We start from the raw sequence: 57,671 nt of genomic DNA, 5'->3' as shown, positions 1-57,671 counted from the left end.
AGATCAAGGAACGTCTGCGCGGGGAGTCGCTCGACGGCGTCCGCGTCGCTGTGCAACACCACGGCGCCGGTTCCGACGGCATCGACGAGACCCTGCGCGCCGCAGGTGCTGACGTCGTCTCGCTCGTCGTCTACCGCTGGGGCCCGGCGCCCGACCCCTCTGCCGTCGCGCGCGCCGTCGATCTCGTCGCGCGATCCGACGTCGATGTCGTCGCGTTCACCGCAGCTCCCGGCGTCTTCGCCTTTCTCGACGCCGCGCGCGCCTCGGGTCAACAGGATGCCGTGCTGGACATGCTGCGCGAGGGGCGCGTCATCGCGGCCTGCGTCGGTGACACCACCGCGGCGCCGCTGCGCGAGTGCGGCGTCGAACCGATCGTGCCGACGCGCTTTCGCCTCGGCGCCTTGACGCGCCTGGTCGCCGACACCCTCGGCGGGCACAATGACGGCCATGCCTGACGACATGACGGTCGCCCCGACCGCGCCCGATCTCGCGCCCCCTGAATCCTCCGCTGTTGCAACGGCGCCCGCGCGTGGCGGCCGGCGAGCCGCACTCGTCCTCGTCGCCCACGGGACGGCGAGCCCACAGGGCCGGCGGGTCGTCCACGATCTCGCCGACGCGGTTCGCGCCGCGCGCCCCGACCTCACCGTCACCGAGGCGTATGTCGACGTGCAGGAGCCGAAGGTCGCGGACGTCGTGGCGCGCTTGGTGCCCGAGTTCGACGAGGTCGTCGCCGTGCCGCTGTTGTTCTGCGGCGGCTACCACGTGCGGGTCGACGTCGCGAAAGCTGTTGCGCCGCACGACAACGCGCGCTCGACGGGCGCGCTCGGCCCGTCGCGACCCATCGCGGAACTGCTCGCGCAGCGCCTCCGCGAGGCAGGCGCGCGTCCCGGCGACGCGATCGTCATGGCCGCCGCCGGGTCCAGCCGCGCCGAGGCCACCGCCGACGCCCGCGCCCAGGCACGTCTGCTCGCTGACGTCTGGGGTACCTCGATCGGCGTGGCCTTCGGCTCGGCTGCCACCCCGTCCGTGCCCGACGCCGTGAGCGCAAACCGCGACCACCCTCACGTCCGTGTCGCCGTCGCGGCGCTGCTGCTCGGCGAGGGGCACTTCCATGACAAGCTGACGCGTTCGGGCGCCGAAATCGTCACCGCGCCGCTGGGCGCATCCCCCCAGATCGTCGAGCAGATCCTCACCCGCTTCGACGAGGAGTGACCTCCAGTCCCCAGGCGCAGCCGGCCCCGCCGGGGGCGAATCGCGCCGTGACACGCATCGAGCGCTGACGGTGGTCGCTGCCGTCGGCTAGGGTCGAAGCAGACATGACCCCTCGAAGCAGGAGCCACTCATGACGTTCGTCATCATCCTTCTCGTCATCATCGTCGCGCTCGTCGTCGCAGCCGTCATGATGTACAACGGCCTCGTCAAGCAGCGCAACACGGTGCAAGAGGCCTGGCACCAGATCGACGTCGAGCTGACGCGTCGTCACGACCTCATCCCGAACCTCGTCGAGACGGTCAAGGCGTACGCGAAGCACGAGGCGGGCACGCTCGACGCCGTCATCCGCGCGCGTGGTGCGGCCGTCAACACGAACGGTTCGCCGGCGCAGGTCGCCGAGGCCGAGGGTGAGCTGAGCCAGGCGCTGGGTCGCCTCATCTCCGTCTCCGAGGCCTACCCCGACCTCAAGTCGAACCAGAACTACCAGCAGCTCATGGGCGAGCTCAGCTCGACCGAGGACCGCATCTCCAACGCGCGCCGCTACTACAACGCGTGCGTCAGCTCGCTCAACTCGAAGGTCGACTCGATCCCGACGAAGTTCATGGCCGGCCCCGCGGGCGTGACGAAGGCCGAGTACTACGAGGCCGACGAGGCGACGAAGGGTGCCCCGCGCGTCAACATGACGAACGACCAGGCGCCGAACGTGCAGTTCGACGCGCCGCAGAGCCAGCAGCGTCCGTACAACGAGCAGCCGCAACTGCCGCCGTCGCAGATGCCGTACCCGACGCAGAACACCGCGAGTGGCGAGTACCAGGCGCCCGGCCAGGAGGGTTACGGGGTGCCGTACCCCGAGCAGCGCAAGTGAGCCGAGCCCACCTGCGTCGACGCCCCGAATCGCCTGTGCGGTTCGGGGCGTCGTCCGTCGCGTCCCGATGGACGGGCTGGGGCGTGGGCCTGCCCGACGACGCGATGGGTTCGCTCTGGGCAACCTCGGGCGCGTTTCGCTTCCTGACGCTCGCGTACAGCCTCTTCATCCATTCGATGGCGATCTCGCACTACTCGCGCCCCCACCTGGCAAGCGCCCTCATCGCGGTGCAGTGCATCTGGTCCGGCATCGCGGCGTACGCGATGTTCGCGCGCCGCACCTGGCGACCTGTGCTCGTCGGGCTCGACCAGGTCGTCACGCTCGCGCTCGTCTACTCGACGTGGATCGTCGCACCCGAGAGCTGGTGGGATCACAACCAGAGCCTGCCGACGACGATGTGGGTGACGAACGCCGTGCTCACCGCCGGGATGATGTGGGGTGTCGGCGCAGGTTTCGCGAGCGCCGTCGTCCTGGGGCTCGCGTGCCTGCACGTCGGCGGAGATCTGTCGTGGCTCGAACGTTCACCGACGCTGCCCATTCTCGTCAGTGCGGGCATCGCCGCGGGGGTGGCGAGCCACGGTGTGCAGCGCGCCCACGAGCAGTTGACGAGGGCGCTCGAGCTGCGCGCCCGGGCCGCGGAGCGCGAACGGCTCGCCCGGCAGGTGCACGACGGAGTGCTGCAGGTGCTCGCCTTGACCGCGCGCGAAGGGGAGCGCGCGGGTGGTGAGTTCGCGCGTGTCGGGCAGCTCGCCGCCGAGCAGGAGCAGGCTCTACGCCACCTCATCGCGGACGGCGACGACAGCGCGCGCCGCGACGGCACGTGGGCGGGCAACGCGGGGGCAGTGCGTCTTAATGGTCTCGCCGGGGGAGTCGCCTCCAGCCTGCGTGATGCGGGTCAGAACGGGGTGGCGCGGGGTGGGGGAGCTCTCGACGCCGGCATAGAGGCGTCGTCGGTGGACGCGCCGGCGCGGGGTGCTGCCCGCCGGTCTGACGCGCCTGACCCGACGGATCTGCGCCAGGTGCTGCTCGCCCTCGAGAGCCGTCGGTGCCACGTCAGCGCCGGAGCCGAGGCGGTGACGCTGCGCCCCGACGTCGTCGCCGAGATCACCGCGGCGGTGCGGCAAGCCCTGACGAACACCGATTTGCACGCCGGGCGTGGTGGCGCACCCGCGACCTCGTACGTCCTGCTCGAGGATCTCGGCGATGAGGTCGTCGTCACCGTCCGTGACGACGGCGTGGGCATGTCGCCGGAACGGCCGGCGCAGGCACGCGCCGAAGGGCGACTGGGCGTCAGCGGATCGATCGTCGGACGCATCGAGGCGATCGGCGGACGCGCGCATCTCACCACCGCGCCGGGCGAGGGCGTCGAGTGGGAGTTCACGGTGCCGCGCTGAGGCGCGGCAAGCGGCCTCGATCATGATCGTGTCGCGCGACGGGCGTTCTCATCCGCCGCAGCAGTGGAGCGCCGCAGCGCCACGGTGGCTCGCGATCTTGGCGTCCGCGACAATGTCGTCATGAATGACTCGTCCCGTGAGCCCCAGGCCCGCGTCATGATCGTCGACGATCATCCGATGTGGCGTGACGCCGTCGAACGCGACCTCGTCGCGCGCGGCTACGACGTCGTCGCCACCGCCGGGTCCGTGCGCGAGGCCGTCGATCGGGCTCGCGCGACGCGCCCCGACCTGGTCCTCATGGACATGAATCTGCCCGACGGCAACGGTGCCGACGCGACGTCCGCCATCATGCTGACGCTCGCCGAGGTCAAGGTGCTCGTGCTGTCGGCGTCGTCGGCGCGCAGCGACGTGCTCGACGCCGTAAAGGTTGGCGCGTCGGGCTACCTGCTCAAGAGTGCCAGCGCCGCCGAACTTGTCGACGCGGTCGAGGCGACGCTGCGCGGAGACGCGGTGTTCACCCCCGAACTCGCCGGGCTGGTGCTCGCGCACCTGCGTGGCCGCGTCGACACCACGGACGACCCGGCGAGCGCCCTGACGCCCCGCGAGAGCGAGGTGCTGCGCATGGTTGCGAAGGGGCTCGCGTCGAAGCAGATCGCCTCGCGGCTCGGCCTCAGCAGCCGCACCGTCGACAACCACGTCGCCGCGACGCTGCGCAAGCTGCACCTTGCCAACCGCGTCGAACTGACGCGGTTCGCTCTCGAGAACGGCCTCGACTGACGTTCGCCGCACCTGCGTGGGCAGGGGCGCCCTGAGCACTCACTCGCGTCCATTACTCACGTCGTCTGAGTAGTCCTGCTCAGGCGCCGAAGCCGACGGCCGACGAGGCTCGAAGGCATGAATGAGAACCAGCCCTCGAACTCCTTCGACCCGTCCCGCCCGGTGCCGCCCTACGGTCCGTCGTACCCCGGACGCCCTGCCTTCGACGCTCCTGACGGCCACTCGACGCCGCCGCCACCATTCATGGGGGCGACGCCGAACAGTGGTCATCGGCAAGGCCAGTACAGCGGTGCCGCTCCCGGTCAGGCTCCCCGTGACGGGCGCTCTGGTGCAGGACCGGCACCCGCATTTCCCGGTTCGCTCGCGTTCATCCCGCCGCCACCTCCCGAACTGAAGCCTCGACGGTTCGACAACCAGCAGATCGTCGCGATGCTGCTGGCGGCCGCGGGCGTCGTCGTCACGCTCGTCGGGGTCGTGCTCCTGCTCGTCATGGCGGCGCGTGAAGGCATCCTGACGCCGCCGGTCCGCGTCGTCGGTGGCGCCGCGGGTTCGGCGGCTCTCGCCGCGGCCGCGTCGTGGGTGCGCCGTCGACCGGGTGGCCAGATCGGCTCCATCGCGCTGCTCGCGACGGCAGCGTCCGCGGCGTACTTCGACGTCATCGCCGTCACCCGCCTCTACGCGTGGGTGCCGTTGAGTGTCGGCCTCGCGATGGCGTTCGTCGTCGCGGCAGCCGCGTTCCTGCTCGCGATGCGCTGGGACGAGAAATGGCTCGCCATCGCGATCATGGTCGCGGTCTGCGTGTTCGCGCCCTTCTTGACGCAGGGCCCCGGCCTCGCGCTCGTCGCGTTCCTGTTCGTCATCCAGCTCGTCGGCGTCGCACCCGAGCCGACGCGTCGCTGGGACGAGCTCGGCCTCGCGCGGACCGTCCCCGTCGTGCTCGCCGCGACGTTCTGGATCGACCTCGACCACAGCGTCCAGGTGCCCGTCATGATCGGCCTCATCGCCCTCACCGCGGTGACGACGACGCTGCTCACCGCGACGGTTCGTCCCGACGCGCGCTGGGGTGCGGCCGCCTACGTCAGCGCCTGGCTGCCGATGTGGGTCTTCATGATCCGCGCCGACCGTTCGACGTGGACGCTGCTGGCCCTCGGGGCGACGTTCGTCGCGGCACTGACGTGGTGGGCCCTGCGGCACGCGGGGCGCGAGCTGCGCCTGGGCGCGCTCGTCGTCACCGTCATCAACGCGCTGACGTTGGCCTTCGCCATGACGACCGGGCCGTGGCTCGCCCTGCCGTTCCTCGCCGCTGCGCTCGTGCTGTTCGCCGCGCAGGGCATGACGCGTCAGCGCATCGACGGTCAGTTGGCCCTCGGAGCGCTGGGTCTCGCCGCCGTCGCGCAGCAGGTGGCCTCTCCCACGATCGACCTGTTCTACCGGGGGCGTGCCGCTGAACTGCCGGCATCCGTCGCGGTGAGCGGGCTGCTCATGCTCACGGTGGCCGCCGTCGCGACCTGGTCGGTCCGGGGCCGGGCGATGCCCGCGCCGCACGTCCAGATGACGCTCGTCGGTGCCGGCTTCATCGGTCTGCTGGGCTTCGCGATGTCGCTGATCACCTGCCTGGGTCGCACGCCGTCGGGCTTCTTCCTCGTGCACCTCGTCATCACCGTCGGCACGATGGCGCTCGCCGCTCTCGTGCTCGTCGCCGGCCTGACGCGGCCGCGCCACCTGTCGGCGTCGATGGCGTGGGGTCTCGCGCTGCTCGGCTGTGCCCTTCTCAAGTTGCTCATATTCGATCTCGCCTACATGGGCGCGATGACGCGGGCCATGACGTGCGTCGTCGCAGGCCTCGTCCTGCTCGCGGCCGGCACCACGTACGCCCGCACCTACGCGCTGGCCTCGAAGGAGGCGAAGCAGCCGAAGGCATCGTCGGATCCGCATCAGGAGCGTCACGTCTGACATGAGCCAAACGCGCACCGGTGACGGGTGGGGCGGACTCCGCCCGTCACCGGTGCGCGTGCGTCGTTCATGCGGCGCGCCACCCCTCGAGACCCAGCCATGTCGCCATCGTCGTGAGCTCGTCGCTCAAGGCGTCTGCGGCGCCTGGGTGTGCGGCGGGGGCGCCCGGCTCCCAGTGGATCGCGTGAGCGCGCAACACCCCGGCGGCGCGGTCGGCCTTCAGGTCGACGCGCGCGACGAGGCGCTCGCCGAACAGGAACGGCAGGACGTAGTAGCCGTACTGACGCTTCGCGGCGGGGGTGTAGATCTCGAGGCGGTAGCGGAAGTTCCACAGTGCCTCGGTGCGTTCGCGCTGCCAGATGAGTGAGTCGAACGGCGACAACAGCGCGGCCGTCTCGATGCGGCGAGGGTTCTTTGCATCGACGTGGCGCCATGCGGGTTTGTCGAAGCATTCGACGTCGACGGGTTCGAGTTCGCCCGCCGACACCAGGTGCTCGATCGCCGGGCGCACCTGCGCGCCCTTGAGCCGGAAGTAATCCCTTAGACACAGCTCGGTGCCGACCCCGTGCGCCATCGCGCCGCGCCGCACGAGTTCGACGACGTCGTCGAAGTAGGCGACGTCGCTGCCCGCAGGGGCGTCGATCAGGGAGGTCGGTGAGAAGAACTCCTCGGCCAGCGCGGCGTCGGCGATCTGGTTCGGCAGGACGCGCTCGAGGCTCGCGTAGCGACGTTCGAACTGCGGCGTTCGTCCGGCCGAGGTGATGCGGCCGGCCCAGAACAGGTGCTCCAGAGCTGCCTTGACGAGCGACCAGTTCCAGCCCCAGTGGTCGTTGTTCAGCTGCTCGTCGTGTTCGAGCGCGACCTCGATCTCGCGGGCTGTGGCGGGCGGGTGCGTCGTGACGTGGGCGTGGACGCGTTCGACGAGGTCGGGGTGCTCGGCTGCGACGCGACGCATGCCACCCCAGGCGTCCTCATGGGCGCGCGCCATGCGGTGACGCAGCAGCGGCCACACCTGCGGCGTCACGAGACTGGTCTCGTGCGCCCAATACTCGACGAGACGACGTGGCGCGCGGTCCCGAAGCGCGTCCAGGTCGCGGTGCGCATACGGGCCGAGGCGGCTGAAGAAGGGGAGGTAGTGGCTGCGCGTGAGGACGTTGACGCTGTCGATCTGCACGACCTGCAGGCGCGCGGCGGTCGCCGTCAGGTGGCGTGTCGTGACGCTCTCGGGGCGTGCCTTCGCGAACCCCTGGGCGGCCAACGCGATGCGGCGTGCCTGCGCGGTGCTGAGGCGTCGCGGACTGCGGTTCGTCATGTCGCCGACAGTAGTGGGCGGCCCCGACAACCCCGTCGGCTCGGGGTTTTCCGGCCCCGTGACGGCGTGGCGACGCGCCAGCGTCTGGGCAGCACTCGGCACCTGACGGGCGGCGCCGAAGGCCTGGAATGACGGGGTTGTCGCCGGCGCGCGGTAGCGTTCCCGCCATGGACGACGTGCACGAGGAGAGTTTCTCGACCGCGCTGCTGGCGCGCGGCAAACGGCTCGCGATCGTCGGCGCTGCGCTGCTGTGGGTGGCCTCGCCACTGCTCATCGGCGCGTGGGTGACGGTGGCCGTCAAGCTCGCTGACCGGGGGCATGTCGGCGCGCTGCTCCATGCCGCCATGGTGGTGTGGGCGCTGGTCTGTCTCGTCGTCCTGCTGGCCGGGTTCGCGATGCTGCTCGGCGGGGTGTTCTTCTGGTGGCGCTCGCGCGCCGTCACGCAGCCGCCGACCGCCCGCCGTGCGTCGGCGGGCGATGCGGCGTCGCGCTCGGCCCGCGCCGACATGCTGCGGCAGATGCAGCAGCAACTACGCGAGGACGAGGCCCGTCGCGGCGACGGTGCACACGAGCGCGGCGGCGGCTCGGATGACGCCGGCATCGAGGTCGCCGAGCCGAGCGTGGAACGCGTCGAGGCCGACGATTCGGAGGCGCCGCACACGCGCCGGTAAACTCGAAAAGTTAGTGTTCGACGGGGTGCCGCACGCGCGAGCCATCCCACCCGAGGTCGCCCGCCGGCCTCATGAGCAAAGAGGTGCGACGTGCCGGTCGGCAAGGTCAAGTTCTACAGCGCCGAGAAGGGCTTCGGCTTCGTCTCCGGGGACGACGGCGTCGACGTCTTCGTCCCCGCGAGCGCGCTGCCTGCCGGGGTGAGCCAGCTGCGGGGCGGAATGCGCATCGAGTACAGCGTCGTCGACGGGCGCAAGGGCGCGCAGGCGATGCACGTCCAGGTGCTCGACGCGCCGCCGTCGATCGCCGAGCGCAAGCGCAAGCCCGCTGAGCAGATGAGCGTTATCGTCGAAGACGTGATCCGTCTGCTCGACGACCTGTCCTCCGGGTTGCAGAAGGGGCGTTACCCCGACCGCAGCCATTCGAACAAGATCGCGACGGTGCTGCGCGCCGTGGCCGACGACCTCGAGGTCTGATCATGTCTGACGTCCCCTCCGCGCCCTCCGCGGCGAGCGAACCCGTCGAGCCGGCGCCCGCGTCGTCACCGAAGGCTCGCCGCGTCAAGGTGGTGAAGAACGACGCCGTACTCGCCGCTGACGCCGCACGCGACATGGCGCGCGCCGCCGTCGTCGAGATCGCCTACCGCGACACGGTCGGTGAGCACGTGCGCTTCGAGATGAACTCGGAGCGACTCGGCACGCACTACTTCGCGAGCCTGGCCAAGGGCTACCCCGACTGGCAGTGGGCCGTCTCCGTGGCCCGCGCGCCCCGCGCGAAGGTCGCCACCGTGTGCGAGACGAATCTCGTGCCGACGGCGTCGTCGATCCTCGCGCCCGAGTGGGTGCCCTGGGCTGACCGGCTCGCCCCGGGGGACCTGAGCGCCGGCGACGTGCTGCCGTACAAGGAGGACGACCCGCGCCTCGAAGGCGGGTTCGAGGCAACCGGCAACGAGGACGTCGACCAGGTCGCCATCTTCGAGCTCGGCCTCGGCCGCGCGCGCGTGCTCTCGGCAGAGGGGCGCGACGAGGCGGCTCAGCGCTGGTACGACGGAGAGAACGGGCCGTCGTCCGACATCGCCCGCAAGGCTCCCGCGCCGTGCGCGACGTGTGGCTACTTCCTGCCGATGGCGGGTGTGCTGCGTCAGCAGTTCGGTGTCTGTGCCAATGATTGGTCGCCCGCCGACGGCAAGGTCGTCGCCCTCGACTTCGGGTGCGGCGCCCATTCCGAGGCCGACATGGAAGCTCCGCAGGCGCACGACCATCAGGACGCGCCGGTGCTCGACGAACTTGACGTCGACCTCGAGGTCTCTGGCGGCAGCAAGGGTGCGCGCGAGAACACCGAGCATGAGAACACCGAGCACGACGAGGCCTGAGGCAGCGAACATACGGCGAGGGCTGCCCACCACGTGGTGGGCAGCCCTCGCCGCATGATCGCTGCCTCAGCTGACGCCGAGGATCTGCTTGACCGGTTCGATGCCGAAGTAGACGAGGAAGAAGAGCCCGACGACGTACATGAGTGGGTGCACGTCTTTCGCCTTGCCCTTGACCAGCTTGATCAGGATGAAGCTGATGAACCCGGCGCCGATGCCGACGGCGATCGAGTAGGTGAAGGGCATGAGCGCCATCGTCAGGAAGGCGGGCAGGCCGATCTCCATGTCCTTCCAGTCGATGTCGTTCGCCTGCGTCATCATGAGGTAGCCGACGATGACGAGGGCAGGCGCGGCGGCCTCCGAAGGCACCATCTCGACGAGCGGGGCCAGGAAGGTCGTGAGCAGGAAGCACACGCCGGTGACGATGGAGGCGAGGCCGGTTCGCGCGCCCTCGCCGACGCCGGACGCCGATTCGATGAAGGCCGTGTTGGAGCTGATGGAGCCGGCGCCGCCGGCCATCGCGGCCACGGAGTCGACGATCATGATGCGTTCGGAGTGCTCGGGCACACCATCCTCGTCGAGCAGGTCTCCCTCGGCGCCGACGGCGTACATCGCGCCCATGAGGTCGAAGAAGGCGCCGAGCACGAGCGTGAAGATGATGAGGATCGTGGAGATGGTGCCGATCTTGCCGAAGGCACCGAACAGCGAGAAGTCGCCGATGATCGAGAAGTTCGGCTGCGAGACGAACGAGTCGGGCACCTGCGGCACGGTGAGGGACCACCCTCCCGGGTTCACGACGTCCCCCTTGGCGTTCGTCTTGCTGCCGATGTTGCCGACCGTCTCGGCGATGACGGCGAGCGTCGTCGCACCGAGGATGCCGACGAGCATGGCGCCTTTCACCTTGCGGGCCATCATCGCGGCGATGCCGAGCACGCCGATGATGAAGATGAGCACCGGCCAGCCCTGCAGCGTGCCGCTCGGGCCGAGTTGGAGGAAACCGCCGCCGGCGGAGTTGAAACCCGCGTCGTGGAGGGCGACGAGGCAGATGAACAGCCCGATGCCGACGCTGATGGCCGTCTTCAACGAGTGCGGAATCGCCGCGAACAGTGCCTTGCGAAAACCGGAGATGACGAGCAGGAAGATGATGAAGCCCTCGATGACGACGAGCCCCATGGCGTCCGGCCAGGTCATGCCCGGCAGCTTCGCCACGGAGTAGGCGACGAATGCGTTGAGACCGAGGCCGGTCGCGATGGCGAGGGGGAACTTGGCGATGGCGCCCATGAAGATCGTCATCACACCAGCGACGAGGGCCGTCACGGATGCCACGAGGGTGAGGTTCGGCGACGTTCCGCCGCCGATGTAATGGCCCGTCGAGTCCGGCACCGTGCCGATGATGATGGGGTTGAGGACGACGATGTACGCCATCGTGAAGAAGGTGACGAGGCCACCGCGGATCTCCCGTCCGACGGTGGAACCGCGTTCGCTGATCTTGAAGTAGCGATCCAGGGCGTTCGCGGGCGGTCCGGGGGCGGGGGCCGAAGTGACTGTGCTCGACATGGCGCACATCGTATTTGGCGCCCGTGTGCGCCGGGAAACGTGCTCAGCGGGTGGTCGTCGCCGCCTCGTCGGGTGCGCGCACATGACCGGGCCCGTGAGTGACGTCTGCCGTCCCTTCGCCCCGCTCAGCAGAGGCGCGCCGCCGGGTCTGAGGGCGCCGGCACCGAGCTCGGCTGTCGGTGCTTCGCCGCCCGTCAGGGGCGCGTCAACTAGGCTGTGACGGTGAGCCCAGACCAGCGTCAGCCGAAGCGCGCGCCGCGTGCTGACGGTGCGACGCCGCGCTCGATCGAGCGCGCCCGCGAGATGCGGGAGCGCGCCGAGCACTCGATGTCCTACGAAGCTGGCGTCGTGCTCCACGCCGAGGGCGAGGCGCGACTCGAGGAATCGCCGTACGAGAAGTTGTTCACCGGCGGCGACACCGTCATTCCGAAGCCGCAGCCGCTGCACGTCGACACACCCAAGGTGATCCTCGTCGGCGTCGCGTGCTGGGTCGTCATGCTCGTCGTGACGCTTCTCGTGCCCGCCCTGCACACGGGCGAGCGTGACTGGTGGCCGTGGACGTGCGTCGCGGGCGCCGTCCTCGGACTCATGGGCTGGGCCTACGTGCGTCGCGGACGTGGCAACGCCGAAGCTGCGTGAGCTCTCGCGGATGGCGTCTTTCCGCACTTCGGCCGAGACCGCGGTCGTCCTGCAGTAGCCGCAGCGCGACGTTGGTATCGAGCAGGATGCTCATCGCTCGGCGCCGAACAGCGCCCCGATGAGCGTGTCGATCTCATCGCCGAAGGCGTCGTCCGCCGTCGTCCACGACGCATCGAGTGTGCCGAACCTGACGGGCTCGGCGACATGCGGGACGAGGTCGACGATGGGCCGCCCCGCCTTGGCGATGGTGATCGACTCGCCGGCCCCGACCCTGGCAAGCAGCCGGGAAAGGTGAGTCTTCGCCTCGTGGATGTTGACCGTCGTCATGTGGTTGGTCTGCTGAACCAAGCTGTGCGGGGAAGGGCTCAGATGTCGCTCTCGTCGACGATGCGGTAGGCGTAGCCCTGCTCGGCGAGGAAGCGCTGACGGTGCGCGGCGAAGTCGGCGTCGACGGTGTCGCGCGTGACGATCGAGTAGAAGTGCGCGGTGCGTCCGTCGGCCTTCGGGCGCAGGACGCGACCGAGGCGCTGGGCCTCCTCCTGACGCGAGCCGAAGGTTCCGGAGATCTGGACGGCGACGCTCGCCTCCGGCAGGTCGATCGAGAAGTTCGCGACCTTCGACACGACGAGCTTGGTGATCTCGCCGTCACGGAACTGCTGGAACAGCTTCTGCCGCACCGCAACCGACGTCTCACCGGTGATGAGGTCGGCGTTCAGGCGTCCCGCGACGGTCTCGAGCTGGTCGAGATACTGGCCGATGACGAGGGTCGGTTCGCCGTCATGCTTGGCGACGATGCGTTCGACGACCGGATCCTTGACCGTCGCGCACGAGGCGAAGCGGTAGCGCTCGTCGGGTTCGCTCGTCGCATAGGCCATGCGGTCGGAGTCGGAGAGCCCGACGCGCACCTCGACGCAATCGGCGGGCGCGATGTAACCCTGGCTCTCGATGTCCTTCCAGGGTGCGTCGTAGCGCTTCGGGCCGATGAGGGAGAACACGTCGTCCTCGCGGTTGTCCTCACGCACGAGCGTCGCCGTCAGGCCGAGACGTCGACGGGCCTGCAGGTCGGCCGTCATGCGGAAGATGGGCGCCGGTAGCAGGTGCACCTCGTCGTAGACGACGAGGCCCCAGTCGCGCGCGTCGAGCAGTTCGAGGTGCGGGTAGACGCCCTTTCGCTTGAGCGTGAGCACCTGGTACGTCGCGATCGTGACGGGGCGGATTTCCTTGCGCGCACCGGAGTACTCGCCGATCTCGTCCTCCGTCAGCGTCGTGCGCTTGAGCAGCTCATCGCGCCACTGACGGGCCGAGACGGTGTTCGTCACGAGGATGAGGGTCGTCGCCTTGGCCTTCGCCATGGCACCGGCGCCGACGAGCGTCTTGCCGGCGCCACAGGGCAGGACGACGACGCCGCTGCCGCCGTCCCAGAACCCGTCGACGGCCTGACGCTGGTAGGGGCGCAGCTCCCAGCCGTCGGTGTCGAGGTCGATGGGATGGGCCTCGCCGTCGACGAAACCCGCACGGTCCTCGGCCGGCCAGCCGACCTTGATGAGCTCCTGCTTGATCGCGCCACGCTCACTTGGGTGGACGGCGACGGTGAAGTCGTCGAGGCGATCGCCGACGAGTGGCTTGATCTTCTTGTGCCGCAGCACCTCTTCGAGCACGGGCTTGTCGGTGGAGTGCAGGACGAGCTGGTCGCCGTCCTTCTCGAGGACGAGACGGCCGTAACGATCCATCGTCTCGGCGACGTCGAGCAGCAGCGGTTGCGGCACGGGGAAACGGCTGTGCGTGATGAGGGCGTCGACGACCGTCTCGGCATCGAGGCCTGCAGCGCGGGCGTTCCACAGGCCGAGCGGCGTGACGCGATACGTGTGAACGTGCTCGGGGGCGCGTTCGAGCTCGGCGAACGGAGCAATGGCGCGACGCGCCGCCTCGGCGTTCTCGTGATCGACCTCGAGCAGGATCGTCCGATCGCTCTGCACGATGAGTGCGCCGTTGTTCACGCGTTGCCTCTCGGTGGGGTCTGCGGCATCGACAGGTGCCGCGTTCAGGGTAACGGGGTGGAGCGTGATGGCATTCCGAGCGGGGTGAGCACCGAGACGGCCGATGTTGTGTCATGAACGCGTGAGATAGCGCGCGTTCATGACACAACATCGGCGCCGCCCGTCATCGAGTGGGCCGTGACGCGATCTCCGTTACCGATGCGTTATTGAGCATTGCTCAACAAGTGACGAGTGGGGCTCTAGGGTGTGCTTCAGATCACATGAAAATGTCATCTCCCGTCGAGCAGGAGGCCCCCGTGACTGCTGTATCCGCACCTGACGTCGCCATCGATCCGAAGCGCCGCAAGCGGCTGCTCGCCGCCAGCCTGCTGAGCAGTTCGATCGAGTGGTACGACTTCTTCATCTTCGGGACCGCAGCAGCGCTGGTGTTCCCTCATGTGTTCTTTCCCGACAGCTCCGCCTTGACCGGAACCCTCCTGTCGTTCGGGACGTTCTGGGCGGCCTTTCTTGCCCGCCCACTAGGTGGCGTGCTCGCCGGCCACTACGGCGACAAGTACGGGCGCAAGCGCGTCGTCGTGATCTGCGTCCTGGCCATGGGAGGGGCGACGTTCCTCATCGGCCTCCTGCCCTCTGCCGCGACGATCGGCGTCCTCGCGCCCGTCGTCCTCGTGACCCTCAGGTTCGTCCAGGGCCTTGCGGCCGGTGGTCAATGGGGCGGCATCATCTTGCTCCTGACGGAATCCGAGGGGCCGAAACGCCGCGGCTTCGCCGGCACCTTCGGTCAGATGGGCGTCCCGATCGGCGTGTTGCTCGGCAACCTCATCTTTCTCGTCGTGTCGCAGAGCGTCTCCAAGGCTGACTTCGTCTCGTGGGGTTGGCGCATCCCGTTCCTGCTGAGCGTCGTCCTGTTCCCCCTCGGGTTGTACATCCACAACAAGGTCGAGGACTCGCCGGAGTTCAAGAAGCTGCAGGCGCGTTCCGCCGAGCGGATGAACGACGCCCCTGCTCAGGCGCCCGCGCTCGACGTGGTCCGCAAGGCGTGGAAACGCATTCTGCTCGGTTGCCTCACGATGGGGGCGACGAATTCGATGTTCTACGTCGGCATCGTCGGTTCCCTGAGCTACGCCTCGAGCGAGCTCGGGATTAAACGAGAGAGTCTCCTGCTCGTCACTCTTGTGCTCTCGGCGCTCAACATCCCCATGATCTTGTGGTCGGGCGCACTCTCGGACCGGATCGGACGGAAACCCGTCGTGTTCTGGTCAGCCATCGGCCTCGCAGTCGTCATCTTTCCCTACTTCGCTCTGCTCGGGACGAAGAGCATCGCGATGTTCGCCATCGGGGCTTTTCTCACGAGCTTCTTCCAGTCGACGATCTACGGCCCGCTCGCTGCCTATCTTGCAGAGATCTTTCACCCGTCGATGCGGTACTCGGGCATGTCGCTGGCGTATCAGTTGGCCGCCATCGCACTGGCCGGCCCGACCCCGATGATCATGGCCTCCGTCATCGACAGAACGGGCAGCACGCACGGGATCGCCGCCTACATGGTGGTGCTCAGCGTCCTGACGGCCGTCGGGGCCTGGCTGCTGCCGGAGACGAACCCCAAGTCAGTTCGCGACGACCCGTCGGCGGTGCCCGGGGTGGGTCTCAACGATGCTGTCTGAGCTCGCGCGGTGAGCTGCGGATGACGGTTGTCGGTGCGAGGTGTTTGGATGGACATCAGCTGAGAAGTCCTCGACCTCCACGAAATCTGAGGTGTTCGCATGACCCGCAAGTCCGGCCTCGACGTCGACACGTTCGACGCGTCCGTCCGCCCCCAGGACGACCTGTTCGCCTACGTCAACAACACGTGGGTTCGCGAGCACCCCATCCCCGACGACAAGTCGCGCTACGGCGCGTTCGACCGCCTTCGTGAGAAGAGCGAGGCGGCGATGCGCGTCATCATCGAGGAGGCAGCGCAGAAGGCGGAGGACGCCGAGAACGGCAACCCGGCCGAGGGCTTCGGCCCGGCCACGCAGAAGGTCGGCGACCTGTACCGCTCGTTCATGGACACCGAGCGCATCAACCGTCTCGGCGTCTCGCCGATCGCGGAGGATCTCGCCGCCATCGACGGGCTGAGGAGCGAGCACGATCTGCTCATGCTCCTCGGCCACCTCGAGCGCTACGGCATGGGCGGTCTGTTCGGTTTCTACGTCAGCGCCGACGCGAAGAACAGCGACGAGTACATCGTCTACATCGGCCAGAGCGGCCTCGGGCTGCCCGACGAGGCCTACTACCGCGAGGCGCAGTACGCCGAGATCCGCGCCGCCTACCAGGAGCACATGGTGCGGCTGCTCGAACTCGCGGGTGTCTCCACGCCAGAGGCCGTCGCCGACCGCGCTTACGCCCTCGAGGTCGACCTCGCGAAGCACCACTGGGACAACGTCTCGACGCGCGACGCCATCAAGACCTACAACCGCTACACGCTCGACGAACTGCGCGACGTGCTCGGCGCGTTCGACCTCGACGCGTGGATGGAGGGCCAGGTCGTGCCGGACGGTGCGTTCGCGAACGTCGTCGTCGGTGAACCGAGCTACCTCGAGGGGCTCGCGGAACTGTTCGCCACCCGTCCGCTCGAGGATTGGAAGGCGTGGATGACGTGGCACCTCGTCACCTCGTTCGCGAACTACCTCGGCGACGCCGTGGTCGAGGAGCGCTTCGACTTCGCGGGCCGCACCCTGTCGGGCACGCCGCAGCTGCGTGAGCGCTGGAAGCGCGGCGTCGGCCTCGTCGAGGGCGTCCTCGGCGAGGAGGCCGGCAAGCTGTACGTCGAGCGTCACTTCCCGCCGGAGGCGAAGGGGCGGATGCAGGAACTCGTCGGCAACCTCGTCGAGGCGTTCCGTCGCAGTTTCCGCGAATCGACGTGGATGAGCCCCGAGACGCAGGTCAAGGCGCTCGAGAAGCTCGACGCGTTCACGCCCAAGATCGGCTACCCCGACGAGTGGCGCGACTACTCCGACCTGCAGATCGTCGCCGACGACCTCGTCGGCAACATCAAGCGTTCCGCGTCATTCGAGACCGACTACCAGCTGGCCAAGATCGGGCAGCCCATCGACCGCAACGAGTGGCTCATGAGCCCGCAGACGGTCAACGCCTACTACCACCCGATGATGAACGAGATCGTCTTCCCGGCCGCCATCCTGCAGCCGCCGTTCTTCGACGTCGACGCGGACGACGCCGTCAACTACGGCGGCATCGGCGCCGTCATCGGACACGAACTCGGCCACGGCTTCGACGACCAGGGCTCGCGTTTCAACGGAGACGGTGAACTCGTCGACTGGTGGACCGAGGGCGATCGCGAGCGCTTCGACGCCCTGTCGGCCAAGCTCATCGCGCAGTTCTCCGAGCTCGAGACGCGCGACGCTCCCGGCCTCAAGGTAAACGGTGGCCTGACGGTCGGCGAGAACATCGGCGACCTCGGCGGACTGACGATCGGGTACAAGGCGTACACGATCGCCTGCGAGGACGCTCCGGCGCCTGAGCTCGACGGTTTCACGGGCGCGCAGCGCTTCTTCCTCGGCTGGGCTCAGGTGTGGAGCGGCACCGCTCGCGAGGCCGAGGCGAAGCGTCTGCTCGCCACCGACCCGCACTCGCCGATGGACGTGCGCGCCAACGCCGCCCGCAACCTCACCGAGTTCGTCGAGGCGTTCGACGTCAAGGCCGGCGACGGCATGTGGGTCGACGAAGACGAGCGCGTGCGCATCTTCTGAGGTACCTTCCGAGGCTCTGAACGGCCACCAGACGGATCGTTCTTCCGGCGGCGGGCGCGGTGCGGTGGGATGGGGCTCATGACCCCACGCCACATCGCGCTCGCGCTGCTCGTCGTTCTCATCTGGGGGCTCAACTTCGTCGTCATCCACGAGGGGCTGGCCGGCATGCCGCCGCTGCTGTTCGTGGCGATCCGGTTCGCGTGCATCCTGCCGATCATGGCGTTCGTGCCGCGCCCGCAGGTCGCGTGGCGCGACCTCGCACTCGTCGGGCTGCTCATGTCGGCCGGGCAGTTCGGGTTTCTGTACTCGGCGATGGCAGCGGGTCTGGCCTCCGGGCTGGCCTCGCTGATCCTGCAGGCTCAGGCGCTGTTCACCGTCGTCATCGCCGCGGCCGTCCTGGGGGGAGCGGCGGCGACCCATCCCACTCATGGGCATGGGCATCGCCGTGGGTGGGCTCGTCGTCGTGGCCCTCGGACGCTCGGGGGCGACACCGCTCGTCGGCGTCCTGCTGTGTCTCGCGGGAGCGCTGAGCTGGGGTGCCGGTAACGTCGCCTCGCGACGCTGCGCGGGAGCGTCAGGCCTCGGTTTGACGGTGTGGGGCAGCCTGTTCGTCCCGCTGCCTATGCTGGTGTTGTCGCTGCTCAGCGACGGCCCGGGCGCTGTCGGTGACGCGCTCACGCACTTCGGCGGCGCGGCGATCGCGTCGACGGCGTACACCGTCATCCTTGCGAGCCTCGTTGGCTACACGATCTGGAACGGGCTCATGGGCATCTATCCGGCATCGAACGTCGCCCCGTTCACGCTGCTCGTCCCCGTCGTCGGCTTCCTCGCCGGCTGGGTCTTCCTCGGCGAACGCCTCAACGCTGCCGCGTTCGTCGGCGGCGCGCTCCTGCTCGTCGGCGTGGCCGTCATCGTGCTCGGCCCGCGCGCGCTGACGCGGATGGGCACCCGCCGTCAGAGCTCGAAGCGCTCGAGCGTGACGCCGTCGGCGCCGTAGACGAACAGGGCGTGCTGCAGGGTGCCCGCGAGCGCGCGGGGCACCCAGTGGCGCGCGTCGGGCCACATCTTGACGTACGGAATCCCGTCCTGACGCACCCACCGGCCGGCGATCTCGTCTGAATCCTGCACCGCGCCGAGGGCATCGGACGCAATGAACACATGCGCCCGCATGTCTTGGGTCAGGTCGTCGTGTGAAAAGCGAAAGTCGAGGACGCCGGCTGGCGCGAGCGTCTGCGCGCGCAGACCCGTCTCCTCCTCGAGCTCGCGGGCGGCCGCCTCCTGCGCGCTCTCACCGGCGTCGATCTTGCCGCCGGGGGCGACGACGCGGCTACGACCGAAGCCGCGCAGCTTTCGCCCGAGCAGCACCTCGTCCGCCCCGTCGCTCGTACGGGTGACAAGGACGAGGCAGGTCTCGAGGGGCGTCGCGGACGTCACGCCGACGCCACGCCCGTGATGCGGTGGATCGAGAACGTCCGCGTCACTGGCGAGGTGTCGCCCAGCTGGCCCGTGACGCGCCCGCCCGTCACGCTCGCGGGGCGGAACAAGCCGCGCTTGATGTCGCCGCCGGCCTCGACGTAGCCGATCCACACGGGAACGCTCTCGGCGGCCGCGTCCTGCAGCAGCGCCAACGTCACCGTCGGATCACAGGACGGAATGCGCGTGTGCGCGTCGTGCTCGCTCGGACGGACGGCGTCCTTCTCGGCGGCCCGTAGACGGCCGGCCAGCTGCTCGGCCTCACCGGCGTCGAGCGTGTGCACCTGGACGGGGGTGGTGCGGCGCGACGGCGTCGGGGCGCGCTCGACGGTGGCGGCGCGCACGACGACCCCGCCGTCGGAGGTCTCGGCGACAGGCGCGTGACGATGCTCGCGCAGGACGTCGAGCAGCGTCGCCGCAGGCATCGGGGAGACGCAGACGGTGGGTGCGATGCGGCGCAGCTGCAGCGACGCGAGACCTGTGTCGGCGACGAGCGCGTCGAGGGCGGCCTCGTCATCGCTGCGCACGTACGAACTGACCGAGCCGACGCGCACGTGGCCGTGGCGGCGCGCGACGTCGCCGAGCAGGTATTCGAGAGCCTGCGGGATCGGCGTCATGCTGTGGCGACGCAGCAACTCGAGCGCCTCCGCCGAGGAGACCCCGTGGTCGAGCAGGCGACGCAGACTCGCGTCGCTGAAGCGGAAAACCGTTGCACCACCGCGGGATTCGACGTCGGCGGCGCGACGCATGAACGTGGCGGCCTCTTCCGCCAGCGGGCCGGGCGCGATGGCGGTGAGGTCGCCCTGGAGCATGACCTGATCGACCGGCTCCGGGAGCGCGGTCGACATGGCGGTCGTCACGGCCTCGACATCCGCGGCGGACGACGGGTCGGCCGCGAGCAGCGCACGCCCGGCGCTGGTGAGCGCGCCCCGGCCGAGGACGCCGAGCCATGCCGCTTCGCGCAGGACGACATCAGCGTGGGTGGGCGCCCCGGCAGGCAGGCGGAGCGGTCGGCGCCAACGCAGCAGCGCTTCGACGTCGTCGATCGTGGGGGCGCTGCCCGCCGGGAGGGCGGCGAGGACGTCGAGCACGTCCCGGCGGCGGGCCCGCATGAGCGGCCACGCGGCGTCCTTGCCGAGGACGTTGACGAGCGTCCCGTCGACGCTCTGACCCGCGAGGCCGGGGGCGCGGACGGTGTCACGCCACGCCAGAGCGAGGGCCGCCCAGCGTCGCGCCGGGCTCCAGGTCGTCCATTCGTCGTACAGATCGGTCGGTCGCCACGTCGCGTCGATCTCTCCGTCGGAGGCGAACAGGCCTGCGGCGTGGCCGATCTCGAGGACGAAGGCGGTCAGTTCGCTCGACGCATCGAGCCTCGCGGCGAGACGACGGTGATCGCGGACGGACAGACCACCGGTGCGCAGGACACGCGGCGCCTCCTCATCCCAGGCGGCGGCGACGTCGTCGAGTCGCCACAGCAGATCGAGCACCTCCCCGGCGGCAGCCGTGTCGGTGTCGGCCTGGTCGACGTGACGTGGCTCGGGTTGTGGCGGCGCCCACGGTTCGCGCGACAGCCGGCCGCCGCGCAGGGCGAGGCCCACCTCGCGCGGGATGACGGCGTCGTCACCGTCGAGGGCGACCATGAGCCCGGCGCGGACGAGTTCGTCACGGACGGCGCGCAGGGCGGGCGTCGTGAACGAGGCGCGGGCGCTGCCCCAGCGCAGTTGCTCGATGACGGCGCGCGCGCGATCGGTGAGACGTGCTTCGGCGTCGGCGACCTCGTCGGGGGTGGTCGTGGGCGAGAGCGCGAGGGTGCTCGGATGCGTCACCAGCTCGGCGGTCGAACGTCCCAATCCTGCTGGGTGCGTGAGGATCTCACCGACCGCGCGAGCCGTTCGCCAGCCGTCGGAAGCGCGCCAGACGAGCGCCTTCGCCCAGAGCTCCCGGATCCCCTGTTCGACGGCCTTCTTCGACGCGCCGAGCGCGGCCGCGGCGCCGTCAGCACCGACGACGAGGAGGGCTTCGACGAGGCGCAGCGCGCCGCCGTCGAGATGTTCGAGCGCACGCTGGACGCTGGCGCGCGTCGAGGCGCGAGCCGCGAGGGAAGTGATGTCCGCCGGCGTCGGTCGCGTGAGGTCGGGGCGCGCGAGCAGGAGGGCCGCGAGCTCGTCGTCGCTGCGGGCCCTCAGATCATCGGCAAAACTGCGCGCGGCTCTGGGCACCCGCACCACGGTAGTCGGCGACGCGGCCGGGGGCACCTCGACGTCCGGTGAAGACGTCTGTGGCGAGACGGCAGAGCGCACCATGGACGTCGGCTGGGTGGGCGGGGGCTCGAGTGCGCGGTATGACGGCCGGCTGAATATGAACGAAATTCGCACATGCGGACAGGAATCGCGGACGTGGACGTGGATCGCGAAGGTGGACAGGAATCGCCGATGTGGATCGCGGATGGGGACGGGTGGGGCCAGCGTTTTGAGGGTCGGGGTCGTGAGGGTCAGTGGCGTGAGGAGATGCCGAAGGAGGCTGTCCATGTTCGGCCGGGGTGCAGCACCATGAGGCCCTCGCCCGTGTTGAACGCGTTGGCGGGGCACGTCATCGGCTCCACGGCCAAGCCCGAGCGTCGGTTCTTCGGCTCCGGCAACCCGTCGCCCGTGAACAGCTGCACGTAGCCGAACTCGCGCGCATCGGCCCACAACGTCGTCACCCGCGACGACGTGCTGACGCTGACCTCCCAGCGTGCGGCGTCGTTGCTCGACGACGCGGCTCCGTCAGCCCGTGGCGCCGCGTCAGCAGGCCGCGTGGGCATTCCGCTGCCCGGGCGGGCTCCGATACCGGTGAAGCACGTATCGAGGGTGACGCCGCGCAATGATGCGCTTTCGGTGCAGTCGATCGAGGCCGGTTCACGCCCCACCGGGATGAGCCGCTCGTCGACGGTAAGGGCTTCGTCTAGAGGGGCGGTCAGCGTCACGTCGTCGAGTGAGCTCTCACCTGCCGTCAGATAGGGGTGCATGCCGAACCCGAACGGGCATGGCGTGTCGGAGAGGTTCGTGGCGCGCGGCGTGATCGTCAGGCCGTCGGGGCCGAGCACGTACGTCATCTCGAATCGCACCGTCCACGCCCATCCCGGCTGCGGGTGCAGCGTGACGCCGACGGTGACGCGATGCGTCGCGTGCTCCACGAGCTGCCACGGTTGCCAGCGCACCAGCCCGTGGGCGGCGTTGGCGTGCTCCGGTTCGGTCAGCGGCAGCAGGTACGTGTCGCCGTCGAACGCGTAGCGCCCGCCTGCGATGCGGTTCGGCCACGGCGCGAGGACGTGCCCGCGGGACGCGTCGGCCATGGTGTCCTCGGCGTATCCATGGACGATGTCCTCGCCGTCGTGGCGCAGCGCCCGCAACCCGCCGCCGACCTCGACGATCGTCGCCTCGTACCCGGACGCCCGGATGTGCCATTGCGTGCCGCTGGGAAGGGTGGGCTGCTCGTCGTTCGTCACGCCCACAGCGTAGGGAACGGGCGCGTCGTTGGGGTTGTCGGCGCCATGCGCCAAGATGGTGAGCGTGAATCCTTCGACTGCCATGGCAAGCGTGATCATCGACGAACTCGTGCGGCTCGGCGTCAAGGACGTGGTGCTCTCGCCCGGTTCGCGTTCGGCGCCGCTCGCGTACGCGGTGGCCGCGGCCGACAAGGCTGGACGGCTGCGTCTGCACGTGCGCGTCGACGAACGTTCGGCTGGGTTCCTCGCCCTCGGTCTCGCGAAGATCTCGCGCAACCCGGTGCCCGTCATCACGACGAGCGGCACGGCCGTCGCAAACCTTCACCCTGCCGTCCTCGAAGCACATCACGCGCAGGTTCCGCTCATCATCATGAGCGCCGACCGCCCCGCCGAACTGCGCGACACGGGCGCCAACCAGACGACCGACCAAGTCAAGATCTTCGGCTCCGCGACGCGGTGGTTCCACGAGTTCGCGACGCCGAGCGAGCGCGCTGGGCAGAACACGGTGTGGCGCTCGGTCGTCGGTCGCGCGTTCGCCCACGCGACGGGCGTCCCGACGGGCGACGTCGGGCCGGTCCACCTCAACCTGCCGTTCCGCGAGCCGCTGACGCCCGACGTCGCCGACCTCGCGATGGCCGGAGCCGTTGCGGGCGCGGCGGCGATCGTGGCGAGGGACACGAGCGCGACGTCCGATGAGGACGGCCGGGCTGATGACGCCCCCTCAACGACGTCACCCGTGTGGCCCGAAAGCCTCGAGGGGCGGGATCGCGGGCGCCCCTGGATGCAGTTGCGTGCTCCGGCATCGACGGTCACCGTCGCGCCCGGCCCGGGCATCGCACCGGTGCCGCGTACGCTCGTCCTGCTCGGTGATCTGCCCGATCCGAAGCTGGCCGCCGAGGTCGCCGAACTCGCCGACGCGGCGGGCTGGCCCGTCATCGCCGAGCCGTTCGGCGATTACCACCGCGGGCGCGCCATGCCGCACGGTTCGCTCATCCTCGCCGCCCACGACTGGCTCGACGAGCACCTGCCCGAGCGTGTTCTCGTCGCCGGACGCATGACGCTCTCGCGCGACGTCGCGAAGCTGCTGCGTCACCCCGAGGTGACCGTCGAGGTCATCACGGCCTCGACGTCGTGGGCCGACCCGTCGCACGTCGTGCAGCGGGTGCACGAGTGGGCCGCCATCGCGCGCTCGCACGAACTCGTCGCGGCGTGCGCGGACCGTCGGTGGTCGAGCAGTTGGCGCATCGCAGGGCAGCGTCTCGCGCAGCGCATCGGGCCGCTCGTCGCGCGGTCGTGGCCGTCCGGCCTGGCCGCGACGTCGACGCTCGTGCAGCACGTGCCGGCCGGGTCGGCGCTGCTCATCGGGTCGTCGAACACGGCGCGTGACCTCGATCTCGGTCGCAACCCGCAGCGCATCGCGCGTCGGGTCTGCTCCGTCGCGAACCGCGGGTTGTCGGGCATCGACGGAGTGGTCTCGACGGCCGTCGGCATCGCGCTGTCGCACGACGGCCCGAGTTTCGCACTCATGGGCGACCTGACGTTCCTGCACGACAGCAACGGCCTGCTCATCGGCCCCGGCGAGCCGCGCCCCGACCTGACGATCGTCGTCATCAACGACGACGGCGGCGGCATCTTCGGCACGCTCGAGCAGGGGCGCAGCGAACTCGCCGAGCACTTCGAGCGCGTCTTCGGCACGCCGACGAACGCCGACCTCGCGCTCGTGTGCGAGGCCCGCGGTGTCGGGTATTCGCTCGTCGGGTCGCGTGACGAACTCATCGAGCGCGTCAGCGACCCGGCGCCCGGGCTGAACGTCATCGAGGTGCGCATCGAGCGTCACCTCGAGCGTCAGGCGCGCCACGACCTTTTCGCGGCCGCCATCGACGCCGTCGCCGACGCCGGTGAGATGGACGCGCGCTACGAACGTCGTTGACGCGCCCCACCCTCAGGTATGGTGCGCGCCCGCGTCATCTCGGCAAGAGTGGCAGGAGGCGGCGCCCGCCCGGGGCGCCGCAGCCCACATGGTGGCGCGCCACACGATGAAGGAGAGACGACATGACGGTTGCGACCGACGCAGTGTTCGAGATGCCCGAGGACGGCGACAACGACGGTGAGCGTCTGAGCGAGCAGGACGCCTCCAACATCGACACCCCCGACGCCGGCGGCGAGGCCGACACGGTGAACGAGGACAACGTCCCGCACTCCGGCCTCGACGGTGACAAACTGCAGGAGAACTGATCGCGCTGCCCGGCCGCTCGCGAGGTTGCGGGCGCCCGGGCATGATGCGCGAGACGACGACACGAGGAGATGACGAGCATGGCACTGACCGACTTCATAGAGCAGCTCAAGGCGCGCCTGAGCGGCGCGTCCGACAGGACCGGAGAGACGGCTCAGAACGCAACCGACAAGGCTGGTTCGATCGACGAAGGTGACCCCACGCGCACCATCGTCAGCAACGACCCGGGAACGCCGACGGACCACGCCGTCTGAACCGCATCGTCTGAATCACGCCTCACGCGGGGGCCGAGCAGGCCCCGGTGAAGGTCACGTCGGCCTCGTCATGCACCACGTGCGTGGCGGGGCCGTTCGCCACTGTGATGTCGTAGCCGGTCAGGTGGGACGGGCGACCACTCGAGGTCACGCGAACCTCGATGATCGCCTGATGCCCGGGCAAGATTTCGTGTGGGTGCGCGACGGCGGGAAGTGACGCAAACCCGACGCTCATGGGCGTCTCGGGATCGAGGCTGCCTTCGGCAGGCCCCGCGTCGATGACGGCGAAATCGCGCACGTCGACACGCGACGATCCAGCGCTCGGCGTGATGGCGATGATTCGGGCCGTGTGCCGATCCGTGTTGGCGATGACACCGCTCGGGAAGGCTTTCGGTTCGGACGCGCCGCAGGCCCCGATCGCGAAGGCGACGTTGCCTCCATCGGTGCGGCGCACGTCCTTCGGCCCGCCGAAGGCCGCGACGAGGGCCAGGGCGGTACCCAACGCGACGACGATGGCCGTCCAGGTGCGCGCAGGCTTGGACTCGCCCTGTCGGGGACGGAACGCTGACATCGGTGGGGCCTCTCCGCGTCACCGCGCGGTGACTGCCGCCTCACCCTATGTGTTGCGCCGCCCACCGCGGGCGCTTCCGGGGCGATCGGGGCTGCCCTCTGGCGGGTGCCGGTTGTCGCGCGTCACGACCGAGTGGCCCGGCGCCGCGCCGGCATGGTCACGCGCTTGAATGCACCAGCCCATGTGAGTTCACCAGCCCAGCGCAGACGGCGAGGTGGATGCTCAGTCCAACAGGTGTGCCGCGACGGTGGCTCCGAACTCGCGGGCAGCGGCGAGGTCGTCATCACCCACGCCGCCGAGACGTTCGAAGGGCTCGGCGACGAGGCGCAGTTCGAGGCCCGTCGTGATGGCGTCGAGAGCGCGGCGCGCGCCCGTCGCGTCGCTGCGCCCGTGAACCCAGTAGCTGAACGGGCGCCTGCGGACGTGCCCCTGCAGCGCGCCGTACGTCGAGTCAAAACTGTGCTTGAGTGCGCCGGAGAGGTAGCCGAAGTTGACCGGTGTGCCGAACACATACGCATCGGCGTCGAGGTAGGCCCGCGGGTCGGTCGCCTCCAGCGCCTCGATCGCGACGACCTCGACGAGTCCGTCGAAGAACTCCGGGTCGCTCGCCCCCGCGATCACTGCATCGCGCAGGGACACCGTGGCCAGGGTCGGTGCGTGGCTGATGACGAGAAGACGCTTCATCTGATCGACGCTACCGCCCGGCCGCCGAGCGTGGAACCAGCCGTCCCGCGCGGAGCTGAAGTACCGCATGGCAGGGTTGTGGCGCTCAACTCGCACCGTGAGGGCTGAAAGTCGGCATGGCGCGATCGCAGCTCCGAACGCGCACAAGAACCGGAGCGACGTCGCCAAACCTGCCCTCCTCGCGCGTCAGTCGTCGCGCAACGCCTCGCGCATGGGTGAGAGCTTGGCGACGGATTCGGCGACCTCGCTCACCGGATCGGACCCGGCGACGATGCCGCACCCGGCGAACAGCCTGATGCGGCAGGGGTTCTCGATGTCGATCTGGCCGCTGCGCAGCGCGATGCCCCACTCGCCGTCGCCGGCGGCGTCGATCCAGCCGACGGGCCCGGCATAGCGTCCGCGGTCCATGTGTTCGAGCTCGTCGATGACGAGCGCCGCCTCGTTCGTCGGCGTCCCGCACACCGCAGCCGACGGGTGCAGCGACGCCGCGAGCGTCAGCGACGACGCACCCCCGGCGAGCGCGCCGGAGACGTCCGTGGCGAGGTGCAGCACGTTCGGCAGATTGAGGACGAACGGCGCGTCGGGCACGTTCATCGACGAACAGTGCGGCCGCAGCGCCGCCTCGACGGAGCGGACGGCATACTCGTGCTCCTCGAGGTCCTTCGAACTGCGCGCAAGGCTCGCGGCGAGCGCCAGATCCTGCTCCTCGCTGGAGGCGCCGGCCCCGGCGCGACGGATCGTCCCGGCGAGGACGCGTGAGGTGACGAGCCCCTTCTCCGAGCGCACGAGCAGCTCCGGCGTCGCGCCGACGAGACCATCGACGGCGAACGCCCACGTGTCGCGATAACGCGCCGCCAGACGCGTCAGCAGCCAGCGTGGGTCGATGTCGGCGTCCGCGACGTGGATCTCGTCACGCGCGAGCACGACCTTCCCGATGCGCCCCGTGCGGATCATCTCGATGGCGTCGCTCACGGCGCTGCGCCACTGCGCGGGCGTCAGCGCGCCGTCACGGGCCTCGACCCCCGTCGGTGCCAGCGCCGGCGTGACGTCGGGCAGGCGGTCGCTCGTGCGGTTGATCGTCGTGAGCCACGCTCGCCCGCCGCGGCGCCCGACGACCATCTCGGGCACGACGAGCGCCGAACCCTCGTCGGAGGAGTTGCGGAAACTGAACGAGCCGAACGCGACGAGTCCACTGCCGGGCAGGGCGACCTCGTCCTCGACGTCGGCTGCCGCGACGAGCGCATCCCACCACGACTCGGCGTCGGCGAATCGCTCGTCACCGCTCGTCGCGATCGACGCGGCGCGCCCCCACGCGACGAGACCCTCACCGCGGCGCACCCACGACATCACGTCCTCGGCCGGGCGGCCCGCCGGAACGAGCGAGACGAGATCGCCCGGGTCGGCGAGCTCCTGGGTGCGCACCCGCAGGTGCGGCGTGCGCGCGGCGTCGGCGGGCGATGGGGAAAGGCTCACGAGACACCAGCCTAACCCCGTGCCGCGGACGGCTCGGTGGCGCGAGGCGCCGCCGTCAGCGACGCGTGATGACGCCCCGCGCGCCTGCTCATTCAGGTGACCGCGAGGGCACGCGCGCGCGAGTGCGAGAATGGCCCCATGAATCGTGCTGGCCTGGACAAGCGACCCAGCGATGTCGCGCGCATGTTCGACGACGTCGCGGCGCGCTACGACATCATGAACGACCTGCTCTCCCTCGGCCAGGACCGTCGCTGGCGCAAGCAGGTGCTGACGGCGCTCGACCCCAAGCCGGGCGAGATCGTCCTCGACATCGCCGCAGGCACGGGCACCTCGTCGGAGCCCTTCGACGCCGCGGGCGCCCACGTCGTGCCCGCCGACTTCAGCCTCGGCATGCTGCGCGAGGGCAAGAAGCGCCGCGCCGACCTCGGATTCACCGCCGCCGACGCAACGAAGCTGCCGTTCGCCGATGCCTCGTTCGACGCCGTCACGATGAGCTTCGGCCTGCGCAACGTCGTCGACGTCACGGGCGCGCTCGCCGAGTTCGCGCGCGTGACGAAGCCCGGCGGGCGCCTGCTGATCTGCGAGTTCAGCCACCCGACGAACGGGCCGTTCCGCCGCGTCTACACCGAGTACCTCATGCAGGCGCTGCCGCCCGTCGCGCGCGCCGTCAGCTCGAACCCGGAGAGCTACGTCTACCTCGCCGAGTCGATCCAGAGCTGGCCCGCGCAGCGTGAGCTCGCCGAGCAGATCAAGACGGCAGGCTGGGCCGACGTCGAGTGGCGCAACCTCACCGGCGGCATCGTCGCGCTGCACCGCGCGGTCAAGCCCGCGGCGAAGAATGCGCCGAAGAACCAGCAGTCGAAGAACCAGCAGGCGAAGAAGAAGGGCGGCGCGGCGTGAGCGACGCCGTCAGCACCAGCCCCCAGGCAGCCACCGAGAGCGCCGACGTCATCGTCGTCGGTGCCGGCCCGGGTGGTTCGACGGTGGCCGCGTACCTCGCGCAGGCCGGCCTCGACGTCCTGCTGCTCGAGAAGACCCGTTTCCCGCGCGAGAAGGTGTGTGGTGACGGGTTGACGCCGCGCGCCGTCAAGGAGATCGACGCGCTCGGCATCCCAACGCCCGAGAGCGAGGGGTGGATCCGCAACAAGGGGCTGCGCCTCGTCGGGCGTGGCATGCGTCTGCAGGTCGACTGGCCCGACGAGGGAGCCTTCCCCGCCTACGGTCTCGTGCGCACGCGCCAGGACTTCGACGACATCCTCGCCCAGCACGCCGTCGCCCAGGGCGCGCGGTTGCTGCAGGGCGTCAACGTCACGGCGCCCATCGTCGAGAACGGCCGCGTTGCCGGCGTCGAGGCGAAGCTCCTCGGCGGGGACGGGCGTGCCACCGGCGAGAAGGCGACGTACCGTGCCCCGCTCGTCGTCGCCTGCGACGGCAACTCGAGCCGCCTGGCGCTCGCCGTCGGCCGCGAGAAGCGCGAGGACCGGCCGATGGGCGTCGCCGTCCGCGCCTATTACACGAGCCCGCGCACGCACGACGACTACCTCGAGAGCTGGCTCGAACTACCGTCGACGAACGAGCGCGGCGAGAAGATCCTGCTGCCCGGCTACGGGTGGATCTTCGGCGTCGGGGACGGCACGAGCAACGTCGGCCTCGGCATCCTCAACACCTCGAAGGCGTTCGGCAAGACCGACTACCGCGAGGTCATGCGCCGCTGGGTCGCGACGATGCCGCCCGAGTGGACGTTCGGCGACGCGACGATGGTCGGCGACATCCGCGGAGCGGCGCTGCCGATGGGCTTCAACCGCACCCCGCACTACGCCGACGGCCTCATGCTCGTCGGCGACTCCGGCGGCATGGTCAATCCGTTCAACGGTGAGGGCATCGCGTACGCGATGGAGGCCGCGCGCCTCGGTTCGAGCGTCGTCGCGGACGCGTTCGGCGCCGCGAAGAACGGCGGCGACGTCGCCCGCGAACGCATCCTCGCCACCTACCCCGACGTCATGAAGCAGGCCCTCGGCGGCTACTTCACGCTCGGTCGCCACTTCGCCACGATGATCGGTAATCCGCAGATCATGAAGCTCGCCGTCACGTACGGTTTGCCGCGCGAGGACCTGATGAAGATCATCGTCAAGGTGATGGCGAACCTCGCCGACCCGGGCGGTAAGAGCGCCACCGATCGCCTGTACACCGTGCTGACCCGCCTCGCGCCCAACGCGTGAACGGCCCAGGAAGAGTTGAACCATGAGTGCTGAATCCGCGCGCACCTCGAGCGCCCAGTCGGTCGCGTCCGCGATCGTCCCGGACGCCTCGGCGGAGCTGAGCGACCGCCTCGTCGACGGGTTGGAGCGCGTCAACGCACGCCTCGACGTCGTCGTCGACCACGACAGCCCGCTCGTGCGTGAGGCCAGCCACCACCTCGTGGACGCCGGCGGCAAGCGTTTCCGCCCGATGCTGACGTTGCTCACCTCGATGCTCGGCACCGGCATCAGCGACGAGGTCGTCGACGCGGCGGCCGGCGTCGAGCTGACGCACCTCGCCTCGCTGTACCACGACGACGTCATGGACGAGGCCGACATCCGCCGCGGTGTGCCGAGCGCCAACGCGGTGTACGGCAACTCGACGGCCATCCTCATCGGCGACCTGCTCTTCGGCAAGGCATCCGAACTCATCGCCCACCTCGGCCCGGAGGCCGTCATCCTGCAGGCCCGGACGTTCGTGCGCCTGTGCGCCGGCCAGATCGAGGACGAGCGTCAGACACCCGACGGCGCCGACCCGATGGAGTACTACCTCAAGGTGCTCGCCGACAAGACGGGCGTCCTCATCGCCGCCGCCGCGCAGTACGGGGCGATGTTCTCCGGCTGCGACGAGCGCACCGTCGAGGTGCTGGGCCGCTACGGCGAGCTCGTCGGGCTCGTCTTCCAGCTGAGCGACGACATCCTCGACATCGCGAGCGAGGCCGAGACGTCCGGCAAGACCCCGGGCACCGACCTGCGTGAGGGCGTCGCGACGCTGCCGACGTTCTACGTCAACGCCTCGAGCGACCCCGCCGACGCGCGCCTGAAGGCACTGCTCGCGAGGCCACTGACGGACGACGCCGAGCACGCCGAGGCCCTCGAGCTGCTGCGCGCGCACCCCGCCATGGAGCAGGCCCGCGCGCACACGCTGACGACAGCGCGCAAAGCCGCCGCTCTCATCGACGAACTCGGCGAGGGCGAGGTGCAGGACGCGCTCAAGGAGGTTCCGCTGAGCGTCGCGACGCGTTCGGCGTGACGGGCGCCGGTGCGGGGAGAGTTGAGACCACGTGCTGACACCGCGCTCCGTCCCGAGGCGTGAACGCCGGGTGTTCAGCAAGTGACCATCTGGGTGTCGAATGTGGTGCAAGACACATGTCCAGTTCAGGGGGCGTTAGAGTCGCAGTTATGCCTCGGCTAGACATCGAAACGCGACGCGCGCAACTCATCCAGGCGGCCGTCGCGATCGCCCTGCGGGACGGTCTGGACAACACGACCGTCCGCCGTATCGCGACGGAGGCGGGCGTCTCGCTCGGCACCGTCCACTACTGCTTCGACAGCAAGAAAGCGCTGCTCGAAGCCATGGTCGAGTCGATCGCGACTCGCGACATCGAGGCGGCGTCACTGCCGTTGCCGGACGACGTCTCGCCCGTCGACGCCATCCGCGCCGCGTTCCGCTACTACTGGTCGATCAGTGGTGCGCAGGCGGACCGGCAGCGACTCGTCTACGAACTCGTCGCCTACCTCGTGCGTCAGGAAGACTCGGGCCCCGAGCTCGCGCGCGGCATCTTCGCCACGAACTACGCGATCGTCCACGACTTCGTCGAGACCTTCCAGACACGCTGGTCGAACGACCTCGGCATCCCGACCGAGGTCGTCCAGCGCATGGTCATCGCCATGACGGACGGCGTCGCCCTCGCCTGGCTCGCCGACGGTGATGACGACAAGGCGCTCGCCGTCCTCGACGCCTTCGCCGGCCTGTTCGCCGACCGAGTGTCCGCGTGAGCGTCTTCGACACACCGTTGAGGCCGATCAGGGCGCCGACGGCCGTCCTCGACCGCGCGGCGTTCACGCGCAACCTGACGGCGCTACGCGACGTCGCGACCCCCGTGCCGCTGCGCATCGCGACGAAGTCGATCCGCGTGCGCGCGCTCATCGAGGAGGCGTTGCGCCACGACGGCGTCAGCGGTCTGCTCGCCTATTCGGTCGCCGAGGCGCGGTGGCTCGTGTCTCACGGGCTACGTGATGTGCTCGTCGCCTACCCGAGCGCCGACGTCGTCGCGATGCGCGCCATCGCCGACGACGAGGAGGCACGCGCCACCGTCACGCTCATGGTCGACTCGCCCGAGCACGTCGCGATGATCGCGCGCGTCGCCACGCAGGCGGGGGTCGTGCTGCGCGTGGCCATCGACGTCGACATGACGTTCAAGGTCGGTCCGTTCACCGCCGGAGCGCACCGGTCCGACGTGCGTACGCCCGAGGACGCCGTCAGCCTCGCGCAGTGCATCGAGCGGACGCCGGGCGTCGAGCTCGTCGGCTGCATGTTCTACGAGGCGCAGATCGCCGGCGTGCCCGATTCGACGCCCGGTCACCGCCTCATGAAGTGGGCGTCGATGCGCGAGATCGAGGGCCGCCGACGCGCCGTCGTCGACGCGCTGCAGGCGTACTCCGACCTCGAGATCATCAACGGAGGCGGCACGGGATCGGCGCACATCAGCGGGCGTGACGGCGTGCTCGGCGACATCGCCGTCGGCTCCGGTCTGTTCGCGCCGCGTCTGTTCGACGGCTACCGCGCGCTACGCACCGAACCGGCCTGCTGGTTCGTCTCACCCGTCGTGCGCAAACCCGACCCGCAGACCGCCGTCACGTATTCGGGCGGCTACATCGGCTCCGGGCCGCCGTCACGCTCGCGGGTGCCGGTGCCCGTGCATCCGCGCGGGCTCAAGTACTACGGCCAGCTGGGCGCGGGGGAGGTGCAGTCGCCGCTGCACGGAGCGTCCGCGCGCGGGTTGAGCATCGGCGACCACGTGTGGTTCCGCCACTCCAAGGCGGGGGAGATGTGCGAGCGGTTCGACTCGATCCTCGTCGTCGAGAACGGCGCCCTCGTCGACGAGGTCGCGACCTATCGGGGAGAAGGGCAGAACTTTGGCTGAGTGGAGCAACTGGGCCGGCAACGTGACGGCGACGCCGCGCGAGGTCGTCACGCCGCGATCACGCGACGAGGTGGTTGCGCTCGTGCGGCGCGCCGCGGCGTCGGGCGGGCGTGTCAAACCGGTCGGTGCAGGGCACTCGTTCACGGCGATCGCCGAGCCCGTCGACGTCCAGGTGCGTCTCGATGCGCTGAGCGGCATCGTCGTCGACGAGGCGACGAACCGAGTGCGCATCAAGGCGGGGACGCACCTGTACGACCTCGTCGAGCGGCTCGCCGAACACGGGCTCGCGCTGCCCAACATGGGCGACATCGACCGTCAGACGATCGCGGGGGCGGTCTCGACGTCGACGCACGGCACAGGGCTCGGCTGGACCGGGTTCGGCGGCGCCGTCGTCGGCGGCGAGATGGTGACGGGCACCGGCGAGGTTCTGCGCTGGAGCGACGGCGGGGAGAACGCCGACCTCGTGCCGGCCCTCGCCGTCACGCTCGGGGCGCTCGGGGTGATCACCGAGGTCGAGATGCAGTGCGTGCCGGCGTTCACGCTGGCCGCGACGGAGGGCCCGTCGACGATGACGGCGGAGTTCGCCGGCCTCGACGCGACGCTCGCCGAGATCGACCACTACGAGTTCTACTGGTTTCCGCACACCGACAAGGTGATGACGAAACGCAACGTCCGCAGGGGCGGTGACGCGGCGGTGAATCCGCTGCCGCGCTGGAAGGGACGACTCGAGGATCAGTTCCTGTCGAACACCGTCTTCGGGTGGCTCAACGAGCTCGCGGTGCGACGGCCGTCGCTCGTGCCGCGCCTCAACGACATCTCCGCCTCGACGCTGTCCGCGCGCGAGTTCTCGGATCGCTCGCACGCCGTGTACGCCTCACCGCGAACGGTTCGGTTCCGCGAATCGGAGATGGCCGTGCCGCTCGAGGCCGCAGAGCCGATCCTGCGGGAGATGCAGCGGTGGGTGGAGCGCACCGCCGAACCCGTCGCGTTCCCCGTCGAGGTGCGCTGGGCTGCCGGTGACGATCGCTGGATGTCGACGGCCAACGAGCGTGACAGCTGCTACATCGCCATCCACCAATACGTGAAGGCCGACCACCGCGCCTACTTCGCGCACTTCTGGGACGTCGCCCGCGAACTCGGCGCGCGCCCTCACTGGGGCAAGATGCACGACTACGACGCCGACTACCTGCGCTCGGTCTACCCGCGTTTCGACGACTTCGTCGCCCTGCGCGATCGTCTCGACCCGCAGCGGGTGTTCGCCAACCCGTATCTGGAACAGGTGCTCGGGGCCTGACGGCTGGGCGCACGGGGCCGAGCCGGGCCGAACACGAGCGAAATCGGTGGGATCGAGCGCTGCAGTGCTTGATCCCACCGATTCGCTCGATCGTGGTTGGTTGTCCACAGGGCGACGTCGTTCGCCCAGCACGCCGTGCCCTCGATGGGCGACAGTGTGAGAGTGAATCCGCCACCCGAGCTGCTGCGGCAGCGAATGCAGCACGGACCCCATCATCTGCACGTGAGTGAACTCGCCACCCATGGGCTGACGCATGACCACGTCCGACGCTGGGTCCGTGACGGTTGGCTCGAATCGCTCGGCAACGGCAGCTATCACATCGTGACGCCGCCGACGTCCGAGAATCCGGCGGTGTGGCGCCGCGAATTGGCGCGACGCCGTGTTGCCGCCACGCTCACGGCACTGCCAGACGTGCTTGCCCTCTATGACCGTCGCAAGGGGGGTGAGCATGGCGCGCGTCGTCGTCGATCTCGCGGACGCCCGGGTCGAGTCGCCGGGGGAGAGCCGGCTGCGCTGGTTGTGCCACACCTACGGGATCGCCTTGGAGCCGCAACACCCGATTCGCGACGAGACGGGCGGCGTCTTCGCCCGGGCTGATCTCCGGGTTGCAGTACTCGTGTCCTCATCGAGTTCGACGGGCTCGGCAAGTACGACAGCCCGCGCGCCCTGCAGGCCGAGAAGCTGCGTCACCTGCGTCTTGAGCGTCTTGGCTTCATCGTCGTGCGGTTGACGTGGCATGACCTCGCTGACCCGGCGCGCGTCGGCGCCATGATCCGAGTGGCTGCGTGTTCAGGCGGCGGCTGCGACGCGTCGGGCGCGGCGGCTGCGGGTGGCGTGCTGCAGCGAGTCGAGCGTCAGGGCGACGAGGGCGAGCCACACGAGGCCGAAGCCGACCCAGCGTCCGGCACTGATGTGCTCGCCGAGTACGAGCACGCCGCACAGCAACTGCATGATCGGCGTCATGAACTGCAGCAGCCCGATCGTCGTCAGCGGGATGCGACGGGCAGCGGCGGCGAACAGCAGCAGCGGGATGGCCGTCGCGACGCCGCTAAAGGCGAGCAGAACGCTGTGCGAGACGCCGTGCCCGCTCCACGTCAGATCCTTCGACGGCAGCACGAACAGCAGCAGCGCGGCGGCCAACGGCGCGAGGACGACGGTCTCCGCTGTCAGCCCTTCGAGGGCGCTGAGGTGGCCGCCGATGCGCTTCTTCATGAGGCCGTATGCGGCGAACGACAGCGCGAGGGAGATGGAGATCCACGGCGGGCTGCCGTAGTCGATCGCGAGGTAGACGCACGCGACGACACCGATCGCGACGGCGAGCCACTGCAGACGCCGCAGCTTCTCACCAAGCACGAGGACGCCGAGCATCACCGTCACGAGAGGGTTGAGGAAGTACCCGAGCGCGGCCTCGGTGACGTGGCCGCTCGTCACGGCGACGACGTAGATCGTCCAGTTCGCGGCGATGAGGAGCGCCGCGATCGTGATGGCGCCGAGCCTGCGCGCGTCCCTGAACAACCCGCCCAGGAAGCCCAGATTGCGGGTGATCGCCAGCAGGACGAGACACAGCAGCAGCGTCCACAGGATGCGATGGCTGAGGATCTCCCACGCGCCCGCCGGTTCGAGGGCATGGAAGTACAGCGGAAACAGACCCCACGCCAGGTAGGCGAGGAAGCCGTAGATCGTGCCTTGGCGCTGCTCGTCAGCCACGCTTCTCCATCGGTCGTCGGGCCGGGTGATCCCGGCGGGGCAGGTGACACCGGTCAGTGCATCAGAAATCTATCCATTCTCGGTTTTCGTCTCGCGCTGGATGTTCGTCTCACGCAGGCGCCGCGCCAGCCCTGACGCTCGGCGCACCGGGGTGCGCACCGCGTGCTCGATGGCGTCGTCCGTGCCGACGACGGTGAGGTGCGCACTCGCGCGGGTCAGCGCGGTGTAGAGCATCTCGCGCGTCAGCAGCCGCGAACCGACCGGCGGCACGATGACCGTGACGTGCTCGGCCTGGCTGCCCTGCGCCTTGTGCACCGTCATCGCGTGCATCGTCTCGACATCGGCCAGGCGCCACGGTGAGAACTCGGTGCGTTTTTTCGTCTCCTCGCCCGCCTTCTGCCCGCGGTCGACGAGGACGACGAGGCGCCCGCCCGCGTCGATGACGACGCCCGTGTCACCGTTGAAAAGCCCGAGGCTCGGGTCGTTCTTCGTCACGATGACGGGCCGGCCGACGTACATGCGGCCCGCCACGATGTCGACGCCCCGATCCGCGAGCGAGGCCTCGACGAGGCGGTTCCAGCGGGCGACACCGTACGGTCCGGTGCGGTGCGCGCACAGGAGACGGTGGTGACGCAGGGCGCCCAGCGCCGCGTCACGATCCCCGGCAGCGGCCGCCTGACGCAGCTGCCACGCCGATTCCGCGACGTGCGGCAGCGCGGCCAGGTCGACGTCGCCCTCGCTGAGGTGTTCGACGTCGCCGCGCCCACCGCGCAGCACCGCGGTGACGCCCGCGACCTGTTCGTCCGGCGTCGGCGCCGCGAAGGCCAGCGCGAGATCGCGGCGGGATTCGCTGAGCCGGTGATGCGTCGTGAGGCGCACGATCTGCGCGTCGTCGAGCCCGGAGACGAGGTCGCTCAGCACCGAACCGGCCTCGACGGATGCGAGCTGATCGGGGTCGCCGACGAGGAGCAGGCGCGCCGTCGGCTTGAGCGCTTCGAGCAGGCGCGCCGTCATCGCGAGTGACAGCATCGACGCCTCGTCGACGACGACGAGATCGTGCGGCAGCGGGTTGCTCGCGTCGTGCACGAAGCGCTGCGAGTTCGTGCGATCCCACCCGAGCAAGCGATGCAGGGTGATGGCGTCGGGGGCCGCGTCGGGGCCGACGCCGTTCTCACGCAACGACTCCGTCATGCGCGCCGCCGCCTTGCCGGTGGGAGCCGCGAGCGCAAGGCGTAGGTCGGCTCCGAGCCCCGCGTGGGCGGCGCGGATGATCGCAGCGAGCGTGTAGGTCTTGCCCATGCCCGGGCCACCGGTGAGGACGGTCAGCGATCGCGTCAAGACCGAGTGCACCGCTCCGCGCTGCGCGTCGTCGAGCGCGATGCCGGCGATGGCCGCGTCGGCCTCGGCCTGCGACTGCGTGGTGAGGGGAGCCAGCAGTGATTGCCGCTGTGCGATGAGGTCGGCGATGAGGTTCTCGTCGCGGTCGTGACGATCCATGATGAGCAGCGGCGGATCTGCGGCGTCCGCGCCGTCGCCGCGCAGGTGCACGACGCCTTGGTGCGCGAGCGCACTCGCACGCACGAGATCGGCGAGGGCCGCAGGGTCGGGCACGGCGATCACCTCGGCGAGCGTCGCCACCGCGAGGTCGACCTCGTCCTCCTGGTCACGCGCGACCTCGGCGCCCGTCGTGGCGACGCCTGTGAGGTCGAGCGCGCTCGATCCTTCTCGGGCCGCGCGTACGGCGAGAGCGAGCAGCGCGAGCGGCCACCCGTCGGGTTCACCCACGGCGCGGGCGATGCGACGGGCCACGAGTTCGTCGCCGCGGCTGACGAACTCGTGCTCGGCGAGGACGTCGAGTGGGTGGCGTCCGTCTGTGCGACCCGCGTCAGGTGCGACAACCGCCGATTCGGGCGCAGTCTCGACATGGTGGTCGGTCATCGCTGACTCCCTCGCTCGCGACCGTCGATGATGGCGGACAGCGCGACGACGAGCGCTGCCGGTGGGCGCCACGTGAAGACGCCGAAGGGGGTGTCGTCGTCACCGCGGGGCGTGTCAGCCCCCGCCATGCCACGCACGTAGAGATACATGACGCCGCCGAGGTGGGTCTCGGGGTCGTAGCCGGGCAGGCGCCAGCGCAGGTAGCGGTGCAGGACGACGGCGTACAGAATTGCCTGCAGCGGGTAGGACGAGTGATTCATCGCCGCGGCGAGGGCCTCGGGGCCGTAAGCAGACAACGTGAGCGGGGCATCCGGATCACCCAGGCGGTTCGTCTTGTAGTCGACGACGAAATAGCGCCCGCCGTGACGGAACGTCAGGTCGATCGAGCCGGTCAGGTACCCGCGCAGCGTCTCCTCGCCGAGCAGGGAGGCCTCGAGATGGTCGGCGTAGGGACGCAGCGGGTCGTCTTCCGGCAGGTGACGGCGCAGGACGTCGGCGAACGCACGCAGGGTCGCCCGGGCGTGGGGGGTGTCACCGCCACCGAGGGGGATCTCGAAGTCCATCTCGGCGATGCGGTCGCTCATTGCGATCCGACGCAGGCACACGTCGTCGGCCAGGGGCCCGAACGGGGTGGCGAGCACCCCGCGCAGCGCTTCGACGAGGGCGTCGACGTCGACGTCGGCCGGCCAGCGCAGCTGTTGTTCGACGATGTGCCGGTGCAGCTCGGCGTCGAGGTCGTCGGCCTGGAAGTCGGCCTCCTCGAGCACACCGTGCACGAGCGAGCCGAACGTCGCGCCGAGCGGCTGGTCGTGCATGGGGGAGAGAGCGTCAGCCCCCGGGACGTCGGGCGCCGACGGTGCCTGCGGCAGCGCGAGGTCGACGTCCGGGTCGAGCTGGGCGCCGACGGCGTCGGGCTCGCTGACGACGCCCGCCAGCTCGTCGGCGCGCTCGCCGGCGGCCGACAGCGCGGAGTACGACGTGCGTCGCCAGGACGTGTCGACGAGGCGTGGGTCGAACCGTGAGAGGTTCATCTCGTCGCTCGAGACGGCGACGTGAACGGGCGTCGGCTTGGCGCCGGGCACGACCTCGGTGAGGGTGAAGGCCCGGTGTTCAGCCCAGGTCTGGAGGATCTCGAACAGCTTGTCACCGCGCGGCAGGCCGTTCTGCTCGGTCGTGGTGATGACCTCGCTGCCCTTGTCGCTCGTGCGGCGCGTCAGCAGTTCTCCCAGCGACGCGGGGTCGGCGGCCTGACCGAACAGCAGCCGGTGCAGAGCGCTCTTCGAGGTACTGCGTGCCGTCGGGGCCCACCACAACACCACCTTGCTCTGCGCGCGCGTCATCGCCACGTACGCGAGGCGCATCTCCTCGCCGGAGGCCTCCTCGTGCGATCGCGACGCGTTGATGACGCCCGGATCGAACGAGACGACACGGCCCGCCTCGGTGTAGACGATGTCGGGAACCGAGCGGTCCTTGTCCCATCGGTTCCACAGCGTCGGCGCGAAGACGACGGGGTACTGCAGCCCCTTGCTCGCGTGGATGGTCGACAGTGTCACGGCCTGCGCGTCGGAGTCGAGACGCATGAGGCGCGCGTCGGCGGTGACCTTGGCATCCGCGGCGCTCTGCTCCTGCACCCACGCGACCAGCGCCGCGATGCCGCCGCCGGTCGCGAGCTGACGCTCCGTCAGCAACTGCGCGCAGTGCTCGATGTCGGTGACGTCGCGTTCGCCGCCGACGCGGGCGAGGAGGCGTTCGAGCATGCCGCGCGCCCGCAGCGCATCCATGACGGCGGGGATGCCGCCCTCGTCGAACTGCGCCGCGAGCGCGTGGACGAGTTCGGCGGATTCGTCGGCGTCGGCCGTCTCGAGTGCGTCGATGCGGGCGACGTCCCAGCCGATGAGGGGCGTCAGGCACGCGGCTCGCACGCGCTGCGCGCGATGGGGTTGTTCGAGGGCGAGCAGGAGCTCGAGCCACCAGGCCCCGGCGCTGCTGCGCAGTACGGAGTCGCCACTCATCATCACGGCGGGGATGCCGGCGGCACGCAGCTGCTCGCGGACCTGGAGCAGCTGTGCGTGGGTGCGCGCGAGGACCGCCATGTGGTGCGGCGCGAGCGGCGCGTCGGCGAACGTCGTCCCGCTCGCCAGCAGTTCGCTGGCGCGTACCGCGAGGTCGTGCGCGACGGCGCTGCGCGCGCCAGCTGCGGGCAGCGGGTCACCGTTGACCCAGCGCATCTCGATCGGCGCGGCGTCGCCGACGAGGCGGGACGTCTCGCGGTCGGCGGTGACGGGGTGCGCGACGATGCCGGGCGAGAGCGTCACGTTGCCCATGAGGCGGCCGAGGGCGTCGACGAGCGGGCCGTCGCTGCGGTAGTTCGTCGGCAGCGTCGAACGGTGCTCGGCGGTCTGCGACGCCCGCAGGTAGGTGTGGACGTCGCCGCCGCGGAAACCGTAGATCGCCTGCTTGGGGTCGCCGACGAGGATGAGGGAGCGGCCCGCCTCCGAGAATGCCGTCTGGAAGACCTCCCATTGCACGGGGTCGGTGTCCTGGAACTCGTCGACGAGCACGACACTCCACCGCGCCCGCATCCGTTCGCGGGCGATCGACGGGGTTGCACGCAGGGCGGTGCGCAGGTCGACGAGCAGGTCGTCGTACTCGAGGATGCCGGCGCGGCGCTTGCGGCGCGCGTACTCGTTGCGCAGCGCCTCAGCGAAGTCGATGACGGCGCGTTGGCTGTCGTCGGCGGGCGCGTCGAGGGCGGCGCCGGTGTTCGTCAGTACGCAGTGGCCGATGAATCGTGCCCGCTCGTGCGAGAGGTCGAACGACGGATCCTGCGCGCGGCGGGCGACGTAAAGGTCGTCGATGACCTCGTCGCGCAGGCCGGTCGTGTCCTCGACGAGCGTCGCGAACGAGTCGGAATCGCCGGCGACGCCGAGGCCCTTGAGCACGTCGTGGCAGAACTGGTGGATCGTCGCGATGAGCGCCGAGTCGAACGACGCGAGCGCCCGGGCGAGGCGGTCGCAGCGCTCGGCGAGCACGCCTGGGTCGTCGCTGCGCAGGGCTGCGACGAGGACGCCGTCGTCGTCGTGGGGCGCCTGACGCAGCCGCGTGAGCACGCGTTCGAGTTGTTCGCGCACGCGTTCGCGCAGTTCTTGGCTGGCGGCGCGGGAGAAAGTCACGACGAGCAGTTCCTCGAGCGGCAGCCCCTCCTCGGCCACGAGACGGGTCACGAGGGCGCTCAGCGTCCAGGTCTTGCCCGTTCCGGCGCTCGCCTCGATGAGGGTCGTGCCGTGCGGGATGGGCGCCGTGACGTCGAACTGTACGGACGGCGGCGGCGCGGGTGCCCCGAGCGGGTTCGTGGCGACGGGTGCTGGGGTCTCGGTCATCGCCCGATCGGTCCCTTCTGGTCGAGCAGCGGGATCCACAGCCGTTTGCTCCGGTCGATGAACACGTTGCCGGCATTGAGCCGGTCGAGTGAGGGCACCTGTGGCGCGTAAACGCGCTGCCACCAGGGGTCGTCGCGTTCTCCCTCGCGATCGAAGGTGCCTTCCCAGACCGGGCGGGCCTTGCTCGCCCCGACGTTGAGGGCGAGTTCTTCGGTGGCGTTGCGCGAGCGTCGTCCGGCGCGGTAGCCCTCGATGAACGCGAGCGACGTCTTCGCCGGTACCGGCAGGGGCGCGCGCAGACCGTCGAGGCGCAGGGACGCGAGGTCGGTGAGCGCACTGAGCGGGTCATCGGGTGCGGTGAGGCGGCACTCGCCGTACTTGCCGCGCACGGCGGCGCTCCACTCCTGCCCAGGACGCGAGGCGGCGGCCGCGAGGACGCTCACCCAGGCCCGCGCGAGGTGCCGAGCACTGACGGAGCTGTAGTTGACGATCTGGATTTCGTCGCCGATGACGTGCGGGACGACACCCGTCAGCCGGACGGAGGTCGGCCCGCTCGGTCCGTTGAGCGTGAGGGGGATCGACACGTCGATACTGCGTCGCTCACCCGGCGGCAGGCCCTGAAGGATGGCGCCGACCTTGCGCGTGATGTCGCCGATCTTCGACGGCAGCGGGCTCGGTGGCAACGCGCCACTGTGGCTCTCCTCGGCGCTCGCCTGCTCCAGCGGCACCCCGCTGAGGGTGCGACGCAGGAGGCGATCGCCGACGGCCCACTGTTCGAGCGGGTCGAGGTCGATCGGTAGCGCATCCTCGGTCTCGTCGGCCTCGTACGTGACGCCCGTCTGCAGCCGGTCGGACAGGAACGTGCGGGCCGGGTTCTCGATGAACCTCACGAGCTCGTCGAGGGTGACGTCACGGGGTTCGCGGGCCGGCAGCAGGCCGGTGAGCAGCGGCGGCAGCGAGGTCTCGTCGGCGACGTCGCGTCCGCTCTCACGCGCCTGCCGCAACGAACGCGCGCCGGCGAGCGCGGCCGCGTCGTACGAGCCACCCGGCAGGGGTGAGCTGAACGTGAAGTTGCGTTCGTCGAACGGTTGCAGCGGGTGGACGAACTCGAAGGGGTGACGCTCGGCGTCCTCGGGGGTCGGCGCGCCGGTCGCGGCGGCCGCGGCGATGAGCTCCTGCAGCGGGACGGCGGGCGGGCGGCGAGTGCCGTCACGCTCGTCGAAGCCCGAGTAGAACGCGATGAGGTGCTTGCGCGACGCCATGACGGCATCGAGGAGCAGTTGCCTGTCCTCACTGCGCGGGTCGCGCTCGCCGAGATGAGGGTCGCGAGCGAGCGCGTCGTCACCGTCGGCGACGAAGGAGCGGGGGAAGCTCTCGTCGTCGAGGCCGAGCAGGATGACGGCCTGGTGCGGCACCGAACGCATCGGCGTCAGCGTGCACACGCTGACGGCGCCGTTGCGGAAGTTGCTGCGCGACGGGCGCGGGCCCCAGCGCTGCTCGAGCATGACGCGCATGTCGGTGAGGCGCAGACCGGTGCGGGTGCTGCCCTCGGCGAGGAACGCCAACTCGCGCTCGAACGCTCCGAGCTGCCACGCCTCGTCGCGTGACGGAGCAGCGACGGCGCCCACGTGACGCCGCAACCAGTCGAACCATTCCTGCGGCGTGAAACTGCCCCGGGTAAGGTCGACGCCCGCTGAGCTCGTGCCGCGCACGGCCTTGGCGGCCGCCGTCACCTCCGTCATGAGGGTGACGAAGGCGCTCGCCGTCTCGATGTCGGAGGTGCCCAGATCGTCGATCGGCAGCAGGGCGCCCGCCGGAGCTTCTGTGTCGGCGCTCATCGCGACGCCGAGTGCGAGCCGGTCGAGAGCCAGCGTCCACGTGTTGGCCGGCATTTCGAGGAGGCCGTACTCGCGGCGGTGCTCGGCGTCGTAACCCCAACGTGCACCGCTCGTGCGCACCCACCGGCTGATGCGGTCGAGGGCATCCGTGTCGAAACCGAACTTCTGGCGCACGGCGGGCAGGTGCGCGAAGTCGAGCACCTCGGATGCGGTGGCGCGCCCGCCGGCGAGGCCGAGCAGTCTCAGGGCCACCTCGGCGAGGGGGTTGGTGGCGGCGAGGCCGCGGTCGGCGAGCTGCACGCGCAGACGCCGACCGGGATGGTGCGCGCCGTCGTCGTCGACGGAGGCGAACGCCGCCTTGATGAGCGGCGCGTACGTCTCGACGTCGGGGCACATGACGACGATGTCGCGCGGCTGCAGACTGCCCTTGGACTCGTCGAGCAGCCACAGCAGCGTCTCGCGCAGTGCGTCGACCTGACGGGCCGGGCCGTGACAGGCGTGAACCTGGAAGGAGGTCGTGTCGTCGATGGTCGAGACGGCGCTCGGGGCGCGGTTGGCGCGGATGTCGGCCTGCAGCTGCTCGAGGCGCGTGCCGGCAGCAGCCCCGCGCGAGGATCCCTCACCGGCAGGCCCCTGCCCAAACGGGGCGGCCGCCGGCGCGCTCGCGTCCTCGACGTCGCGTCGCAGCAGCGTCAGTTCGAGTTCGCGGATGTCACGCCCGAGCGTGGCGAGCAACGGGTGCTCCGCGGCGCGCGCGCTGTCGTCGTCGCGGCGCCGGAGGCCGCCGGAATCGAGCTGGCGCAACCGCTGCCAGAGGGCGTCGCTCGGGTGCGGCAGCCACAGGTGCGTCTCGTGACGTGCGGCGATCGCTTCGAACAGGTCGAGTGTCGCCGTCGACACCCGCGTGTAGCCGAAGAAGTTGACGCGCCGCGGCAGGGACAGCGTCAGCGTGCCGTCGCGCAGGCTGGTGCACACGCGGTCGAGCCGCGCGACGGGCGACTCGTCGATGCCGTGCGCGCGCGCCACGTCGAGCACGTCACGCCACAACCGGGGCTGCCACGCGAGGTCGGGCGCGACGTCGCCGCCGGCACCGCTCTCCCAGGCACGAACGAGCGCGGGACGCTCGTCGCTGTAGCGCGCGAACAGCCCCGCGAGGCGCCGCGCGACCGCGTACCGACGAGACTGGCGGGCACGGTGGAACCACGCGTCGTTCTTCGACGCGCCGCCGGGCAGCGCATCGGCCCCGAGGTGGTGGGCGAGCGTCTCGAACCCGGGGCGCTGCACGGCCGCGTCGACGGCTTCGAGGACGAGCCAGGCGAGCCGGTCGGGGTGCCACGGGTCGTCGAACTCGCGCTCGAGGGCGAACGACATGAACGAGTACGGCGTGTGGACGCTCAGCCCGGCGCACACCCCGTCGTCGCCGATGTTCGCGCCGAGCTCGTGCGCGAGACGTTGGCTCAGCCAGCGCTCGACGCCGGGGGAGGGCGCGATGACGAGTTCACGGTCGAACACGTCGAGCGGATCGCTCGCGAGGAGCGAGCCGAGCTGCTCGGCGAGAGCGGTCGGGGAAGCTTCCCGATGCAGGATGAGTGCCACGTCACAGACAGTAGACGCTGCCTCCGACAACCGCGGGATTCCGGGGTTCTTGCGTCCCATCGGCGACATCGCACCTGCCGGCAGGAGCCTATGAACGCCACGGCTGCGGGTGCGGGCCTTCAGCCTCGACGAACTCCCGTCGGTGACAGGGGCAGACAGGCTCCCCACTCCATCTGTGAGAGGGCAGCCGCATGATGCCCGGCGTCACCGCAGAACGCCCGCAGGCGAGACACACGCGCCAGCCTCGCGGGCGCAGGTGGTGCGCCCCGATAGGCTGGGCCGGTGAATTCCGGTCTGCTGGGCTACCTCGTCGTGCTCGGCGTCACCCTCGGGGGCGTCGCGCTCTTCGTCGCTGCCATGGTGGTCCGTCGTGTCCTCGCACCGCGCGTGCCCAGCCCGACGAAGCTGACGACGTACGAGTCGGGCGTCGACCCCATCGCCGGCAACTGGCAGCAGTCCGGTTTCCGGTACGTCGCGTTCGCGTTTCTCTACGTGGTGTTCGCCGTCGACGCCGTCTACCTGTTCCCGTGGGCGCTCGTCCTGCGCACGAGCGGCCTCGGCGTCGCTTCACTGTTCGAGATGGGCATCTTCATCCTCGTCCTGCTCGTCGGCCTCGCGCATGCCGCGCGCCGGGGCCTGCTGGCCTGGCTGTGAGGTGATCCGACGATGACCGACGATTCCCGCACGCCCGCCGCCGACGCGACCTTCCCCACGGCAGGGCCGATCGAAGCCACCGCAGAGCGCGCCGTCGACCTGCCGATGCCGACGGTGCGTCCCCACGTCGGCATGGCGCAGGAGCATGCACCGAAGCCGATGCGGCTCGTCCTCAACTGGGGGCGCCGCTACTCACTGTGGGTGTTCAACTTCGGCCTCGCCTGCTGCGCGATCGAATTCATCGCCGGCTCGATGTCGCGCCACGACTTCATCCGCCTCGGCGTCATCCCCTTCGCGCCGGGCCCACGTCAGGCCGACCTCATGGTCGTCTCCGGCACCGTCACCGACAAGATGGCGCCCGCCGTCCGTCGCCTCTACGACCAGATGCCCGAGCCGAAGTACGTCATCAGCTTCGGCGCGTGTTCGAACTCCGGTGGGCCGTACTGGGATTCTTACTCCGTGACGAAAGGCGTCGACCAGCTCGTGCCCGTCGACGTCTACGTGCCCGGTTGCCCGCCGCGCCCCGAAGCGCTGCTGCAGGGCATCGTCACGCTGCAGAACCAGATCGCGCAGGAGAAGCTGACCGGCGAGAGCATTCTGTCGCGCCTCAACCCGTTCTCCACCAAGCGCCGCAGCGCCGCGTCCGTCCAGCGTCCGCTCGTGACGAAGCCGGGGCACGACGTCCCCTCGAAGAAGACGACGGGCGCCACCAAGGCCGACGCCCCGACACCCGACACCCCCACGACCGGTGATGACGCATGAGCCGCGAACCGCGCCGCGTCGACGTCGCGCTCGACGAGTGGATCGCCACGCATGAAGCGCACCGCGCCGACGGCTACACGTTCTTCGACTTCGTCACCGCCGTCGACGAGACCGATCGCGATCTGCCCGACAAGCCGGCCGGTTTCGACCTCGTCAGCCACCTCTATGAGATCGGTGACGGCGACGTCCGCGGCGTGCGCGCGAGTGTCATGACGCGCGCACGGGTGCCGCTCGCCTCGGGTGACGACCCGGCGCACGCGCCGAGCCTCACCGGCCTGTGGCGCGGCGCGGCATGGCACGAACGTGAGACGTTCGAGATGTTCGGCATCGTCTTCGACGGGTTCGACGACGGCACGGGCGCCGGTCTGCGCAAGCTGCTGCTGCCCGAGACGTTCATCGGCACGCCGCTGCGAAAGTCGTTCGTCCTCACGGCGCGCGCGAGCAAGGAGTGGCCGGGCATCAAGGACCCCGGCGAGTCCAAGGGTGAGAGCCCTCGCGCGGGAGCGGCGAAGCGCCGCAAGGTCATGGCGCCGGGCGTCCCCGACGACACGTGGGGGCCGCGATGAGCGTTCTCGACGTCACGTTGCGCAGCGTGGCCGTGCTCGCCTGTTTCATGGTGCTGCCGCTCGTGCTCGGCCAGGTCGAGCACAAGGTGATGGCGCACATGCAGGGGCGCCTCGGCCCGATGGAGGCGGGCGGTTTTCACGGGTGGGCGCAGCTCGTCGCCGATGGCGTCAAGTTTGCGCAGAAGGAGGACGTGACGCCGCGCGCCGCTGACCGGGGCGTGTTCAAGCTCGCGCCGGCGGTGTCGATGTTCAGCTATCTGCTGGCGCTCGCGGCCGTCCCGTTCACGCCGAGCCTCGTCGCCGGTGACCTGCCCGCGTCGCTCGTCTACGTGCTCGCCGTCTCCGGCATCGGCACGGTCGCGACGCTCATGGCAGGGTTCGGTTCGGGCAACAAGTACGCGACGCTCGGCGCGTTCCGGTCGGCCGCGCAGCTCGTCAGCTACGAGGTGCCGCTCATCCTCGCGTGCGCGTCGTTCGCGATGGCTGCGGGTTCGCTCAGCATCTCCGGCATCGTCCACGAGTGGCACCCGATCTGGTTGCTGTGGCAGCTGCCGGGCGCGTTCGTCCTGCTCGTCGCGATGACGGCCGAGCTGCAACGCCCGCCGTTCGACATGCCCGTCGCCGACTCAGAGGTCGTCATGGGCGTGATGACGGAGTACACCGGCCTGCGTTTCGCGCTGTTCCTGCTGAGCGAGTACGCAGGCATCGTCGTGATGTCGGCACTGTTCGCCGCGCTCTACCTCGGCGGGTGGAACGGCCCGTTCGAGGGCGCGCTCGGGTTCGTGTGGATGCTGCTCAAGACGGCCGTCGTCGCCTTCGTCATCTTGTGGATGCGCATGAGCTGGCCGCGGCTGCGTGAGGACCAGCTGCAGCGTTTCGCCTGGTTCGTGCTCGTCCCGCTCGCACTCGTCCAACTCGCTCTCACCGCGGCAGGAGTGATCTACACCGCATGACTCAGCCTCACGAGAACGACGCGTCCGCCTCGGGCGACGCGACTCCCGACGCCCCGCGCGATCTCGGTCGCCACGTCCACCCGCTGCTCTCCTCCGGGCGTGAGGCGGGTCCGATCCGCGGCCTGCTCGCCGGGATGCGCACGACTGCGCGCACGATGACGAAGAAGACGTCCGTGCAGCAGTACCCGGACGTCAAGCCCGACCTGCCGCCTCGCAGCCGCGGCGTCATCGCGCTGCTCGAGGAGAACTGCACCGCCTGCATGCTGTGTGCGCGCGAGTGCCCCGACTGGTGCCTCTACATCGACTCACACAAGGAGACGGTGCCGAGCGAGACGCCCGGTGGGCGCGATCGTCAGCGCAACGTCGTCGACCGGTTCGCGATCGACTTCTCCTTGTGCATGTACTGCGGCATCTGCATCGAGGTCTGCCCGTTCGACGCGCTGTTCTGGAGCCCCGAGTTCGAGTACGCGACGAACGACATCCGCGACCTGCTGCAGGAGAAGGACGAGCTCGGCGCGTGGATGCGCACCGTCCCCGCGCCGCCCGATCTCGACGACGGCGCACCCGGGGCCGCCGAGGTGGCTGCGGCGAGCAAACCCGCACGCGTGCAACGACGTCGGCCGACGCAGTGAACGCGAGCACCACGACGACGCGGGCCACCGCCCGCCACACCGAAGCCGACACGCCCATCAGCAGCCGGACAGCCAGGACCAGGGGGAGCGACCATGACCGTCCATGACGCCCTGTTCGCCTGCCTCGGCCTCATCAGCGCCGCGTCCGCGATCTGTGCGGTGACGACGCGGCAGATCGTCCACGCGGCACTGTGGCTGACGGTGTGCCTCGCGACGCTGTCGGGCTGCTACCTCGTCCTCGGCGCCGAACTCGTCGCGCTCGTGCAGTTGCTCGTCTACGTCGGCGCGGTCGTCGTCCTCGTCCTGTTCGCCGTCATGCTGACGCGCGCGCCGATCGGGCGCAGCGGCGACCACGACGCGCCCATCATGACGCGGATGGCCGCCCTCGTCATCGCCGCGGCGACGGGCGGTCTGCTGTTCTCGGCGTTCGTCTCGGCGTTCGGCACACGCCGCGCGCGCATCGACTCGGGCACGACGACCGACCTCGCGCAGAACCTGTTCGGCCGGTTCGCGTGGCCGTTCGAGGTCGTCTCGCTCGTCCTGCTCTCCGCCCTCGTCGGGGCCCTCGCGATGATCGGTTCGCGACGCTCGGGAGGCGGTCGATGATCCACCTCGTGCTGCCGTTCGGCCTCGCCTCGATCCTCGCCGGCGCCGGTGTCTACGCCATCCTCGCGCGCCGCAACGCCGTGCTCGTGCTCATCGGTGTCGAACTCGTGCTCGCGGCCGCGAACCTCGTGCTCGTCACGACGAGCGCGATCCTGCCCGATCCGGGCGGCTCCGCCCAGATCATGTCCCTGTTCGTCATCACCCTCGCCGCCGCCGAGGTGACGCTCGCGCTCGGCATCATCCTGTATGCGTTCCGCGCGCGCGGTCACATCGACCTCGGCGAAGGACTCGACGCCGACGAGGTACGCGCCGACACGCGTGAGGTCACGGGCGAGAACAGCGGCGCTCGCGAGGCGAGCGCGACGGCCACCGCAGCTTCGCCGGCCGCGACGTCGACCACGTCGCCGGCATCCTCAGCATCCTCGCCGGAGGTGACTTCGTGACGAGCGTGACGTCTCACCTCGCGCAGGCGGCTCTCGCGCTGCCGCTCATCGGCGCGCTGCTGGCGTTCGTCCTCGGACGCCGCAACGTCGTCGCCTTCGTCCTCGCCTCCGTGACGACGGCCGCGGCGCTCGGCGCGTCCGTCTGGCTGGTCCTGCGTCATCTCGGTTCGGGGGTGGCGCAGGACGTCACGACGCTCGACGCGCTGCCGCTCGGGCCCACGCTGCGGGTGCCGCTGCAGTTGCGCGACGACGCGACGAGCGCGCTCATCGTCGCCGTCGTGCTTCTCGTGTCACTGACGGTGCAGCTCTTCGCGCGCTGGTACCTGTACTCCGATCCGCGCTATCGCGTGTTCGCCTCGAGCGTCGCGCTGTTCACTGGAGCGATGGTGCTCGTCGTGCTGTCGAACGACGTGCTGCTCACGCTGATGGGCTGGGAGGTCATGGGCTGGTGCTCGTACCTGCTCATCGGTCACGAGAGCGAGCGCGCTGCGGCCCGCCGCGCAGCGTTCAAGGCCTTCGTCGTCACCCGCCTCGCAGACGCGCCGTTCATCGTCGGCCTCGCGGCGCTCGCGATGGTCGCGCACACGACGCGTATCAGCGACATCCTCAGCACGTGGACGCACATCGACGGCCCTCTGCGACTCGCCGTCCTGCTCGGCCTCGTCTGCGGCGTGCTCGGCAAGTCGGCGCAGCTGCCGTTCAGCGACTGGCTGCCTGATGCGATGGAGGGCCCGACGCCCGCCTCCGCGCTCATCCACGCCGCGACGATGGTCGCCGCCGGCACCGTCGTGCTCGCCCAGTTCGAGCCGCTGCTCGCGCTCGAACCGACAGCCCGCCTGACGCTCGTCCTCGTCACCGGTGTCACGTCGCTGCTCGCGGCGCTGGCCGCGTTCTGCCAGTTCGACCTCAAGCGGTTGCTCGCGTGGTCGACCGTCAGCCAGGTCGGGCTCATGCTGCTGGCCGTCGGCGCCGTCCCGCCGGGTGACTCGGCCGACGCCGCGCTGCTCCACCTCGTCGGCCACGCCTTCTTCAAGTCGATGCTGTTCTTGCTGCTCGGCTGGCTGTCCGTCGTCATCGGCAGCACGCTCGCGAGTCGCATGTCGGGGTCGCTGCGTCGCCTGCCGCGCACGTTCGTTCCGGCGACCCTCGGCCTGTTCACCATGGCGGGGCTGCCGCCGACGATCGCGTTCGTCTCGAAGGATGCGATGATCAACGACGCAGCGCGCTCGCAGGCGGACGGACACGTCGAAGGGCTCATCGGGTTCATCATGCTGTTCCTCATCGTCGCCGCGACTGCCGCGTATTCGATGCGTGCCTGGCTCATCCTGCAGCACCGCACGACGCTGGAGCGCCGCGGTGAACGTCAGGTCCTCAACGACTCGCACGTCGTGCGCGACGTCGACATCGTCGAACTACTGCGCACCTCGCCCGAGGTCGACGAGCACGGCGAGGAGATCGCCGCCGTCGAGGAGTACGACGAGGACGAGGTGCTGCCGCGCCCCGGCGTCATGGTGCGGTTCATGATGTGGGTGCTCGCCCTCGGCGGCATCTTCGGTGGAGCCCTCGCGCTGACGCCGCTCATCGACATCGACACCCGGCATCTCAACCTGCCGATGATGGGGGCCACCGTGCTGCTCGTGCTCGCGTCGGTGCTCGTCGTGCGCATCATGTCGCTGCGTCAGCTCTACGGTGACGCCTCCCGGCGCCTGCCGCGTCGCATGACGCTGCTCGCCACGCGCGGGTTCGGCCTCGACCGTGCCTACCTCGCGTTGGCGCGGCCGATCGTGTGGTTCGCCCATGTCGTCCACGGCACCGATCTTCGTCTCGCCGCAGCGCACGACACGCTGCCTGCCGGCATGGCGCGCCTCGGCGACCTCGCCGACGCACCGCACACGCGCCGCCCCTCGACGGGCCTGTCGTGGGTCATCGTCGGCGTCGTCGTCGCCTCGGTCGTGGGGGTGACGTTGTGGTGATCGCCCTGCTCCTCGCCAGCGCCCTGCCGCTCGGTCTCGGCGCCGCTCTCATGGCGGCCGACCGTCTCGGACGTCCGCTGTCGCACACCGCCGCCTGGTGCATCGCCCTCCTGACCGCGGCTGCGTCGCTCGGCGCCGGCCTCGCCGCGGCGATGGGGGACGCCGTCGTCGACCGGCCGTGGGTGCCGCAGATCGGGCTGCGCCTGCACCTGACGATCGACGGCATCAGCGCGCCCCTCGTCGTGCTCGCCGCAGCGGTGACGCTGCTCGCCGTCGCCGTGTCGTCCCGTCAGCGTCCGAAGGGCACGCCGGGGCTGTTCTACGGCAGCCTGCTCGTCGTGCTCGGCGCGGCCGTCGCCGCGTTCACGGTGCGCGACGTCATCGGCTTCTTCATCGCCTTCGAGGTCGCCCTCGTGCCGATGTGGGTGCTCATCGACCGCTTCGGTGACGCTGCGCCCGCCGAGCGTCGTCGCGCCGGGTGGATGTTCGCGCTCTACACCGTCGGTGGCTCCATGCTCATGCTCGCGGGGCTGCTCGTGCTCGTCGCCGCGACCGGCACGAGCGACCTCGACCACCTCACGACGGCCGCACACCGTCTGCCATTCACGACGACGCTCATCGCCGCGACGCTCATCAGCGTCGGCCTCGCCGTCAAGGTGCCGCTGCTCGGCGTGCACGCGTGGCTGCCGCGCGCTCACACGGCGGCACCGACTGCCGGTTCGATGATGCTCGCCGCCGTGCTGCTCAAGCTGGGCACGTACGGTTTCGTCCGTCTCGTCGCGCTGCCGATGCCGGACGCATGGCGCCGCATCGCGCCGATCGTCGCGATCCTGGCGGTCGCCGGCATCATCGTCGGTGGCCTCGTCTGTCTCGTCGAACACGACCTCAAACGCCTCGTCGCGTGGTCGTCGATCGCCCACATGGGTTTCGTCATGCTGGCGCTCGCGGCCGGGCAGGTCATCGGTTTCGGCGCCGCGCTCTACGGCAACATCGCGCACGGTGTCATCTCGGCGCTGCTGTTCGCGATCGTCGGTGCGCTGAAGGCGCGCCGTGGGCCGGTCGACGTCGACGCGCCCGCGCTCGGATTGCGTGACACCGATCCGCGACTCGGGTTCGCCCTGGTCGTCGGGGTCGCCGCTGCGTTCGGGCTGCCGGGGCTCGCCGGTTTCTGGGGCGAAATCCTCGCACTCTTCGCGGCGTGGGATGCGCCGTCACGACCCAACACCCTGTTCCACGTGCTGACGGCACTCGCCGCCCTCGGCGCCGTGCTCGCCGCAGTCTACGGCGCACGCGTATTGCGCGCCGTCTGGGCCGGCGACCTCGAGGACGACGCTCGTCGCGCGGCTGTCGATGACGCCCGTCGAGCGACTGCGAACGCTGCGTCTGACGCGGCGGCACAGCCTGGCGCGAGGACGACCGAGCTCGGCGCGGAACCGGCCGGTGCGAGTTCGTTCGACGCGACGGTCGTCGCCGACGCGTCGGATGGCGTGGCAGCCGTCGCGTCGCCGGCCGACGGCGCCGCGGCCACGCAGCGCGTCACGGGCGCGGAGTGGCTCGCGATCGGCGTGCTGACGCTCGCGACGATCGCCCTCGGTCTCGCCCCGAGCCCCCTCATGCATCTCATGAACGACGAGCTCGTCACGCTGCTGGGAGGCGTCAAGTGAAGATCTCCGTCGACGCTCTCGCCCTCGCACCGGCTGCCGCGCCGATGGTCGCGGCGCTTCTCGTGCTGCTCGTCGACGTGGTCTTCCACGCCAAGGCGCGGTTGCCGTGGATCATCGCGGCTCTCGGTCTGGTCGGTGCGTTGGGTGCCCTCGTCGTCGCGGGGCGCCGAGGGCACGTGGCGACGTTGTGCTCCGGCGGGCAATGCTGGTGGCGTCTCGACGCGCCGGGTACGGGCCTCGTGGGGTTGGCGCTCGTCTCGGCGCTCGTCGTCGTCGTGCTCGCGGCGCTCGAGCCGGTGCGTCCGACGTCCCCTCAACGCGCCGCGGTGCGCGCCATGCTCGTGCTGTCCGCGACGGCCGGATGCGTCGGCGTCGTCGCCGCGCGAGACCTCGCATCGTGGCTCGTGCTCCTCGAACTCGCGACGCTGCCGAGCATCGCCCTCGTCGCGTTGCGTGGTGGCCGGGCGGCCGCGCACGGTGCGTTGACGTTGCTCGTCACGGCGCTCGCGTCGTTCGCCGTGCTCGCGCTGGGGTGTGCGTTGTGGTTTGCTGCGACGGGCACCATCGCGATGAGCGGTGACGCCGTCATCACGGCGTTCGCCGACCCGGCCCGCAAGCCGCTCGCCGTCGTCGCGATGATGCTCGTGCTCGCCGGTGTGGGTTTCAAGCTGTCGCTCGCGCCGTTCCACGCTTGGACGCCGGAGGCGTTCGCGGGGTCCGGCACGTGGGTCGCGGCGTTCCTCGCGACGACGTCCAAGGTGGGCGCGCTCGGCGCGATGCTCGTCGTCGTGTCGGCGGCGTCCGCGCTCGGTTCGCCGGCGCAGACGGCCCTCGGCATCATCGCGGCGTTGTCGATGACGCTCGGCAACGTCATGGCGCTGCGTCAGGTCGATCTGCTGCGTCTCATGGCGTGGTCGACGGTTGCGCAGGCCGGTTGGGTGCTGCTGCCGCTCACGAGCGTCTCGGCCGGTTCGACGCATGCAGCCGCACAGTATCTTGCGCTCTACACGCTGGGCACGGCCGCGGTGTTCGTCGTCCTCGCCGCGTTCGAGCGGCCCGGCCGGGCAGTGCAGATCCACGCGCTGCGCGGCATGTTCCGCTCGCATCCGCTGAGTGCGGCGACGATGGCGCTCGGCCTGCTCGCGCTCGCCGGGTTGCCGCCGAGCATCGTCGGTGTCGTCGCGAAGGTCGTCGCGATGAAACCCGTCGCCGTCGACCACTCGTGGTGGCTGCTCGGGTTCGCGGTGCTCAACACGCTGCTCGGCGTCGCGGTGTACCTGCGCTGGATCGTCGCGATGTTCGTGCCGATCGGTGACGCGACGGGCGACGCATCCGATGCGCCGGCCGCTGACTCCGTCGAGGGGGCGGGCGCGACCGTCGTGGGTACGTCCGCAGGCGCGGCGGCCTCGCCGTTGGTCGTCACGACGCGCGGCCACCGCGTCGTCATCGCGCTGATGGCGCTCGTGCTCGTCGCGACGAGCATCCTGCCGTCGTTGCTGCTGCGCTTCTTCTGAGGCCCGCGCCGTCGGTAACCGCGTTCCACCTGCGGCACACCCTGGGCTGGCAGGATGGCAGCATGACTCTGACGCGTGACGAAGCGCAAGCACGAGCCGCGATCGTGCATCCGACGGCCTACCGCATCGACCTCGATCTCGACGCGGGGCCCCGCACGTTCGGTTCGACGACGACGCTGACGTTCGACGCGCAGGCCGGAGCGTCGACGTTCGTCGACCTCGACCCCGACGAGCTGCTGTCAGCGTCGCTCAACGGGCGTGACCTCGACGTCACCACGGCCCTCGACGGTCGTCGCCTGCGCCTCGACGATCTCGCCGAGCGCAACGAACTCGTCGTCACCGCGCGCATGACGTACGGGCGCGACGGGCAGGGCCTGCACCGGGCCACCGACCCCGCCGACAGCAACGACTACGTCTACGGCCACCTGTTCATGGACGCGGCATCGCGCGTCTACGCCTGCTTCGACCAGCCCGACCTCAAGGCGCCGTACGACGTCACCGTGCGCGCCCCGCAGGGGTGGACGGTCGTCGCCAACGGCGCCATGCGCGAGGTCGAGCCGCAGCTCTGGCGCGCTGCGACGACGAAACCGCTCGCGACGTATTTCGTCACCGTCTGCGCCGGCCCCTTCGCCACCGTCACGGCTGAGCACGACGGCATTCCCCTCGCGCTGCACGCGCGCGCCTCGTTGCGCGACCGGCTCGAGGCGCAGGCCGACGAGATGCTCACCGTGACGCGCGAGTCGTTCGACTACTACCACCAGCTGTTCGGCATCCGATACCCGTTCGGCGAGTACCACCAGGTGTTCGTTCCTGAGTTCAACGCGGGCGCGATGGAGAACCCGGGGTGCGTGACGTTCCGCGACCAGCTCGTCTTCACCGGCGCCGCGAGCCGCACCGAGCACCTGTCGCGCGCCAACACGATCAGCCACGAGATGGCGCACATGTGGTTCGGCGACCTCGTGACGATGCAGTGGTGGGACGACCTGTGGCTCAACGAGTCGTTCGCCGAGTACATGGCCAACCGCACGCTCGTCGCGGCCACCGAGTTCGACGACGCGTGGGTCGACGTCGCCGCCGGCCGCAAGGCATGGGGTTACGCGGCGGAGCGGTCGCCGTCGACGCACCCCGTCGCGGGCGCGCCCGCGCCCGACACCGACACGGCGCTGCAGAACTTCGACGGCATCTCCTACGCCAAGGGTTCGGCGGTGCTGCGTCAGCTCATCCACCACATCGGTGACGACGCGTTCATCGCAGGCGTTCGACTGCACCTGCAGCGGCACGCGTTCGCCAACGCGACGCTCGCCGACTTCCTCGCCTCCCTCGAAGAGGCCTCCGGCACCGACCTGACGCGATGGGCCGCCGCGTGGCTCGAGACGGCCGGCATGGACACCCTCCGCGTCGACGGGTTCGTCGGCGCGGCCCGCGGTGTGGTGACCGAGGGTGCCGATGACGCAGCACGTACCACCCGCACGCTCGACGACGCCCGCGACCCGGCTGCGTCCGCTCCCTTGGATCACGATGCCTCCGCCGCGGCTGACACGACGAGCGCGCCCCACCTCGTCATCGAGGCCAACACGCAGTGGCCTGCCGAGCGCACGCACACCCTCCGCGTGAGCGCCCATTCAGCCGACGGCGCCCTCGTCGCCGTCGACGACCTGACGGGCGCTGCGGGCCGCGTCGACCTTCCCGAGGTGAGCGGAGCGATGGCGCGCGGTGAGCAGGTCGCCGCCATCATCCCGAACGCCGGTGATCTGACGTGGGCGGGCGTCGAGTTCGACGCCGCGACCCTCGCTGCGCTGCCGACCGCACTGCCCGGCATCGCCGACGCAACCACGCGCGGCATGATCTGGACGGCACTCGCCCACGGCCTCGCGACGGCTGTCGTCTCCCCGCAGCAGGTGCTCGCCATCGCCGAGGGCGCGCTGCCGGCCGAGACGCAGATGCCCGTGCTCGACGTCGCCGTCGGCGTGGCCCTGGGGCAGGTCGTCGGACGCTTCATGCCGTGGTCCGAGCGTTCGGACGCTGCGGCACGTCTCGCCGCGGTGGGGGAGCAGCTCATGGCTGCGGCATCGGATTCTTCGACGTGCGCCATGTCAGCGGCGTCCTCGACGAGCACTGCCAGCCCGTCGTCGAGCGCTGCCGGCGCATCTTCGCTGAGCCCTGCCGGCGCACCGTCATCGACTTCGGCCGGTGCGTCCTCGGGCGCACGGGTCGATGCCGTCGACGATCCCCGCCTCCTCGCGGGGGCGCGTCTCGTCGCCTCGACGGGTGACGCCGAGCGTCTGCGTCCGTGGTTCGCGGGGGAGGGCCTGCCGGCGGGGCTCGACGGTGACGCACCGTTCCGGTGGCGCGTGGCGCGTCGCCTCGCACAGCTCGACGCGGTGACGATCGCCGAGCTCGGCGACGCCCTCGCGGCTGACGAGACGATGTCGGGTCAGCTCGGCTATCTCACGGCACGGGCGTCGTTCCCGACCGCGGAGGCGAAGGAATGGGCGTGGGAGGAGCTGACGGCCGCTCCCACCGATGACACGCCGGCGCACAGCAACTATGAGATGAACGCGCTCGCCACGGGTTTTTGGTCGGCCGACGACGAGGCCACCCTTGCGCCGTACATCGAGCGCTACGTCAGCGACGTTCCCGCGATGCGCGCGTGGGTGGGCGAGGACGCGCTCGCCCGCGTCGCGTCGCTTGCGTTCCCGACGGCCCTCGCGAGCGAGGAACTCGACGTCGAAGCCCGCCGCATGCTCGAGCGCGACCTGCCCGCATCGGTGCGCCGTGCCGTCGTCGACCAGCAGGCCCTCGTGCGTGAGGTCCTCGCCTCGCGCGCCGCGTTCGTCGAGGGCTGATGGGGCTGTCACCAAAGCCCGATCTCGAGACGGGGTTCGTGCCCGATCCGCGTCTCGACCCGTTTCGCGATCGCGCGGCGCGTGCCACGTTGCCCGATGGTCGCTCAGGAGTTCTGTACGTCGAATCGGTTCGCCTCGCCACGCTCGAGAGTGGTCATCTGTGGTGGCGATGCTGGTCGGCACCCTACGAGAACGCGATTCTGTGGCTCGACCTGCCGGACGGAGTGTGCACGGACATCTGGCTGAGTGACGGCGCGGCAATCGAGGCCGAGACCGAACAGTGGGCCCGACGAGAGTGGACAGGGGTCAGGCAGGGCGGTCGCCCCGCCCCGATTCATGCGCTCGAGTGGCTGGGGGACGAGGAGTCCCGCAGAATACGGGCCGCGTTCATCGACCCCGGGACCGACGAATCGCAGGCCTGACGCACGATGGCGGGTAACTCACTGGTTGGTTCGAAACTGCGCTCCACCTCGTGA

Annotated in this window: 49 protein-coding genes (1 of these 49 cut by a window edge); 35 read left to right on the top strand and 14 right to left on the bottom strand. The window is 70.1% G+C overall.

Going from position 1 to position 57,671, the window contains the following annotated elements; all coding sequences use genetic code 11:
• The 6 genes from HMPREF0321_RS10180 to HMPREF0321_RS10155 form a co-directional block, all read left to right on the top strand.
• Positions 1-455 carry the 3' portion of a uroporphyrinogen-III synthase gene (locus HMPREF0321_RS10180; RefSeq protein ID WP_231729565.1) on the top strand. It extends 415 nt beyond the left edge of the window, so only the last 455 of its 870 coding nucleotides appear in the window; the start codon falls outside the window, past its left edge; it ends in the stop codon at positions 453-455.
• Positions 448-1,212: a sirohydrochlorin chelatase gene (locus HMPREF0321_RS10175; RefSeq protein ID WP_006946087.1), complete on the top strand. Its 765-nt coding sequence runs from the start codon at positions 448-450 to the stop codon at positions 1,210-1,212. The genes HMPREF0321_RS10180 and HMPREF0321_RS10175 overlap by 8 nt, the downstream gene beginning before the upstream one ends.
• 130 nt (positions 1,213-1,342) lie before the next feature.
• Positions 1,343-2,077 carry a LemA family protein gene (locus tag HMPREF0321_RS10170; protein ID WP_006946234.1) on the top strand — a complete coding sequence of 245 codons (735 nt, stop codon included), beginning with the start codon at positions 1,343-1,345 and terminating at the stop codon, positions 2,075-2,077.
• Positions 2,074-3,471 carry a MacS family sensor histidine kinase gene (macS, locus tag HMPREF0321_RS10165; protein ID WP_144693509.1) on the top strand — a complete coding sequence of 466 codons (1,398 nt, stop codon included), beginning with the start codon at positions 2,074-2,076 and terminating at the stop codon, positions 3,469-3,471. The genes HMPREF0321_RS10170 and macS overlap by 4 nt, the downstream gene beginning before the upstream one ends.
• Positions 3,472-3,591: 120 nt before the next feature.
• Positions 3,592-4,248: a response regulator transcription factor gene (locus HMPREF0321_RS10160; protein ID WP_038570324.1), complete on the top strand. Its 657-nt coding sequence runs from the start codon at positions 3,592-3,594 to the stop codon at positions 4,246-4,248.
• Positions 4,249-4,365: 117 nt separating this feature from the next.
• Positions 4,366-6,201 (top strand): DUF2339 domain-containing protein, encoded by a 1,836-nt coding sequence (locus HMPREF0321_RS10155; protein ID WP_083604010.1) that lies wholly within the window; start codon positions 4,366-4,368, stop codon positions 6,199-6,201.
• Between the two features lie 67 nt (positions 6,202-6,268).
• Here HMPREF0321_RS10155 and HMPREF0321_RS10150 read toward each other — a convergent pair whose 3' ends face one another.
• Entirely contained in the window at positions 6,269-7,513 is a 1,245-nt protein-coding gene (locus HMPREF0321_RS10150) for a winged helix-turn-helix domain-containing protein (protein ID WP_040014819.1), read from the bottom strand.
• A 167-nt stretch (positions 7,514-7,680) separates the two neighbouring features.
• Here HMPREF0321_RS10150 and HMPREF0321_RS10145 point away from each other — a divergent pair, with 167 nt between their 5' ends.
• The 3 genes from HMPREF0321_RS10145 (at position 7,681) to HMPREF0321_RS10135 (ending at position 9,554) form a co-directional block, all read left to right on the top strand.
• Entirely contained in the window at positions 7,681-8,184 is a 504-nt protein-coding gene (locus HMPREF0321_RS10145) for a hypothetical protein (RefSeq protein ID WP_040014818.1), read from the top strand.
• A 90-nt stretch (positions 8,185-8,274) separates the two neighbouring features.
• Positions 8,275-8,658, top strand: coding sequence for a cold-shock protein (locus HMPREF0321_RS10140; RefSeq protein ID WP_006946178.1), 384 nt, complete (start codon positions 8,275-8,277; stop codon positions 8,656-8,658).
• A gap of 2 nt (positions 8,659-8,660) precedes the next feature.
• Positions 8,661-9,554: a DUF3027 domain-containing protein gene (locus HMPREF0321_RS10135; protein WP_006946067.1), complete on the top strand. Its 894-nt coding sequence runs from the start codon at positions 8,661-8,663 to the stop codon at positions 9,552-9,554.
• Positions 9,555-9,620: 66 nt separating this feature from the next.
• Here the strand turns inward: HMPREF0321_RS10135 and HMPREF0321_RS10130 are convergent, their stop codons facing one another.
• A complete protein-coding gene (locus HMPREF0321_RS10130; RefSeq protein ID WP_006946164.1) occupies positions 9,621-11,108 on the bottom strand; it encodes an NCS2 family permease in 1,488 nt (495 codons plus the stop codon).
• Between the two features lie 222 nt (positions 11,109-11,330).
• On the opposite strand from HMPREF0321_RS10130, the gene HMPREF0321_RS10125 reads away from it, so the two are divergent.
• The gene (locus HMPREF0321_RS10125) at positions 11,331-11,747 is read left to right on the top strand and encodes a DUF2530 domain-containing protein (RefSeq protein ID WP_253184118.1); all 417 of its coding nucleotides are present in this window, start codon (positions 11,331-11,333) and stop codon (positions 11,745-11,747) included.
• Positions 11,748-11,837: 90 nt separating this feature from the next.
• Here the strand turns inward: HMPREF0321_RS10125 and HMPREF0321_RS10120 are convergent, their stop codons facing one another.
• A complete protein-coding gene (locus tag HMPREF0321_RS10120; protein WP_006946231.1) occupies positions 11,838-12,074 on the bottom strand; it encodes a type II toxin-antitoxin system Phd/YefM family antitoxin in 237 nt (78 codons plus the stop codon).
• Positions 12,075-12,112: 38 nt separating this feature from the next.
• Positions 12,113-13,744, bottom strand: a complete 1,632-nt coding sequence (locus HMPREF0321_RS10115) for a DNA repair helicase XPB (protein ID WP_006946093.1) — start codon at positions 13,742-13,744, stop codon at positions 12,113-12,115.
• Between the two features lie 296 nt (positions 13,745-14,040).
• Here HMPREF0321_RS10115 and HMPREF0321_RS10110 point away from each other — a divergent pair, with 296 nt between their 5' ends.
• The 4 genes from HMPREF0321_RS10110 to HMPREF0321_RS17075 all read left to right on the top strand — a co-directional run bounded on the left by HMPREF0321_RS10110 (position 14,041) and on the right by HMPREF0321_RS17075 (position 18,487).
• Complete coding sequence (locus HMPREF0321_RS10110; RefSeq protein ID WP_006946264.1) at positions 14,041-15,405, top strand: MFS transporter; 1,365 nt, start codon at positions 14,041-14,043, stop codon at positions 15,403-15,405.
• Positions 15,406-15,504: 99 nt separating this feature from the next.
• Positions 15,505-17,490, top strand: a complete 1,986-nt coding sequence (locus tag HMPREF0321_RS10105; protein ID WP_006946098.1) for a M13 family metallopeptidase — start codon at positions 15,505-15,507, stop codon at positions 17,488-17,490.
• 78 nt (positions 17,491-17,568) lie between these two features.
• A complete protein-coding gene (locus HMPREF0321_RS17080) occupies positions 17,569-18,036 on the top strand; it encodes an EamA family transporter (protein WP_006946205.1) in 468 nt (155 codons plus the stop codon).
• On the top strand, positions 17,924-18,487 hold the full coding sequence (locus HMPREF0321_RS17075) for an EamA family transporter (protein ID WP_254653987.1): 564 nt from the start codon (positions 17,924-17,926) through the stop codon (positions 18,485-18,487). Before HMPREF0321_RS17080 ends, HMPREF0321_RS17075 begins: the two co-directional genes overlap by 113 nt.
• Here the strand turns inward: HMPREF0321_RS17075 and HMPREF0321_RS10095 are convergent.
• The 3 genes from HMPREF0321_RS10095 to HMPREF0321_RS10085 all read right to left on the bottom strand — a co-directional run bounded on the left by HMPREF0321_RS10095 (position 18,445) and on the right by HMPREF0321_RS10085 (position 22,534).
• Positions 18,445-18,924, bottom strand: coding sequence for an 8-oxo-dGTP diphosphatase (locus tag HMPREF0321_RS10095; RefSeq protein ID WP_006946065.1), 480 nt, complete (start codon positions 18,922-18,924; stop codon positions 18,445-18,447). The genes HMPREF0321_RS17075 and HMPREF0321_RS10095 overlap by 43 nt on opposite strands.
• Entirely contained in the window at positions 18,921-21,182 is a 2,262-nt protein-coding gene (locus HMPREF0321_RS10090) for a helicase-associated domain-containing protein (RefSeq protein ID WP_040014852.1), read from the bottom strand. The genes HMPREF0321_RS10095 and HMPREF0321_RS10090 overlap by 4 nt, the downstream gene beginning before the upstream one ends.
• Before the next feature lie 272 nt (positions 21,183-21,454).
• Positions 21,455-22,534 carry an aldose 1-epimerase family protein gene (locus tag HMPREF0321_RS10085; protein WP_083803258.1) on the bottom strand — a complete coding sequence of 360 codons (1,080 nt, stop codon included), beginning with the start codon at positions 22,532-22,534 and terminating at the stop codon, positions 21,455-21,457.
• Between HMPREF0321_RS10085 and menD the strand changes: the two genes are divergently transcribed.
• The 3 genes from menD (at position 22,533) to HMPREF0321_RS16530 (ending at position 24,937) form a co-directional block, all read left to right on the top strand.
• Positions 22,533-24,380 (top strand): 2-succinyl-5-enolpyruvyl-6-hydroxy-3-cyclohexene-1-carboxylic-acid synthase, encoded by a 1,848-nt coding sequence (gene menD / locus HMPREF0321_RS16790; protein WP_217490539.1) that lies wholly within the window; start codon positions 22,533-22,535, stop codon positions 24,378-24,380. The genes HMPREF0321_RS10085 and menD overlap by 2 nt on opposite strands.
• A gap of 122 nt (positions 24,381-24,502) precedes the next feature.
• Positions 24,503-24,685: a hypothetical protein gene (locus HMPREF0321_RS14960; protein WP_006946300.1), complete on the top strand. Its 183-nt coding sequence runs from the start codon at positions 24,503-24,505 to the stop codon at positions 24,683-24,685.
• Positions 24,686-24,763: 78 nt separating this feature from the next.
• Positions 24,764-24,937: a hypothetical protein gene (locus HMPREF0321_RS16530; RefSeq protein ID WP_006946187.1), complete on the top strand. Its 174-nt coding sequence runs from the start codon at positions 24,764-24,766 to the stop codon at positions 24,935-24,937.
• A gap of 22 nt (positions 24,938-24,959) precedes the next feature.
• Here the strand turns inward: HMPREF0321_RS16530 and HMPREF0321_RS10065 are convergent, their stop codons facing one another.
• From HMPREF0321_RS10065 to HMPREF0321_RS10055, 3 genes are all read right to left on the bottom strand, one after another.
• Positions 24,960-25,508, bottom strand: coding sequence for a hypothetical protein (locus tag HMPREF0321_RS10065; RefSeq protein WP_040014814.1), 549 nt, complete (start codon positions 25,506-25,508; stop codon positions 24,960-24,962).
• 222 nt (positions 25,509-25,730) lie between these two features.
• Entirely contained in the window at positions 25,731-26,192 is a 462-nt protein-coding gene (locus HMPREF0321_RS10060) for a flavodoxin family protein (protein WP_040014813.1), read from the bottom strand.
• A 186-nt stretch (positions 26,193-26,378) separates the two neighbouring features.
• Positions 26,379-27,665 carry an isochorismate synthase MenF gene (locus tag HMPREF0321_RS10055; RefSeq protein ID WP_006946244.1) on the bottom strand — a complete coding sequence of 429 codons (1,287 nt, stop codon included), beginning with the start codon at positions 27,663-27,665 and terminating at the stop codon, positions 26,379-26,381.
• A 138-nt stretch (positions 27,666-27,803) separates the two neighbouring features.
• Here HMPREF0321_RS10055 and HMPREF0321_RS10050 point away from each other — a divergent pair, with 138 nt between their 5' ends.
• From HMPREF0321_RS10050 to HMPREF0321_RS10025, 6 genes are all read left to right on the top strand, one after another.
• Complete coding sequence (locus HMPREF0321_RS10050) at positions 27,804-28,565, top strand: demethylmenaquinone methyltransferase (RefSeq protein ID WP_050786552.1); 762 nt, start codon at positions 27,804-27,806, stop codon at positions 28,563-28,565.
• Positions 28,562-29,884: a geranylgeranyl reductase family protein gene (locus tag HMPREF0321_RS10045; protein ID WP_006946095.1), complete on the top strand. Its 1,323-nt coding sequence runs from the start codon at positions 28,562-28,564 to the stop codon at positions 29,882-29,884. Before HMPREF0321_RS10050 ends, HMPREF0321_RS10045 begins: the two co-directional genes overlap by 4 nt.
• Positions 29,885-29,906: 22 nt before the next feature.
• Positions 29,907-30,935, top strand: coding sequence for a polyprenyl synthetase family protein (locus HMPREF0321_RS10040; RefSeq protein WP_006946199.1), 1,029 nt, complete (start codon positions 29,907-29,909; stop codon positions 30,933-30,935).
• Positions 30,936-31,084: 149 nt separating this feature from the next.
• Entirely contained in the window at positions 31,085-31,681 is a 597-nt protein-coding gene (locus HMPREF0321_RS10035; protein ID WP_006946129.1) for a TetR/AcrR family transcriptional regulator, read from the top strand.
• Complete coding sequence (locus HMPREF0321_RS10030; protein WP_006946226.1) at positions 31,678-32,829, top strand: alanine racemase; 1,152 nt, start codon at positions 31,678-31,680, stop codon at positions 32,827-32,829. The genes HMPREF0321_RS10035 and HMPREF0321_RS10030 overlap by 4 nt, the downstream gene beginning before the upstream one ends.
• Entirely contained in the window at positions 32,822-34,123 is a 1,302-nt protein-coding gene (locus tag HMPREF0321_RS10025) for a D-arabinono-1,4-lactone oxidase (RefSeq protein WP_006946112.1), read from the top strand. Before HMPREF0321_RS10030 ends, HMPREF0321_RS10025 begins: the two co-directional genes overlap by 8 nt.
• A gap of 789 nt (positions 34,124-34,912) precedes the next feature.
• Here HMPREF0321_RS10025 and rarD read toward each other — a convergent pair.
• From rarD to recC, 4 genes are all read right to left on the bottom strand, one after another.
• Positions 34,913-35,830 carry an EamA family transporter RarD gene (gene rarD, locus HMPREF0321_RS10020; RefSeq protein ID WP_006946240.1) on the bottom strand — a complete coding sequence of 306 codons (918 nt, stop codon included), beginning with the start codon at positions 35,828-35,830 and terminating at the stop codon, positions 34,913-34,915.
• Between the two features lie 69 nt (positions 35,831-35,899).
• Positions 35,900-37,768, bottom strand: a complete 1,869-nt coding sequence (gene recD, locus HMPREF0321_RS10015; RefSeq protein ID WP_006946281.1) for an exodeoxyribonuclease V subunit alpha — start codon at positions 37,766-37,768, stop codon at positions 35,900-35,902.
• Positions 37,765-41,148 (bottom strand): UvrD-helicase domain-containing protein, encoded by a 3,384-nt coding sequence (locus HMPREF0321_RS10010; protein WP_006946149.1) that lies wholly within the window; start codon positions 41,146-41,148, stop codon positions 37,765-37,767. Before HMPREF0321_RS10010 ends, recD begins: the two co-directional genes overlap by 4 nt.
• Entirely contained in the window at positions 41,145-44,582 is a 3,438-nt protein-coding gene (recC, locus tag HMPREF0321_RS10005) for an exodeoxyribonuclease V subunit gamma (RefSeq protein ID WP_006946257.1), read from the bottom strand. The genes HMPREF0321_RS10010 and recC overlap by 4 nt, the downstream gene beginning before the upstream one ends.
• 282 nt (positions 44,583-44,864) lie before the next feature.
• On the opposite strand from recC, the gene HMPREF0321_RS10000 reads away from it, so the two are divergent.
• From HMPREF0321_RS10000 to HMPREF0321_RS09945, 12 genes are all read left to right on the top strand, one after another.
• Positions 44,865-45,236, top strand: coding sequence for an NADH-quinone oxidoreductase subunit A (locus tag HMPREF0321_RS10000; protein ID WP_006946140.1), 372 nt, complete (start codon positions 44,865-44,867; stop codon positions 45,234-45,236).
• Between the two features lie 12 nt (positions 45,237-45,248).
• Positions 45,249-45,998, top strand: a complete 750-nt coding sequence (locus HMPREF0321_RS09995) for an NADH-quinone oxidoreductase subunit B (RefSeq protein ID WP_006946141.1) — start codon at positions 45,249-45,251, stop codon at positions 45,996-45,998.
• Positions 45,995-46,564 (top strand): NADH-quinone oxidoreductase subunit C, encoded by a 570-nt coding sequence (locus tag HMPREF0321_RS09990; protein WP_006946285.1) that lies wholly within the window; start codon positions 45,995-45,997, stop codon positions 46,562-46,564. Before HMPREF0321_RS09995 ends, HMPREF0321_RS09990 begins: the two co-directional genes overlap by 4 nt.
• Positions 46,561-47,517 (top strand): complex I subunit 1 family protein, encoded by a 957-nt coding sequence (locus tag HMPREF0321_RS09985; RefSeq protein ID WP_006946099.1) that lies wholly within the window; start codon positions 46,561-46,563, stop codon positions 47,515-47,517. The genes HMPREF0321_RS09990 and HMPREF0321_RS09985 overlap by 4 nt, the downstream gene beginning before the upstream one ends.
• Positions 47,514-48,149: an NADH-quinone oxidoreductase subunit I gene (locus HMPREF0321_RS09980; RefSeq protein WP_006946301.1), complete on the top strand. Its 636-nt coding sequence runs from the start codon at positions 47,514-47,516 to the stop codon at positions 48,147-48,149. Before HMPREF0321_RS09985 ends, HMPREF0321_RS09980 begins: the two co-directional genes overlap by 4 nt.
• A gap of 93 nt (positions 48,150-48,242) precedes the next feature.
• Positions 48,243-48,755 (top strand): NADH-quinone oxidoreductase subunit J, encoded by a 513-nt coding sequence (locus tag HMPREF0321_RS09975; protein ID WP_006946195.1) that lies wholly within the window; start codon positions 48,243-48,245, stop codon positions 48,753-48,755.
• A complete protein-coding gene (nuoK, locus tag HMPREF0321_RS09970) occupies positions 48,752-49,198 on the top strand; it encodes an NADH-quinone oxidoreductase subunit NuoK (RefSeq protein ID WP_006946070.1) in 447 nt (148 codons plus the stop codon). Before HMPREF0321_RS09975 ends, nuoK begins: the two co-directional genes overlap by 4 nt.
• Complete coding sequence (locus HMPREF0321_RS09965) at positions 49,195-51,171, top strand: NADH-quinone oxidoreductase subunit L (RefSeq protein WP_006946137.1); 1,977 nt, start codon at positions 49,195-49,197, stop codon at positions 51,169-51,171. Before nuoK ends, HMPREF0321_RS09965 begins: the two co-directional genes overlap by 4 nt.
• Positions 51,168-52,835, top strand: a complete 1,668-nt coding sequence (locus tag HMPREF0321_RS09960) for a NuoM family protein (RefSeq protein WP_136788543.1) — start codon at positions 51,168-51,170, stop codon at positions 52,833-52,835. The genes HMPREF0321_RS09965 and HMPREF0321_RS09960 overlap by 4 nt, the downstream gene beginning before the upstream one ends.
• The gene (locus tag HMPREF0321_RS09955; protein ID WP_006946107.1) at positions 52,832-54,349 is read left to right on the top strand and encodes an NADH-quinone oxidoreductase subunit N; all 1,518 of its coding nucleotides are present in this window, start codon (positions 52,832-52,834) and stop codon (positions 54,347-54,349) included. Before HMPREF0321_RS09960 ends, HMPREF0321_RS09955 begins: the two co-directional genes overlap by 4 nt.
• Positions 54,350-54,411: 62 nt before the next feature.
• Entirely contained in the window at positions 54,412-57,195 is a 2,784-nt protein-coding gene (gene pepN, locus HMPREF0321_RS09950) for an aminopeptidase N (protein WP_006946223.1), read from the top strand.
• A 38-nt stretch (positions 57,196-57,233) separates the two neighbouring features.
• Positions 57,234-57,617, top strand: a complete 384-nt coding sequence (locus HMPREF0321_RS09945) for a hypothetical protein (protein WP_139023620.1) — start codon at positions 57,234-57,236, stop codon at positions 57,615-57,617.
• Positions 57,618-57,671: the final 54 nt, after the last annotated feature.

It is taken from the genome of Dermacoccus sp. Ellin185 (assembly GCF_000152185.1).
GTDB lineage: Bacteria > Actinomycetota > Actinomycetes > Actinomycetales > Dermatophilaceae > Dermacoccus > Dermacoccus nishinomiyaensis.
The sequence above is the reverse complement of the archived record's forward strand: the minus strand, read 5'-3'. Positions and strand labels throughout refer to the sequence as shown.

Bases quoted from the DNA above. Each gene is read 5' to 3' on its own strand.
- HMPREF0321_RS10175 (WP_006946087.1), top strand. From the start codon at position 448: ATGCCTGACGACATGACGGTCGCCCCGACCGCGCCCGATCTCGCGCCC.
- HMPREF0321_RS10170 (WP_006946234.1), top strand. From the start codon at position 1,343: ATGACGTTCGTCATCATCCTTCTCGTCATCATCGTCGCGCTCGTCGTC.
- HMPREF0321_RS10160 (WP_038570324.1), top strand. From the start codon at position 3,592: ATGAATGACTCGTCCCGTGAGCCCCAGGCCCGCGTCATGATCGTCGAC.
- HMPREF0321_RS10155 (WP_083604010.1), top strand. From the start codon at position 4,366: ATGAATGAGAACCAGCCCTCGAACTCCTTCGACCCGTCCCGCCCGGTG.
- HMPREF0321_RS10150 (WP_040014819.1), bottom strand. From the start codon at position 7,513: ATGACGAACCGCAGTCCGCGACGCCTCAGCACCGCGCAGGCACGCCGC.
- HMPREF0321_RS10145 (WP_040014818.1), top strand. From the start codon at position 7,681: ATGGACGACGTGCACGAGGAGAGTTTCTCGACCGCGCTGCTGGCGCGC.
- HMPREF0321_RS10135 (WP_006946067.1), top strand. From the start codon at position 8,661: ATGTCTGACGTCCCCTCCGCGCCCTCCGCGGCGAGCGAACCCGTCGAG.
- HMPREF0321_RS10130 (WP_006946164.1), bottom strand. From the start codon at position 11,108: ATGTCGAGCACAGTCACTTCGGCCCCCGCCCCCGGACCGCCCGCGAAC.
- HMPREF0321_RS10120 (WP_006946231.1), bottom strand. From the start codon at position 12,074: ATGACGACGGTCAACATCCACGAGGCGAAGACTCACCTTTCCCGGCTG.
- HMPREF0321_RS10105 (WP_006946098.1), top strand. From the start codon at position 15,505: ATGACCCGCAAGTCCGGCCTCGACGTCGACACGTTCGACGCGTCCGTC.
- HMPREF0321_RS17080 (WP_006946205.1), top strand. From the start codon at position 17,569: ATGACCCCACGCCACATCGCGCTCGCGCTGCTCGTCGTTCTCATCTGG.
- HMPREF0321_RS17075 (WP_254653987.1), top strand. From the start codon at position 17,924: ATGGGCATCGCCGTGGGTGGGCTCGTCGTCGTGGCCCTCGGACGCTCG.
- menD (WP_217490539.1), top strand. From the start codon at position 22,533: ATGGCAAGCGTGATCATCGACGAACTCGTGCGGCTCGGCGTCAAGGAC.
- HMPREF0321_RS10085 (WP_083803258.1), bottom strand. From the start codon at position 22,534: ATGGCAGTCGAAGGATTCACGCTCACCATCTTGGCGCATGGCGCCGAC.
- HMPREF0321_RS14960 (WP_006946300.1), top strand. From the start codon at position 24,503: ATGACGGTTGCGACCGACGCAGTGTTCGAGATGCCCGAGGACGGCGAC.
- HMPREF0321_RS16530 (WP_006946187.1), top strand. From the start codon at position 24,764: ATGGCACTGACCGACTTCATAGAGCAGCTCAAGGCGCGCCTGAGCGGC.
- HMPREF0321_RS10065 (WP_040014814.1), bottom strand. From the start codon at position 25,508: ATGTCAGCGTTCCGTCCCCGACAGGGCGAGTCCAAGCCTGCGCGCACC.
- HMPREF0321_RS10060 (WP_040014813.1), bottom strand. From the start codon at position 26,192: ATGAAGCGTCTTCTCGTCATCAGCCACGCACCGACCCTGGCCACGGTG.
- HMPREF0321_RS10050 (WP_050786552.1), top strand. From the start codon at position 27,804: ATGAATCGTGCTGGCCTGGACAAGCGACCCAGCGATGTCGCGCGCATG.
- HMPREF0321_RS10040 (WP_006946199.1), top strand. From the start codon at position 29,907: ATGAGTGCTGAATCCGCGCGCACCTCGAGCGCCCAGTCGGTCGCGTCC.
- HMPREF0321_RS10035 (WP_006946129.1), top strand. From the start codon at position 31,085: ATGCCTCGGCTAGACATCGAAACGCGACGCGCGCAACTCATCCAGGCG.
- recD (WP_006946281.1), bottom strand. From the start codon at position 37,768: ATGACCGACCACCATGTCGAGACTGCGCCCGAATCGGCGGTTGTCGCA.
- HMPREF0321_RS10010 (WP_006946149.1), bottom strand. From the start codon at position 41,148: ATGACCGAGACCCCAGCACCCGTCGCCACGAACCCGCTCGGGGCACCC.
- HMPREF0321_RS09995 (WP_006946141.1), top strand. From the start codon at position 45,249: ATGACCGACGATTCCCGCACGCCCGCCGCCGACGCGACCTTCCCCACG.
- HMPREF0321_RS09990 (WP_006946285.1), top strand. From the start codon at position 45,995: ATGAGCCGCGAACCGCGCCGCGTCGACGTCGCGCTCGACGAGTGGATC.
- HMPREF0321_RS09985 (WP_006946099.1), top strand. From the start codon at position 46,561: ATGAGCGTTCTCGACGTCACGTTGCGCAGCGTGGCCGTGCTCGCCTGT.
- HMPREF0321_RS09980 (WP_006946301.1), top strand. From the start codon at position 47,514: ATGACTCAGCCTCACGAGAACGACGCGTCCGCCTCGGGCGACGCGACT.
- HMPREF0321_RS09975 (WP_006946195.1), top strand. From the start codon at position 48,243: ATGACCGTCCATGACGCCCTGTTCGCCTGCCTCGGCCTCATCAGCGCC.
- nuoK (WP_006946070.1), top strand. From the start codon at position 48,752: ATGATCCACCTCGTGCTGCCGTTCGGCCTCGCCTCGATCCTCGCCGGC.
- pepN (WP_006946223.1), top strand. From the start codon at position 54,412: ATGACTCTGACGCGTGACGAAGCGCAAGCACGAGCCGCGATCGTGCAT.